At 62.4% G+C, this 57,671-nt stretch carries 37 protein-coding genes (1 of these 37 running past the window's edge); 33 read left to right on the top strand and 4 right to left on the bottom strand.

Annotated elements, in window-relative coordinates; all coding sequences use genetic code 11:
- The 21 genes from mftD to RE4_RS17300 all read left to right on the top strand — a co-directional run.
- Positions 1–1,033, top strand: partial view of a pre-mycofactocin synthase MftD gene (gene mftD / locus RE4_RS17400; protein WP_060939042.1) — the 3' portion only. The gene continues 146 nt to the left of window position 1, outside the view; 1,033 of the gene's 1,179 nt are visible here — the last part of the coding sequence; the start codon falls outside the window, past its left edge; its stop codon occupies positions 1,031–1,033.
- Positions 1,034–1,059: 26 nt separating this feature from the next.
- Positions 1,060–2,991 carry a mycofactocin system FadH/OYE family oxidoreductase 1 gene (locus RE4_RS17395; protein WP_060939041.1) on the top strand — a complete coding sequence of 644 codons (1,932 nt, stop codon included), beginning with the start codon at positions 1,060–1,062 and terminating at the stop codon, positions 2,989–2,991.
- Complete coding sequence (locus RE4_RS17390; RefSeq protein WP_003941966.1) at positions 2,988–3,815, top strand: mycofactocin-coupled SDR family oxidoreductase; 828 nt, start codon at positions 2,988–2,990, stop codon at positions 3,813–3,815. Before RE4_RS17395 ends, RE4_RS17390 begins: the two co-directional genes overlap by 4 nt.
- Complete coding sequence (locus tag RE4_RS17385) at positions 3,815–5,764, top strand: mycofactocin system FadH/OYE family oxidoreductase 2 (protein ID WP_060939040.1); 1,950 nt, start codon at positions 3,815–3,817, stop codon at positions 5,762–5,764. Before RE4_RS17390 ends, RE4_RS17385 begins: the two co-directional genes overlap by 1 nt.
- 52 nt (positions 5,765–5,816) lie before the next feature.
- A complete protein-coding gene (locus RE4_RS17380) occupies positions 5,817–7,055 on the top strand; it encodes an HNH endonuclease signature motif containing protein (RefSeq protein WP_060939039.1) in 1,239 nt (412 codons plus the stop codon).
- Between the two features lie 101 nt (positions 7,056–7,156).
- Entirely contained in the window at positions 7,157–7,849 is a 693-nt protein-coding gene (gene mftE / locus RE4_RS17375) for a mycofactocin biosynthesis peptidyl-dipeptidase MftE (protein ID WP_019744248.1), read from the top strand.
- A 97-nt stretch (positions 7,850–7,946) separates the two neighbouring features.
- On the top strand, positions 7,947–9,344 hold the full coding sequence (gene mftF / locus RE4_RS17370) for a mycofactocin biosynthesis glycosyltransferase MftF (RefSeq protein ID WP_020906864.1): 1,398 nt from the start codon (positions 7,947–7,949) through the stop codon (positions 9,342–9,344).
- Positions 9,341–10,822 (top strand): mycofactocin dehydrogenase MftG, encoded by a 1,482-nt coding sequence (gene mftG, locus RE4_RS17365; RefSeq protein ID WP_060939038.1) that lies wholly within the window; start codon positions 9,341–9,343, stop codon positions 10,820–10,822. Before mftF ends, mftG begins: the two co-directional genes overlap by 4 nt.
- Positions 10,823–10,927: 105 nt before the next feature.
- Positions 10,928–12,241: a sigma-54-dependent transcriptional regulator family protein gene (locus tag RE4_RS17360; RefSeq protein ID WP_019744245.1), complete on the top strand. Its 1,314-nt coding sequence runs from the start codon at positions 10,928–10,930 to the stop codon at positions 12,239–12,241.
- A gap of 143 nt (positions 12,242–12,384) precedes the next feature.
- Positions 12,385–13,908, top strand: a complete 1,524-nt coding sequence (gene adh, locus RE4_RS17355) for an aldehyde dehydrogenase (protein ID WP_007730158.1) — start codon at positions 12,385–12,387, stop codon at positions 13,906–13,908.
- A 91-nt stretch (positions 13,909–13,999) separates the two neighbouring features.
- On the top strand, positions 14,000–14,560 hold the full coding sequence (locus RE4_RS17350) for a DUF779 domain-containing protein (protein WP_029254891.1): 561 nt from the start codon (positions 14,000–14,002) through the stop codon (positions 14,558–14,560).
- A gap of 165 nt (positions 14,561–14,725) precedes the next feature.
- The gene (eat, locus tag RE4_RS17345) at positions 14,726–16,198 is read left to right on the top strand and encodes an ethanolamine permease (RefSeq protein WP_003941913.1); all 1,473 of its coding nucleotides are present in this window, start codon (positions 14,726–14,728) and stop codon (positions 16,196–16,198) included.
- Positions 16,199–16,206: 8 nt separating this feature from the next.
- Positions 16,207–17,619 (top strand): ethanolamine ammonia-lyase subunit EutB, encoded by a 1,413-nt coding sequence (locus RE4_RS17340; protein WP_003941961.1) that lies wholly within the window; start codon positions 16,207–16,209, stop codon positions 17,617–17,619.
- Positions 17,616–18,389, top strand: coding sequence for an ethanolamine ammonia-lyase subunit EutC (eutC, locus tag RE4_RS17335; protein ID WP_019744242.1), 774 nt, complete (start codon positions 17,616–17,618; stop codon positions 18,387–18,389). The genes RE4_RS17340 and eutC overlap by 4 nt, the downstream gene beginning before the upstream one ends.
- Positions 18,390–18,471: 82 nt before the next feature.
- Positions 18,472–19,770 (top strand): HAD-IB family phosphatase, encoded by a 1,299-nt coding sequence (locus RE4_RS17330; RefSeq protein ID WP_060939037.1) that lies wholly within the window; start codon positions 18,472–18,474, stop codon positions 19,768–19,770.
- A gap of 142 nt (positions 19,771–19,912) precedes the next feature.
- The gene (locus RE4_RS17325; protein ID WP_019744240.1) at positions 19,913–20,452 is read left to right on the top strand and encodes a hypothetical protein; all 540 of its coding nucleotides are present in this window, start codon (positions 19,913–19,915) and stop codon (positions 20,450–20,452) included.
- Between the two features lie 234 nt (positions 20,453–20,686).
- Entirely contained in the window at positions 20,687–22,057 is a 1,371-nt protein-coding gene (locus RE4_RS17320) for an MFS transporter (protein WP_370671300.1), read from the top strand.
- A 207-nt stretch (positions 22,058–22,264) separates the two neighbouring features.
- Positions 22,265–23,902, top strand: a complete 1,638-nt coding sequence (locus RE4_RS17315; protein WP_046378243.1) for an AMP-binding protein — start codon at positions 22,265–22,267, stop codon at positions 23,900–23,902.
- A 4-nt stretch (positions 23,903–23,906) separates the two neighbouring features.
- Positions 23,907–25,574 carry a sigma-54-dependent Fis family transcriptional regulator gene (locus RE4_RS17310; protein WP_060939036.1) on the top strand — a complete coding sequence of 556 codons (1,668 nt, stop codon included), beginning with the start codon at positions 23,907–23,909 and terminating at the stop codon, positions 25,572–25,574.
- Positions 25,575–25,682: 108 nt separating this feature from the next.
- Positions 25,683–27,182 carry an aldehyde dehydrogenase family protein gene (locus RE4_RS17305; RefSeq protein ID WP_019744236.1) on the top strand — a complete coding sequence of 500 codons (1,500 nt, stop codon included), beginning with the start codon at positions 25,683–25,685 and terminating at the stop codon, positions 27,180–27,182.
- 48 nt (positions 27,183–27,230) lie between these two features.
- A complete protein-coding gene (locus tag RE4_RS17300; RefSeq protein ID WP_019744235.1) occupies positions 27,231–28,343 on the top strand; it encodes an NDMA-dependent alcohol dehydrogenase in 1,113 nt (370 codons plus the stop codon).
- A 54-nt stretch (positions 28,344–28,397) separates the two neighbouring features.
- On the opposite strand, the gene RE4_RS17295 is transcribed toward RE4_RS17300, so the two are convergent.
- A complete protein-coding gene (locus RE4_RS17295) occupies positions 28,398–29,846 on the bottom strand; it encodes a hypothetical protein (protein ID WP_060939035.1) in 1,449 nt (482 codons plus the stop codon).
- 224 nt (positions 29,847–30,070) lie between these two features.
- Here RE4_RS17295 and RE4_RS17290 point away from each other — a divergent pair, with 224 nt between their 5' ends.
- The 3 genes from RE4_RS17290 to RE4_RS17280 all read left to right on the top strand — a co-directional run bounded on the left by RE4_RS17290 (position 30,071) and on the right by RE4_RS17280 (position 35,259).
- Positions 30,071–32,317: an MMPL family transporter gene (locus RE4_RS17290; RefSeq protein ID WP_029254898.1), complete on the top strand. Its 2,247-nt coding sequence runs from the start codon at positions 30,071–30,073 to the stop codon at positions 32,315–32,317.
- A gap of 183 nt (positions 32,318–32,500) precedes the next feature.
- Positions 32,501–33,898, top strand: coding sequence for a hypothetical protein (locus RE4_RS17285; RefSeq protein WP_029254899.1), 1,398 nt, complete (start codon positions 32,501–32,503; stop codon positions 33,896–33,898).
- Positions 33,895–35,259: an outer membrane protein assembly factor BamB family protein gene (locus RE4_RS17280; protein ID WP_029254900.1), complete on the top strand. Its 1,365-nt coding sequence runs from the start codon at positions 33,895–33,897 to the stop codon at positions 35,257–35,259. Before RE4_RS17285 ends, RE4_RS17280 begins: the two co-directional genes overlap by 4 nt.
- On the opposite strand, the gene dctA is transcribed toward RE4_RS17280, so the two are convergent.
- A complete protein-coding gene (gene dctA, locus RE4_RS17275; protein ID WP_020906875.1) occupies positions 35,237–36,643 on the bottom strand; it encodes a C4-dicarboxylate transporter DctA in 1,407 nt (468 codons plus the stop codon). The genes RE4_RS17280 and dctA overlap by 23 nt on opposite strands.
- 188 nt (positions 36,644–36,831) lie before the next feature.
- Here dctA and RE4_RS17270 point away from each other — a divergent pair, with 188 nt between their 5' ends.
- On the top strand, positions 36,832–37,092 hold the full coding sequence (locus tag RE4_RS17270; RefSeq protein WP_021334317.1) for a GlsB/YeaQ/YmgE family stress response membrane protein: 261 nt from the start codon (positions 36,832–36,834) through the stop codon (positions 37,090–37,092).
- A gap of 157 nt (positions 37,093–37,249) precedes the next feature.
- On the opposite strand, the gene RE4_RS17265 is transcribed toward RE4_RS17270, so the two are convergent.
- Both RE4_RS17265 and RE4_RS17260 read right to left on the bottom strand, forming a co-directional pair.
- Positions 37,250–37,996 carry a GTP pyrophosphokinase gene (locus RE4_RS17265; protein WP_060939034.1) on the bottom strand — a complete coding sequence of 249 codons (747 nt, stop codon included), beginning with the start codon at positions 37,994–37,996 and terminating at the stop codon, positions 37,250–37,252.
- Between the two features lie 48 nt (positions 37,997–38,044).
- A complete protein-coding gene (locus RE4_RS17260; RefSeq protein WP_003941968.1) occupies positions 38,045–38,644 on the bottom strand; it encodes an SACE_7040 family transcriptional regulator in 600 nt (199 codons plus the stop codon).
- A 98-nt stretch (positions 38,645–38,742) separates the two neighbouring features.
- Here RE4_RS17260 and RE4_RS17255 point away from each other — a divergent pair, with 98 nt between their 5' ends.
- From RE4_RS17255 to RE4_RS17220, 8 genes are all read left to right on the top strand, one after another.
- Entirely contained in the window at positions 38,743–40,332 is a 1,590-nt protein-coding gene (locus tag RE4_RS17255; RefSeq protein WP_021334316.1) for a carboxyl transferase domain-containing protein, read from the top strand.
- Between the two features lie 5 nt (positions 40,333–40,337).
- On the top strand, positions 40,338–42,377 hold the full coding sequence (locus RE4_RS17250) for an acetyl-CoA carboxylase biotin carboxylase subunit (protein WP_060939079.1): 2,040 nt from the start codon (positions 40,338–40,340) through the stop codon (positions 42,375–42,377).
- Complete coding sequence (locus RE4_RS17245) at positions 42,377–43,540, top strand: acyl-CoA dehydrogenase family protein (RefSeq protein WP_020906879.1); 1,164 nt, start codon at positions 42,377–42,379, stop codon at positions 43,538–43,540. The genes RE4_RS17250 and RE4_RS17245 overlap by 1 nt, the downstream gene beginning before the upstream one ends.
- Complete coding sequence (locus RE4_RS17240; RefSeq protein WP_020969025.1) at positions 43,537–44,025, top strand: MaoC family dehydratase; 489 nt, start codon at positions 43,537–43,539, stop codon at positions 44,023–44,025. The genes RE4_RS17245 and RE4_RS17240 overlap by 4 nt, the downstream gene beginning before the upstream one ends.
- Entirely contained in the window at positions 44,022–44,849 is an 828-nt protein-coding gene (locus tag RE4_RS17235) for an HpcH/HpaI aldolase/citrate lyase family protein (RefSeq protein WP_020906880.1), read from the top strand. Before RE4_RS17240 ends, RE4_RS17235 begins: the two co-directional genes overlap by 4 nt.
- A gap of 3 nt (positions 44,850–44,852) precedes the next feature.
- A complete protein-coding gene (locus tag RE4_RS17230; protein ID WP_042453312.1) occupies positions 44,853–45,608 on the top strand; it encodes a CoA transferase subunit A in 756 nt (251 codons plus the stop codon).
- 41 nt (positions 45,609–45,649) lie between these two features.
- Positions 45,650–46,255: a 3-oxoacid CoA-transferase subunit B gene (locus RE4_RS17225; protein WP_174531772.1), complete on the top strand. Its 606-nt coding sequence runs from the start codon at positions 45,650–45,652 to the stop codon at positions 46,253–46,255.
- 459 nt (positions 46,256–46,714) lie between these two features.
- Positions 46,715–57,671, top strand: a 10,957-nt coding sequence (locus RE4_RS17220) for a non-ribosomal peptide synthetase (protein WP_255246885.1), incomplete at its 3' end; no start/stop codon positions are given.

Here is a 57,671-nt window from a genome sequence, read left to right as displayed (position 1 = left end):
GGGTTTCGCTCCTCACGCTGCGGGACTGTCGGACAAGCGCGAGATGTCCACCACCATTATGGGCCAGGACATTTCGATGCCAGTCATGATTTCACCGACCGGTGTGCAGGCAGTGCACCCCGACGGTGAGGTAGCGGTAGCTCGTGCGGCTGCAGCACGGGGAACAGCCATCGGACTGAGTTCTTTCGCCAGCAAGTCCATCGAGGAAGTTGCCGCGGCCAACCCGCAGGTCTTCTTCCAGATGTATTGGGTCGGCAGCCGCGACGTGCTCGTGCAGCGTATGGAGCGCGCTCGCGCTGCCGGTGCCAAGGGCCTGATCGTCACCACCGACTGGTCGTTCTCGTACGGCCGCGACTGGGGCAGCCCGGCCATCCCCGAGAAGATGGACCTCAAGGCGATGTTCCAGTTCGCGCCCGAGGGCATCATGCGCCCGAAGTGGTTGTTGGAGTATGCCAAGACCGGCAAGATCCCCGACCTGACAACACCCAACCTCGCGGCTCCCGGCCAGCTGGCACCGACGTTCTTCGGTGCGTACGGCGAGTGGATGCAGACCCCGCTTCCGACGTGGGAAGACATCGCCTGGCTTCGTGAGCAGTGGGGTGGACCGTTCATGCTCAAGGGCATCATGCGCATCGACGACGCCAAGCGAGCTGTCGACGCCGGTGTCTCCGCTATCTCGGTCTCCAACCACGGTGGTAACAACCTCGACGGCACCCCCGCGCCGATCCGCGTGCTCCCGGGCATTGCCGAGGCCGTGGGCGATCAGGTGGAAGTTGTTCTCGACGGCGGCATTCGACGCGGCGGCGACGTCGTCAAGGCGCTCGCACTCGGAGCCAAGGCCGTCATGCTCGGGCGCGCCTACCTGTGGGGTCTCTCGGCAAACGGCCAGGCCGGTGTCGAGAACGTGCTCGACCTGATGCGGATGGGCATCGACTCGGGGCTGATGGGCCTTGGCCACTCGTCCATCACCGAACTGAGCCCGGCAGACCTGGTGATCCCGGAAGGCTTCACACGCTCACTGGGCGCCAGCTGAGATTGCGGTTCCGATAGAGCTGTGAGTTGACACTCGACGAACACGCAACCCTGGCCGGACGCCTCGTCCGGTCCAGGGTTGTTTTCGGTCCGCATGAGACCAATCTGGCTGTGGGAAGATCACTTTCCGATCGGCACCGTGCGTACTACCAGCGCCGCGCCGAGGGCGGAGCCGGAATCGTCGTCACCGAAGTGGCCTCGGTATTGGAGAACGACTGGCCGTACGAGCGGGCACCGCTGGCGTCGGAGTGCGGCCCGGGGTGGCAGTCGATCGCGGCTGCATGTGCTCCGTACGGGACGCTGGTTCTTGCCGGGCTCGGTCATACCGGGATGCAGGGATCGAGCGCCTACTCCCAATCGGTGCTGTGGGGACCGTCAAGAGTGGCCGACCCGGTGACGCGTGAGTTGCCGATGGCAATGGGGCAGCCGGAAATCGACCAGTTGATGGCCGGCTTTCGTGAAGCGTCGGCAATGGCCATCGCTTCGGGAATGGACGGAGTGGAACTCGATGCCGGTCCTCGAAGCATTCTGCGACAGTTCCTTTCGGGTCTGACCAACACTCGGCAAGACCGATACGGCACTGATCGCGTTGCCCTTGTTCGCGAGATCATCTCGGCAGTGCGCGAGGAAGTCGGGTCGGACCACGTTGTCTCCCTGCGGTTGTCCTGCGACGAGGAAGCGCCATGGGCGGGACTGACACCCGATCTCGCCGCCTGTTTTGCACGCGATCTGTCGCCACTACTCGATCTCCTTGTCGTCGTTCGTGGCGGACTCTATTCGTCAGAGGGGTACCGCCCTGACTTTCACTGCCCGCCGAACTTCAACCTCGATCTGTGCCGTGAGATCAAGGCCGCGGTCTCGATTCCGGTTGTCGTGCAGGGGAGCGTCGTGGACATCGCCGACGCTCGTGCAGCGCTGGAAGTGGCCGAGTTCGTCGAGATGACCAGGGCCCAGATCGCGGACCCGGACCTGGTCGTGAAAGCCGCGCGCGGTGATCGTCCACGGCCGTGTGTGCTCTGCAATCAGACGTGCCTCGTGCGTGATCCTCGCAACCCGGTCGTGACGTGCGTGGGGAATCCGAGCGCGGGTTTCGAGACGGTGGACCCCGATGAGCGAGAGCAGATTTCGACACCGGGAGCCGTGCTGGTCGTGGGGGGTGGCCCCGCCGGGATGGAAGCCGCGCGGATCTCGGCGGTGGCGGGGCACTCGGTCACACTCGTCGAGAGTTCATCGCAGTTCGGCGGCATGATCCGAACTTTTGCGCGAGGTGACGGCCGCAGCCGGTTCACACTCCTCGCACAGTGGCTCGAGGACGAATGCCGTCGTAGCGGCGTGACGATGCGGACCGGGGCGGCGGTCGAGGCGCAGGACCTGAGTGACGCACGTAGTCGGGGCGAGTTGATTGTTTTTGCCACCGGTAGCGCTGCGCGGCCGCCGACGTATCCGGTCGACGATTCGGTTCGGTGGTTGGATGCGTCGGAAGCCTTCGAGAAGTTGACCACCGTGGGGCCGGGTCCGGTCGCGCTGATCGATCCGCTCGGTGGACCGATCGCGGTGGCGCTCGCAGAAGCACTCGCGGCCCAGGGCGTCTCCGCCTCGATTGTGACTCCGGACAGCATCGTCGGTTCGAGGCTCGGTGCGAGTGGGGATCTGGTCGGCGCCAACACGCGCATCCAGCAGGCCGGGGTCACCAGGGTGCTCGCGTCCCGTGTCATCGAAATCGCCTCAGGGGTCGTCTGCGTCGAGCACGTCCATACCCGCGAGCGCTCACAGCTCGAGTGTGAAGTGGTGATCGACTGCTCGCATCGTCTGCCGAACGAAACGCTGAAGGAAGCGGCCGACATCCAGGTGGGTGACTCGGTTGCCCCGAGAACTGTTCTCGAATCCATCCGCGAAGGTCGCTTTGCAGGGTTTACTACTAGAACGAGTTTCAATTCTGCAGAGAGGGCTATCTCATGACACAGGGTTCAGTTCGTTCGCTCGAAGGTCGCGTTGCTTTCATCACCGGCGCAGCGCGCGGTCAAGGACGTGCGCACGCGGTCAAGATGGCGCGCGAGGGAGCAGCGATCATCGCAGTCGACGTGTGCGCGTCGGTGGCGTCGGACAATTCTTACGACGCAGCAACTTCCGAGGACTTTGCCGAGACGATACGTCTGGTCGAAGCGGAGGGTGGGAAGATCCTCGCCCGCGAGGTCGATGTCCGTGACGGCGCAGCGCTCACCGCGGTGGTCAAGGACGGTGTCGAGCAGTTCGGACGCCTCGACATCGTGGTCGCCAATGCCGGGGTCTGTAACTGGAATCGATTCTGGGAAATGTCGGACGAGCAGTGGGAAACCCTGATCGACATCAACCTGACCGGAGTCTGGAAAACCCTCAAGGCATCGGTGCCGGCGATCATCGAAGGTGGGCGCGGTGGATCGATCATCGTAGTCAGTTCGGTGGCCGGACTCAAGGCGCTGCCCGGACAGGCGCACTACGCGAGCGCCAAGTTCGGTCTCGTCGGTCTGACGCAGGCCGCGGCAAAGGAACTGGGGGAGTACAAGATCAGGGTCAACTCGATCCACCCTTACGGAGTAAATACGCCGATGGGGGTCGACCAGGGTGCGCTCGAGGTGTTTGCAAAGTTTCCGCAGTACCTTCCCAACTTCACTCCGATCCTCTCGGACATCGCGTTCGCCGAACCCGACGAGATCGCCGATACCGTTCTGTGGCTCGCGGGTGACGGTTCACGCACCGTCACGGCAAGTCATATCGCTCTCGATCAAGGGAACTCCAAGGTCTGATGACGCCGTACCCGCGCCTCTTCGCGCCACTGCGCCTGGGCAACCTGACACTCCGCAATCGGGTCGTGTTCTCCGCACACCTGACCAATTACGCGGAGAACGGGTTGCCGACGGAGCAGCACGCGAGCTACTACGAGGCGCGGGCACGCGGCGGTGCGGGTCTGATCATCACCGAGGAACACTCGACGCATCCTTCGGATCGACCGTACGAGAAGATGATTGCGGGCTATCGGCCGGAAGCGATCGAGGGATACCGGCGGATCACCGACGCCGTTCATGCGCATGGTTCGTCGATTCTCGCGCAGATCAACCACAATGGGGGTCAGGGCGCTGGAACCTATTCGCGATCGCCGCTGTTGGCGCCGAGCGCCGTTGCGGATCCGTTGTTCCGCGAGGTGCCCAAAGCTGTCGACGACGCGGACATCGCCGAGATTCTCGCAGGGTTCGCCCTTGTTGCGCGCAACTGCGTCGCCGGTGGCTTCGACGGGGTGGAATTGCAGGCGTCGCAGTCGTCCGTCGTGCGCGCGTTTCTCGCACCCTCGACTAACCTGCGCACCGATCGCTACGGCGGGGGCGTGGCGAATCGTGCGCGTTTCCTTCTCGAAGTGCTCGGGGTACTGCGTAAGGCCATCGGACCGGATCGTGTGCTCGGTGTGCGCCTGAGTGGATACGAAGGAACGCGGGGTGGCATCGAACTGTCCGACGCGGTAACCACCGCCCAACTGATCGAAGCTGACGGTCACGTCGACTACATCAACACCACCGTCGGAATGGCCACGGAAACACTGCATCTGGTCGAAGCATCGATGGCTGTACCCACCGGCTACGCCAACTTCGTCCCGTCTGCGATCAGGGAGGTCGTCGATCTTCCAGTCGTCGGAGTCGGCCGTTTCAAGACGCCGGAACAAGCCGAAGCTGCACTCGAGGACGGTGTATGCGATCTGGTGGGCGTAGTTCGCGGGCAGATCGCCGATCCGGATTTTGTGAACAAGGCGCGTGCCGGTCAATCGTCACAGGTGCGAACCTGCCTGTCCTGCAACCAGGAATGCGTCGGGCGGATGGGTCTGGGGCGTTGGTTGGGGTGCACCGAAAATCCGCGCGCCGGTCGGGAATCGGTCCCACTGCCGATGCCGCGGCGACGGGGCCGCACGGTGGTGGTAGTTGGCGGCGGCCCGGCCGGCCTGCAAGCTGCGGCCACCGCGGCCCAGCGAGGTCATGCGGTGACGCTGTTCGAGCGTGAACGAAGACTCGGCGGACAGATTCTTACCGCCTCGGTGGTCCCCGCTCGACGGGAGCTCGCCGACCTCGTCCGAAATCTCGAATCGGAGTGTCGCCGAAGCGGTGTGACGATCGAGCTGGGTGTTGGAGCTGACCTTGCGATTGTGGAGGAAAGGGCGCCCGACGTGGTAGTGATCGCAACCGGGGCGCGGCCCGTGCGCCCAACGTGGGCGGGTGGATCAGAGCGTGTCGTAAGTGTTCGAGACGTTCTCGACGGCAGGGTTCTACCGAGCGGAACGGTGCTCGTATACGACGAGTTGGGATTCCATCAAGGTACGTCGGTGGCGGAATTCCTGGCTGATCGAGGTTGCGCTGTCACGATCGCGACCAACGGCATGGTGGTTGCCCAAGATCTGAGCGTCACCCTGGATTTCGAGGGGTGGAACCGCCGGGCGTTCGAGAAGTCGATCGCGCAACGGACGGATCTGATGGTGACTTCGGTGAGCACTGGAGCCTCGCCGCTCGTGAGCTTGGTTCACCTTCCGACGGGTGTGGTCGAGGAAGTTGCGGTCGACTGGGTGGTCTTCGCGACACAGCAGGAACCTGTCGACGAGTTGTGGAACTCCTTGCAGGGAAGTTCTTTCGAGATATTCCGCATCGGTGACGCCCTGTCCCCGAGACGTTCGCACGCAGCGGTCATCGAGGGGCATCTGGCTGCGTTGGCGATATAAGTCGTCCGTTTTGTCTATGGTTATCGAAAGTATGTTCGATTAAACTTTGAGCATGAACAGTCGCGAAGCGTGGCAGCTGGATGGTGAGGACCTCAAGAGTGAGGTTCTGGATCTGGTGCGCGCCCGGCACGAGTTGCAGTCGCGGATGGTGTTGTTGATCGTGGAGATGTTTTCCCGGGAGGTTCTCGGTGGGAAGGGTTTTCGGGCGATCGCGCAGTGGTTGCATGGTTCGACGAATTTGGAGATCGGTGAGTGCAGTCTGCTGGTCGGGTTGGCGCGGTTGTTGATGCTCGAACCCGTTGTGGGCGATGCGTTTCACCGTGGTGACGTGGATGCGTTGAAGGCCCGTCAGGTGGCGTCGTTTTGTCAGCATCCGCCGAAGAACATGACCCTGGCGGATGTGGACAAGGCTCGCGGGATTCTGCTTCGGTTGGCGTCGAAGAACATCGCGGATTGTGATGCGGTGCGGGCGGCGATTAGGCGGATCGAGAAGCAGTACGGCAAGCGTGAGGACGGTGTTCCGGTCGGCGAGGATTCGGAGCGTAATGAGTTCTACGCCTCGAAAGGCCTGTACGGGCGGGTCACTGTGAAGGGCGACTTGGATGCGGTCAACGGGGCCCGGTTGATCACCTTGTTGTCAAGCCTGTCCGCTCCGACACCGGAGAAGGACGGAGTCAAGGACACGCGTACTCCGGCATTACGGCGTGCGGACGGGTTTTGCGAACTACTGCGCCGGTACGAGCGGGCGGGGCTGGGTCCAATCGAGGGCGGGGTGAAACCGCACATCACGGTCACCGCGTCGGCGAAAGACATGACGGACCTGCAAGCGTTGAAAGACCTCCTGCCGTCCACTGAGGAACTGGGGTTTGCGTGGACGGATTGGGTGGGTCCGATCAGTATCGATACTGCCCGGATGTTGGCGTGCGACTGCACGGTCACGCGGATTTTGTTGGATGAGAATGGTGTTCCGCTCGCCTGCGGTAAGGAAGCGAGAACGGCGACGGTGCCGCAGCGGCGGGCGTTGGCGGTTCGGGATGGTGGGTGTGCGTTTCCGGGGTGTGGGACTCCGTCGGGGTGGTGCGATGCTCATCATATTGTTCACTGGGGTGATGGTGGCCCAACAGATCTCGACAACCTGATCTTGTTGTGCGGTCACCACCACCGGACGATGCACCACACCGAATGGCGGGTCGAGATCGGCCCGGATCGAAAGACGGTGTTCTATCCGCCGATGTCGATCGATCCGTATCAGCACCCGATCGGCGGGAACAGTCCGCCCACCGCGGCGTGAACCGCGACCACTGAAAACTCATACACCGGGGCACAGCCATGCTCCGGTGTATCCGCATGCTGTGTTGCGGTGGGAGGGGCCGGCACCAATACCATCGAGGGATGAGTTCTCCGCGTGACCTTGCTGCCATCCCGAGTCCGGCGCTCGAGGGCACTGCGCTCACCGTCGTGGTCCCGGTCGGTTCTTTCGAACAACACGGACCGCACCTGCCTCTCGATACCGACACTCGGATCGCGAGAGCAGTCGCACAGGCCCTGCCCGACGTCGTCGTGGCCCCGGCCATCGAATACGGGGCGAGCGGCGAACACGAAGGGTTTGCCGGCACGATTTCGATCGGTGCCGAGGCTATGGAAACCCTCGTCGTCGAATACGGAAGGTCGGCGTTCAGATGGACGAAGCGGGTGCTGTTCGTCAACGGCCACGGCGGAAATGGTCCCGCGCTGGCCAAAGCTGTGGCACTTCTTCGATACGAGGGACGTGACGCCGCTTGGGTGCCGTGCGCTGTTGCGGGTGCCGATGCGCACGCGGGACACACTGAAACGAGCCTATTGCTGCACCTTTCGCCCGATTTGGTGCACATGAGCCTTGCTGAGACAGGAAATTTGTCTCCTATCGCGGACCTGATGCCAGGAATGCGTTCGGGCGGTATGGTCGCTGTGTCGCAAAACGGCGTTCTCGGCAATCCAGTCGGGGCTACCGCCGAAGACGGCGCATACATCTTCGGTGAGTTGGTAGGACGCGTGACGGATGGACTGGCCCGGTGGGAGCCTGGTCCAGATGGGAGGCTTCGGTGACGACCACGACCGAGTGGGGGCGGACGGTCCACCTGCGACGGCTTTCGAGGCTGCGACGAGTTGCAGCACGACGGGCTACGTCCCTTACGATCATCTGATGCGACCAGCAAGACTCCCCGACGGCTTCGGCATTCGGTTGGACCCCAAGGTGCGCACGTACTCGGGCGGCCGGGTGCTCATCGGCGGCTCTCCGACACGGATGCTCAAGCTGGCTCCGACGGCTGCGGCGATGATCGGTGACGGCTTCCTCGAGGTGGTCGACCAGCAGAGCGCTGCGGTTGCTCGTCACCTTCTCGATTCAGGCGTCGCGAATCCTCGTCCGATGTCGACACCGTCTGCGGCAGATGTCACCGTCGTGATTCCGGTCAAGGACAACCAGGCCGGCGTCGAACGACTACTGCCCGTCCTCAAGGATCTGACCGTCATCGTTGTCGACGACGGTTCGGAAGTGCCGGTGGAGCCCCGTCGCGCCTGCCCGGGCACCGGAACCATCACAGTGGTGCGGCACGAGAGCGCCCGCGGACCCTCGGCAGCGAGAAACTCGGGATTGCGTTCGGCCCAAACACGTTTCGTAGCTTTCCTCGACTCCGACGTCATACCGCGTGCCGGTTGGCTCGAGTTGATGTTGGGCCACTTCAGCGATCCAGGGGTTGCCCTTGTTGCGCCCCGCATCGTCGCCCTCGATCCGTACGGGACGGCGCTGGCGCGGTACGAGAACATGCGATCGTCTCTCGACCTCGGACGCAAAGAAGCTGCGGTGAAGTCGGGAAGTCCGGTCGCCTATGTTCCCAGCGCGGCCGTGATCGTCCGGCGCGACGTGGCACTCGAATGCAACGGTTTCGACGAGAGTCTCGAAGTGGCTGAGGACGTCGATTTCTGCTGGCGACTGCAGGCTGCGGGTTGGCGACTGAGGTACGAACCGGTTGCGCATGTCGCCCACGATCATCGAGTTCAGTTCGACAAGTGGTTCGCCAGGAGAGCGTTCTACGGCACGGGCGCGGCGCCGTTGGCTGCAAGACACGAGGGTTCGGTTCCGCCGATGGCGATGTCGTTCTCGACGCTCTTCGCGTGCATCGCCGCCGCAACACTGACCCGTTCCGGTCTTGCGAGTGCGCTGGGCGCTCTGCTCTTCACGGTGTATCGCCTGCGAAAGATGTTCAACGGGCTGAGTCAGCCCACCCGGATCGCAGCGATCCTCACTGCGCAGGGGTTTGTCGGAGGATTCTGGCAACTCGCCTCGGCGATGTGTCGTCACTACTGGCCGGTGACTCTTCTGGCGGTGATCGCCTCCCGTCGAATTCGGCGACTGGCCGTCGCTGCGGCAGTCACCGAAGGTTTGGTGGACTGGTATCGCCACCGTGAGCCAGGCGGGCTGGGTCCGGTTCGGTACGTCTTCTTCAAACGAGCAGACGACATCGCGTATGGGGCCGGACTCTGGCGGGGCGCGTTCGACGCCCGTGACTGGGCGGCGCTGAAACCTCGAATCACCAAGTGACAGAAGCCGACTACGCAGACTTCCTGGTTGTCGGTGGTGGCACGTGTGGCTGCGTCGTCGCAGCCAGGCTCAGTGAAGATCCATCCGCCACGGTGATGCTCCTCGAATCGGGAAGCGGATATCGTTCGGCGCTCGAACTTCCGGACGTCCTGGGTGATCCGTACCGACTGCCGGTCGGACCTGCGAGCGAATACACGTGGACGTATCCGGTCGAACTGACACCGCGTCGGGCGTCCACGATTGCGCGCGGGCGGACGCTCGGTGGGTCCGGGGCCGTCAACGGTGCGTACTTCACGCGCGCGACCCGCGCAGATTTCGAGAACTGGCCGAGTGCTTGGCGATACGACGACGTCTTGCCGTACTTCAAGAAGTCTGAGACTGATCGTGATTTCGAGGGCGAGTTCCACGGGACCGCCGGTCCGATCCCGGTCGAGCGTCGAGCGTGGGACCAACTGCATCCACTGAGCGGTGAGTTTCATGCGGCAGCGCTCGGAGCAGGCTTTCCCGACGACGTCGACAAGAATGCGCCGGACTCGTTCGGCGTCGGCCGAGTGCCACTGAACGTGGCGGATCATCGTCGGATCAGTACTGCGATCGGGTATCTGATGCCGGCATTGCACCGCCCGAATTTGCAGGTGGAATCCGGAGTGAACGTCATTCGCATCGTATTCTCGGGAACCCGTGCGATCGGCGTCGACGTTCTCGACGACGGCAACGTCCGACGCATTCGTGCCGACCACGTGATCGTGTGTTCGGGTGCGGTGGCGACGCCGCACATTCTCTTGAATTCCGGTGTCGGTCCGGCGGAACAACTTGCAGATCAAGGAGTTTCCGTCATTCTCGATCGACCTGGCGTCGGCCAGAACTTCGTCGACCATCCGGAAGTGCTGCTGCCGTACCATTTTTCGACGCCTCGTACGATTCGCTCGCAGACACCGGTGCTGGAGACTGCACTCAATCTCGCCGAGCTTGAAATCCGCCCGTACACCGCATCTTTCACAGACTTGATTCCCGGTGTGCCTCGCATGGATCACGGCGTCGGGGTGGTCCTCATGGCGCCGCGCAGTCGGGGGAGCATCGAACTGGTATCGGGGGATCCCGCTGGGGCACCGCGTATTCGATACAACTACGTCGCGTCGACGCACGATCGAGCAGCCATTCGGGAAGGAATGCAGATCGCCGAGAACCTTCTCGAGTCGATCGCCGAGACCGGGTTGATCGATCGCCCCGTCGTGGAGTACACAGACGAGTGGATCGAATCTCGCCTCGGTACGTCCTTGCACATGTCCGGTAGCTGCGTGATGGGCGCCGAATCGGACCCGTTCGCAGTCGTCGATGATCGGTGCCGTGTGATCGGCGCGCAAGGACTCAGTATTGTTGACACGTCAATCCTGCCGACGATCCCGACCCGCGGCCCACACGCGACCGCGGTGATGGTCGCGGAACGAGCAAGCGCCATCCTGCTCGGTGACGAGTGACCGCGAGGGGCAGCAGGCTAGGTCGACAGTCATACCGAATGGTCGTTCTCGCCTATGGGCTGTGATCGGCGTTACAGTGGTCCACGGAGCGGAGGAACGCAAAATATGGCACGTGAACAGGCTGTGTCCGGCAACCCGTGGGTGGCGGTCAGGCCAGGGGATGACGTCGCGTTACTCGCGCGGCGACTTTCGTCTGCCCATCAGTCGTTCATCGATGCCCGCGGCGTGCCCGGCCAAGGGCTGACCGACGACTCCCATGTCCGTTCGGTCGTGCTCGAGTCCTGGATGCGGAGCCGCAACAAGGGAGTAAATCCTGACGTTGTCGGCAATCCTGAGATGCTCGAGGGGTTGGAACTCGAAAAATATCGGTCCGCGCATCCCATGTCACTGATCCGTCCGGTGATTCGGAAACTCCTGGTGGAAGATGCTGCCGAGACCGGATTGCTGATCGCGATCAGCGACGCACACGGTCGACTGCTCTGGGTGGAGGGTGACAACTCGGCCAAGGACAAAGCGTTGTCCATGAACTTCGTCGAAGGCGCCGACTGGAGCGAAGATCGTGTCGGCACCAATGCGCCGGGAACGGCGCTTGCTCTCGACCACTCCGTACAGATTTTCGGATCCGAGCATTTCAACCGAACCGTGCACGACTGGAGTTGTTCGGCCGCACCCGTCCACGATCCCACCACTGGGCAAATCCTTGGTGCCATCGACATCACCGGTGGTCCCAGGGTCGCGGTTCCCGAAGTGCTGTCGCTGATCCGTGCAACTGTTGCGGCCGCCGAATCGGAATTGCGATTCCACCTCTTGAACTCGCCTATCCCGCTCAGCGCCACGGCTCCGCGCCTCGAAACATTCGGTGCCGGCCGGCCGACGCTGGTTCGCGGCGGTGACCGCATCCCGATTTCGCAGCGTCACGCCGAGATTCTCCTTCTGCTCTCCGAACATCCGGAGGGTCTCAGCTCCGACCACCTTGCGGTCCTGCTCGACGAGGGGGAGCTCGACGCAGTGACCATTCGCGCGGAAATGTCGCGGCTTCGTAAGGTTTTCGGCGCCGACCGGCTGGCTTCGCGTCCTTATCGGATCATCACGGAGTTCACGACAGACGTCGGCGACGTGCGGGCAGCGTTGGATCGCGGAGACGCGGCGACGGCGATGAAACTGTATTCGGGCCCGGTACTGGCAGGCTCGGCCTCCCCGGGAATCGAAGAGGTGCGGGAAGAACTACGCACCAGGGTTCAGGCGGCTCTGCTGCGTGGAGGTGACGCCAACCTTCTGGCCCGGTGGACCACGTCCGTACACGGGCGCGAAGACTCCGTCGTGTGGGAGGCCTACCTGTCCACGTTGGATCCTCAATCTCCGCTGTATTCGCAGGTCCAGGCAAGAATTGATCTCCTCGACCGCCAATTGGGCATCTGAGAATCATCTGCGTTTCTCGCACGCAACGTACTTGCAACGTTGCAACTCCTAGTGTTGTGAATCACACCCCACCGGGGGGTGGGATTGCAGTCACCGATTTGGTGGGTGCGCCCAGGAAGATCACGTTTACATAGGAGCTTGCAATGACCGTGTACGCCCGCCCAGGTACCGCCGACGCGATCATGTCCTTCCAGTCTCGATACGACAACTGGATCGGCAACGAATGGGTTGCTCCGGTCAAGGGTCAGTACTTCGAGAACCCGACACCGGTGACCGGACAGAATTTCTGTGATGTGGCTCGTTCCACCGCAGAAGACATCGAGCTCGCTCTCGACGCAGCGCACGCAGCAGCTCCGGCCTGGGGCAAGACCTCGGTCGCCGAGCGCGCGATCATCTTGAACAAGATCGCTGATCGTATGGAGGAGAACCTCGAATCCATCGCACTCGCCGAGTCGTGGGACAACGGCAAGCCGATCCGCGAGACCCTCAACGCCGACATTCCGCTCGCCATCGATCACTTCCGTTACTTCGCGGGAGCTATTCGCGCACAGGAAGGTTCGCTTTCGGAGATCAACTCCGACACCGTGGCGTACCACTTCCACGAGCCGCTCGGCGTAGTCGGCCAGATCATTCCGTGGAACTTCCCGATCCTCATGGCCGTGTGGAAGCTCGCTCCCGCCCTTGCTGCCGGCAATGCCATCGTGCTCAAGCCTGCCGAGCAGACACCCGTCTCGATCCTGCACCTCATCGGCATCATCGGTGACCTGCTGCCTGCCGGTGTGCTCAACATCGTCAACGGCTTCGGCGTCGAGGCCGGAAAGCCGCTCGCGTCGAGCCCGCGTATCAAGAAGATCGCCTTCACCGGTGAAACCACCACAGGTCGCCTGATCATGCAGTACGCGTCGCAGAACCTCATCCCCGTCACCCTCGAACTCGGTGGCAAGAGCCCCAACATCTTCTTCTCCGACGTCCTCGCCTCCAACGACGATTACCAGGACAAGGCACTCGAGGGCTTCACGATGTTCGCCCTCAACCAGGGCGAGGTCTGCACCTGCCCGTCACGTTCGCTGATCCAGGAAGACATCTTCGACGAGTTCCTCGCGATGGCCGCCATTCGCACCAAGGCTGTGCGCCAAGGGGATCCGCTCGACACCGACACCATGATCGGCGCCCAGGCCAGCAACGATCAGCTCGAGAAGATCCTCTCGTACATCGAGATCGGCAAGGCCGAAGGCGCCAAGGTCATCACCGGTGGTGAGCGGGCCGAACTCGGCGGAGACCTGTCCGGCGGTTATTACGTCCAGCCGACGGTGTTCACCGGCAACAACAAGATGCGCATCTTCCAGGAAGAGATCTTCGGACCCGTCGTCTCGGTCACCTCGTTCAAGGACTACGACGAGGCCATCGAAATCGCCAACGACACGCTCTACGGTTTGGGCGCCGGTGTCTGGTCCCGCGACGGCGGAGTCGCGTACCGAGCAGGCCGCGACATCCAGGCCGGTCGCGTCTGGACCAACACGTACCACCAGTACCCGGCACACGCCGCTTTCGGTGGATACAAGCAGTCCGGCATCGGCCGCGAGAACCACCTGATGATGCTCTCGCACTACCAGCAGACCAAGAACCTCCTGGTCAGCTACGCCCAGAAGGCTCAGGGCTTCTTCTGATCGACCCACCGGCACCCGTGAGCCCCTCGCTGCGGGTGCCGGTGCGAGGGACTGCAACACGCGAAACCTGCACAAACACACGGAGGTTGGAATGAGCGCCACGGACACACCCGATACCGGCGCCGTTCCACCCCGGTTGGTGACCACCGCTGGGGCGGCTGACCTGCTACGCCGCCTCAGCGGGACTCACGGCGAACTGATGATGCATCAATCCGGCGGATGCTGCGACGGCTCGGCCCCGATGTGTTATCCCTCAGGCGAATTCATCGTCGGGGACCGTGACGTACTACTCGGAATCGTCGATCTCCGACTTGCGGTCGGAGAGATTCCCGAAGACCTTCCCACCGGAACCGACGCTGTACAGGTCTGGATTTCCGGATCACAGTTCGAAGCCTGGAAGCACACCCAGTTGGTGCTGGACGTCGTGCCCGGCCGCGGCAGCGGATTCAGCCTGGAGTCTCCTGAAGGATTCAGATTCCTCAGTCGAGCAAGGGCATTCACATCGGACGAAAACGAAGCACTCGGCGCGTCGAGCATTCTCGTAGGCGCTGATTGGGAAGCGGGCGTGCGTCCTTCGCCCCCGGCGGTTCCCCAGGTCGTCGCCGAGGCCGTCGATGCCTGCCCGGTGCCGGGCGCGGCCGCCCGATCCTGAGAACGGCCGCCTGAAGAAGATCTGAACAGACTCGGGGCCGCTCACATGACAGCCAGTTAACAGCACGGTCATCTCCACGCGACCTTCTCCGTACATCGCCCACATACCGTTCATTTCACGCGACGCATCCACCGTGCGTCGTCTCATTCTTGACCGATTCAGAGGATGGACATGTCTCTTTCCGACCACGCAACCGGCAAAAACGCCGGTGCCGCGGGTGCACACCACGACGGCGCAGACTTCCATGCGGAAGACAATTCGTATCTGGAGAAACGAACACTCCGAAAGGGAACAGCAGGGTGGGTGCTGCTTGCGGGGTTGGGTGTCAGCTATGTGATTTCCGGTGACTACGCCGGCTGGAACAACGGTCTGGCCGAAGGTGGTTTCGGTGGCCTTCTCATCGCGGCCGTCGTCATCGCGGGGATGTACCTGGCGATGGTGCTCGGTATGGCCGAGATGTCGTCAGCACTTCCTGCCGCTGGTGGTGGATACACGTTTGCCAGACGGGCCATGGGGCCCTGGGGCGGATTTGCCACCGGCACAGCAATTCTCATCGAGTACTCGATAGCACCCGCAGCGATCGCGACCTTCATCGGTGCGTACGTCGAGTCCCTGAACCTGTTCGGGATCACCGACGGGTGGTGGGTGTACCTCGCGGTGTACGCGATCTTCATCGGCATTCACCTCACCGGCGCCGGTGAGGCACTCAAGGCGATGTTCATCATCACCGCCATTGCACTCGTCGGCCTGGTCGTGTTCGCGGTTTCGGCTGTCGGCCTTTTCGATTCGTCCAACCTCACCGATATCGCCGTCGACACCAGCGCAGTCGGATCGTCGTCGTTCCTGCCATTCGGTCTGCTCGGAATCTGGGCCGCCGTGCCCTTCGCGATCTGGTTCTTCCTTGCCGTCGAAGGTGTACCGCTGGCCGCCGAGGAAGCACGTGAGCCGGAGAAGAACGTCCCCCGCGGCATCATCATCAGCATGTTGATCCTGATCGTCACAGGCGCAACGGTTCTCTTCCTCGCCACCGGTGCGCTCGGCGCCGACGCCCTGTCCACCTCCGGAAATCCGCTCGTCGAGGCGCTGGGGGACAGCGGAGCGGCAAAGGCCGTCAACTACATCGGACTTGCCGGTCTGGTCGCGAGCTTCTTCTCGATCATGTACGCCTACTCACGTCAGACGTTTGCGCTCTCCCGCGCCGGCTACCTGCCGAAGAACCTGTCGGTGACCAACAAGCGCAAGGCCCCCACTCTCGCGCTCGTCGTTCCCGGAATCATCGGCTTCGCGCTCTCACTCACCGGTGAAGGTGCCATGTTGCTCAACATGGCGGTGTTCGGCGCGGCAGTCAGCTACGTCCTGATGATGGTGAGTCACATCGTTCTTCGTAAGCGTGAGCCGAACATGCCGCGCCCGTACCGCACGCCCGGCGGTATCGCCACCACCTCGTTTGCGCTCGTGATCGCGGCAGTGTCGGTGGTGGCCACCTTCCTGGTAGATCCCGTTGCGGCATTGCTGACGTTGGTTGCCTTCGGAGTTCTGATGGCGTACTTCGGTCTCTACAGTCGCCACCACCTTGTTGCCAACTCGCCGGACGAGGAGTTTGCTGTACTTGCACAGGCGGAAGAAGAATTGGGATGAGTCGCGGGATGGCCAAGTATCACCAGCAGGTATCCGGAACCAACTACTCGTTCGACGGTCTCGTCGATCTGATGGCAAAAGCGACACCACTGCGGTCGGGTGACGAACTCGCCGGTTGCGCGGCAAGCTCCGATGCCGAACGCGCTGCTGCCCAATGGGTTCTGGCTGATCTTCCGTTGACGGTGTTCCTCGAAGACCTGTTGGTTCCGTACGAGGACGACGAGGTGACCCGGCTCATCATCGACAGCCACGATCGCCTCGCATTTGCGCCAGTGGCCCACCTGACTGTTGGCGGATTACGGGACTGGCTGCTCGAGACTGCGTCGGCGCCGGAAGCTTCAGCACGCTTGTCTGCCGTGAGTCCCGGTCTGACCCCCGAGATGGTTGCCGCGGTCAGCAAGATCATGCGCAATCAGGACCTGATCGCCGTCGCCAAGGCCATCACGGTCACCGCGGGGTTCCGCACCACCATCGGACTGCCTGGACGGCTGAGCACCCGACTCCAGCCAAACCATCCGACGGACGATCCACGCGGCATTGCGGCGGCCACATTGGACGGTCTCCTGATGGGATGTGGCGACGCCGTCATCGGCATCAACCCCGCGACGGATTCACCCCAGGCCACCTCGGATCTGCTCCACCTGCTCGACGACATCCGTCAGCGATTCGAGATCCCGACTCAGTCGTGCGTGCTCTCTCACGTGACCACCACGATCGGACTGATCGAATCGGGGGTGCCGGTCGATCTTGTCTTCCAATCGATTGCCGGTACCGAAGGCGCCAATTCCGGTTTCGGAGTGAACATTCCGCTACTGCGCGAGGGTAACGAGGCCGGACGCTCCTTGAACCGAGGAACGGTCGGCAACAACGTCATGTACCTCGAGACAGGGCAGGGGTCCGCCCTCAGTTCAGGTGCCCACTACGGCACCGGCGGAGCCCCGGTCGATCAGCAGACACTCGAGACCAGGGCATACGCCGTGGCCCGAGATCTCGAGCCGCTGCTGGTCAACACGGTGGTCGGTTTCATCGGTCCCGAGTACCTCTACGACGGCAAGCAGATCATTCGCGCGGGCTTGGAGGATCACTTCTGCGGAAAACTCCTCGGGCTGCCGATGGGAGTGGACGTCTGCTACACGAACCACGCCGAAGCCGATCAAGACGACATGGACAACCTCCTCACCTTGCTGGGCGTCGCCGGCGCGGCGTTCGTGATCGCGGTGCCCGGCGCCGACGACGTGATGCTCGGCTATCAAAGTCTGGCGTTCCACGACGCGTTGTACGTGCGTAAGGTCCTCGGTTTGCAGCCCGCCCCGGAGTTCGAGACCTGGCTCCACAACTTGGGGATGACCGACGCAAACGGTCGGGTTCTTCCGATCGACGCCGAAATGTCGCCGCTGCGGGCTTTGACGGTGAACTCATGACCGAAGATCAGGCGCCGATCCTCGATTTCTGGGGTCCACTGCGCAAGACCACACAATCGCGTATCGGGCTGGGGCGTGCCGGAGATTCGTTGCCCACCAAGCGGGTTCTCGAATTCAAGGCAGCACACGCCGCAGCCCGCGACGCAGTGCACGAGCCACTCGATTCCGAGACTCTCGCCAGTCGGGTCGACGGGGTGGGTATCGGGGCACCGGTGGTGGTCGCGAGCAGCGTCTCCACTCGCAGCGAGTATCTCCGGAGACCCGACCTGGGGCGACAACCCGCGGACCTGAGCGCGATCAAGAGCTCCGACAAGGAAATCGGGTTCATCCTCGCCGACGGACTCTCCCCGCGAGCACTGATGGACCACGGCGAGCAACTACTGTCCGCGTTGGTCACGGTGTTGGGGGAGCGGTACTCGATTGCTCCGCCGGTGATCGCCACGAATGCCCGTGTGGCACTGGGTGATCACATCGCCGCCGCGATGGGAGTGCAGACGGCGATCGTCCTGATCGGCGAACGTCCAGGGCTCTCCGTTGCGGACAGCGTCGGGATCTATCTGACTCATCTTCCGCGCGTCGGTCGTACCGACGCGGATCGAAACTGCATTTCCAATGTCCACCCACCCGAGGGCCTCGGATACGAGCAGGCTGCTCGTGTCGTCCTGGGGTTGGTGACGGGAGCGCGCCAATTGGGCCGCTCCGGCGTCGACCTCAAGGACACCTCTCGCGCCGACGCCGTTGCGTCGGGAGAAGTGCTGACGCTCGATTAGTTGACACCTGCACGGCATACCCGGGTCGATCGACACTCGGGTATGCCGTCGTACCCGAATCACGACGAAAATGAGGGAATCGATGTTCCGTTCGCTGCATGCCCGCGCCCTGTGTGCGTTGGCCGTAGGTAGTGTCCTGTTGAGTGCAACTGCATGTAGTTCGGCCGAGAGTGCCACGAAAGAGGATGCGGCGCAGAGTGGTTCATCCTGCGCGGTGTTGGATCCCAGTCTGGCGTGGTACGGCGACAACCGTGTGAGGTTGGATGCCATGATGACGGAGTTCGGAACGTGTGGAGCTGCAGGTGATGTCGATGACGGCGCTCCGTTGGCGCTCTTCGACTGGGACAACACAGTTGTCAAGAACGACATCGGAAGCGCCACTGCATTCTGGATGATCAAGAACAACAAGGTGTTACAGCCCGTGGGAGCGGACTGGGCAACCACCAGTCGCTTCATGACTCCAGCCGGCGCTGCCGCACTTTCCGCCGCGTGTGGCTCGGAGACCGCCGCGGGTCAACCCTTGGTAACCAGTACCGACTTGGACTGCGCTGACGAGATCGTTGCGGTACTCGAGGAGAAAACTCGCGACGGACAGGTTGCATTCGACGGCTACGATCACCGCCGGACCAAGGCTGCATACGCGTGGGCGGTGCAGTTGATGGCAGGGCACACCGAGGGCGAGATCACCGAGTACGCCCGCGCAGCGCGTGCTGAGAATCTCGCTGCCGCAGAAGGATCCGATCAGACCGTCGGTACCACGGAAGTCGACGGTTCGGTGCGTTACTACGCGCAGATCGAAGATTTGGTGAAATCGCTCGGCGCTCATGGATTCGACGTGCGGATAATCTCCGCGTCGGCCGAACCGGTCGTTCGAGTCTGGTCGGAGCAGCTAGGATTGGATGCCGATCACGTGATGGGAGTTCGGCCGATCGTCGAGGGCGGCGTTCTGACGGGGCGCCTGCGGGGATGTGGTGGGGTTGCGGACGGTGACGACTCGGTCATTCCGTACATCGATGGGAAGCGGTGTCAGGTCAACGAGGTTGTCTACGGGGTCCAAGGGCCTACGGCGTTCGAGCAGTTGCCTGCCGATCGGCGTCAGGTGTTTGCTGCCGGTGATTCTGTCACCGACGTGACGTTCCTCGGAGATGCGACCGGTGCGCGCCTGGTGATCAACCGCAACAATCCCGAACTGATGTGCAATGCCTACGACAACAGTGACGGAAAATGGCTGGTCAACCCCATGTTCATCGAACCGAAAGCACAGGCGGATGCTCCCTATCACTGCTCGACCGATGCCTACACTGACGCGGCCGGGGCCAAAGGCGCCGTAACTCGTGCGGACGGCAGCGTGATCCCCGATCAGGTGGATTCCGTCGCGTGACAGTCGGCTTGCTGCGGTGACTTCACAACGATCGATCGGCGTGTGATCTGATTCTTTCGAGCCCTTTGTCGGGCTGCGGAAACCCACGGGTGTCCGCTGTGATGCTGGAGCCGCAGAGGCGGCACGTGAGTAGGAGAAATCGATGGCCTTCGCTGGCAATGTGGACGAGTTGGCACTGCTCCAAGCAGTGCGTCTCAAGGAGCGGGTCGGAGCGGTTGTACTGGCCGAGCACTTGGGCGTCAGCGCAGCGTCCGGTCAAGCTGCGTACGACGCACTTGTCGCGCAGGGTAAAGCGGCCGAAGCAGAAGGTGCCATCAGCCTGACCGAGAAAGGCCTCGCGGAACTCGAAGATCAGTTGGACGCTGAGCGGGTCTCGATCGACGAGGACTCCATCGGCGAGGTGTACGAGGCTTTCGTTCCGCTGGACGAGGAGTTCGTTGCACTTATCGACGACGCAGACGCGAATTCCCTTGCCGAGCTGGACCGCCGGGCTGCAAACCTGTTCGACGATTTGTCGGCATTCGTTCCGCGGTTGTCCCGCTATCAGGATCTCTTCTCGGATGCTCTCGCGAAAGTTCAAGCGGGGGAGTCCAAGTGGATTTCAGAACCGATCATCGACTCCTATGCCACGGTGTGGGGAGAGATCCGTCAGGAGCTTTTCGGGGCTGCCGGAAAGGCTTGATTCGTAGCGCTGGACCTGACGCAGTTCAGCGTGGGCCGTCCGATTCGTGTGAACGAATCGGACGGCCCACGGCATGTGAAGAGCCGTGAAACTCGTTACCATTGCATACAAGTCGTGACCGAGATCACTCCTACCCCCTTTCGGGGGTAGTGCGGGGGTGAGCCACATCACTACCTTTCCTCCTATCGACGGTGATGCCCACAGGGCGACACCACGGGACCACGGAGGAATCGAGTGACCACAGTCTCTCCCACAGGCGGCAACAGCGCCGCCGGCGCCGGGGGTGCGAGTGCCGCAGGCGCGACACAACCCCAGCAGACCACCAGTGTGCGGCGCGTCGCGATCGCGAGCTGCATCGGCACGACCATCGAGTTCTACGACTTCTTCATCTACGGAACTGCTGCGGCACTTGTCTTTCCGACGGTATTCTTCCCCGCGCTCGGTGCCACCGCGGGAACCGTCGCATCGTTTGCGACCTTCGCAGTCGCATTCATCGCCCGGCCCGTCGGCGCAATGCTGTTCGGGCACTTCGGTGATCGCATCGGTCGCAAGAAGACTCTGATCTCGACGCTCCTGCTCATGGGTATCTCGACGCTCCTGATCGGCTTGCTGCCCGGCGCGGCAACCATCGGTGTTGCGGCTCCGATCATCCTGGTGCTCTTGCGATTCGGCCAAGGCTTCGCGGTCGGCGGTGAATGGGCAGGCGCAACTCTGCTCACCGCGGAATACGCCCCACCGGGCAAACGTGGTCTGTATGCGATGTTCCCGCAGCTCGGCCCCGCAATCGCCTTCGTGCTCTCGAGCAGTACATTCCTCATCACCGGCGCTGTTCTCGGCGATACCAACCAAGCCTTCCTCGACTACGGCTGGCGTATCCCGTTCTTGTTCTCCATCGTGTTGGTCGGCATCGGCCTCTACATGCGACTCGCTATCGAGGAGACCCCGGTCTTCAAGGCGGAGCAGGCAGAGCGCGTTGCAGAGCAGAAGAACGAAGCACCTCGCACCCTCCCGTTCCTGGATGCCTGGCGGTTCCAGACCAAGGAAATCCTGCTCTCGGCCGGCGCCCTCGCTTGCCTGTTCGCGTTCTTCTACATGGGCACGGCGTTCCTCACGAGCTACGGAACCAAGACCCTCGGCTTCTCCCGCCCGTTCGTCCTGTCGGTCGGTATCGCGTCCGCCTTCGTCTTCGGTGCGGCGATCATCGTCTCCGCCTTGTACTCGGACCGCATCGGGCGTCGCAAGGTCATCATGATCTCTTGTGGTCTGGCTGTGGTGTGGGCGCTCATTCTGTTCCCGCTCCTGGACACCGGAACACCGATCGCGTTCATCCTCGGAATGTTCGGCACGCTGATGATCTTCGGAATCGCGTACGGCCCCTGCGGTGCGCTGCTTCCGGAAATGTTCCAGACCCGCTACCGCTACACCGGTGCCGGCCTCGGCTACAACCTCGCCGGAGTGCTCGGCGGCGCAGTGCCGCCGCTGATCGCCGCACCGCTGGCCTCGGCCTACGGGAGTATGGCCATCGGAATCATGTTGGCAATCCTCGGTGTGGTGAGTCTGGTCTGCACCTGGGCGCTCGTCGAGACCAAGGACCACGCCCTGTAAACACTGTGCGCCTTTATTAACCGCCGGCGGTTAATAAAGGCGCACAGCAGGCGGGTGGGGTGTCCGGACTTCGAACAGTTACGGCCACCCCGCACCGGGAAGTATGTCGTGCATCACACCGAATCGAGTAAATTCGTAGATGAGAGGGTCCGCTGCGGCGGCCCCTCTCATAGGTGCCTGAACAGGTAACCGGAGAGGACAGAACACATGAGTACGCCGCTGCCCAGCTATACGTCCGGAGTATGGGACGGTCCGATGCTGGGCGACACCATCGGAGACAACCTCGATCGCACGGTTGCCGCACACGGCGACCGCGATGCGTTGATCGACCACGCGAGCGGTCGACGATGGACGTACCGGGAGTTCGCCGAGCAGGTGAACGGGCTCGCTGCCGGACTACTTTCCCGTGGTGTGGGGAAGGGCGACCGAGTGGGAATCTGGGCTCCCAACTGTCCGGAATGGACGTTCACGCAATACGCGACGGCAAAGATCGGCGCGATCCTGGTCAACATCAATCCGGCGTACCGCTCGCACGAGTTGCAGTACGTGCTCGAGCAGGCCGGGATCTCGACGCTGGTGTCTGCGGCCAGCTTCAAGACCTCGGACTACGCGTCGATGATCGAGACGGTGCGGCCGCAGTGCCCGGATCTGACGTCGGTGCTCCTGCTCGGTTCACCCGAGTGGGACGCGGTGCTTGCCGACGGGTTGGCGGCCCAGGCCAACGATCCGGCTCCGCTCGCAGCTGCCCAAGCCGCGCTGTCGGCCGACGACGCGATCAACATCCAATACACCTCGGGCACTACCGGTTTCCCGAAGGGCGCGACGCTCAGCCACCACAACATCCTCAACAACGGCTACTTCGTCGGCGAGTTGTGCCACTACAGCGAGGTCGATCGGGTGTGCATCCCGGTGCCGTTCTATCACTGCTTCGGCATGGTGATGGGCAACCTTGCGTGCACCAGTCATGGTGCTGCCATGGTCATTCCGGGCCCCGCCTTCGATCCGCGCGCTTCGCTCGAGGCCGTCCAGGCCGAAAAGTGCACGTCCCTCTACGGCGTTCCGACGATGTTCATTGCCGAGTTGGCGCTGCCGGACTTCGACAGCTTCGATCTGTCGTCCCTTCGCACCGGCATCATGGCGGGTTCGCCCTGCCCGGTCGAGGTGATGAAGCAGGTCATCGATCGCATGGGCATGGCAGAGGTGTCCATCTGCTATGGCATGACCGAGACGTCGCCGGTGTCGCTGCAGACCCGCTCGGACGATTCGATCGAGCAGCGCACCGAAACCGTCGGTCGGGTGGGGCCGCACCTCGAGATCAAGATCGTAGATCCGGCAACCGGACTGACGGTGCCGCGCGGCGAGCCGGGCGAACTGTGCACGCGTGGTTACTCGGTCATGCTCGGCTACTGGGAGAACCCGGAGAAGACCGCCGAGGCGATCGACGCTGCCCGGTGGATGCACACCGGAGATATCGGAGTCATGGACGAGGCCGGATACGTCGCTATCACGGGACGCATCAAGGACATGGTCATCCGCGGTGGTGAGAACGTATATCCACGTGAGATCGAGGAGTTCCTTTACACCCATCCCGACATTCTCGACGCGCAGGTCATCGGTGTGCCTGACGCAAAGTACGGCGAGGAATTGATGGTGTGGGTCCAGATGCGCGAAGGTGCAGACGATCTGGACGCCGATTCGGTCCGTGCCTTCTGCACCGGCAAGCTCGCGCATTACAAGATTCCGCGGTACGTCCATGTCGTGGACGAGTTCCCGATGACAGTCACGGGCAAGGTCCGCAAGATCGCGATGCGAGAACAGGCGATCGAATTGATCGGTCAGGCCTGAGCATATGTCCGCGAACCCAGGGGAGCGTGAGCCGGTACGCCCCGAGATCGCGCTCTCCTGGAAGCGTTCTCGACTGAGTGGCCTCGATCCGTCGTCGGCAATCGCCGTGGACACCGAGGAGCAGGACGGCGAGTCTCGTCTGCTCCGGGCCGCCGCGCCCGTGCTCGACGAGGTGTCGCAACAGATCGCGGGCACCGGTTTCTGTGTGCTGCTTGCTGATCGAGAATGCCGTGTGGTCGCTTCGGTGTACTCCGACAGCCGCGTCGAGCGGACGATCGAGCGGTTGGGCGTCGTCAACGGTTCACGCTTCGGTGAAGAGCACGCCGGTACCAATGCACTCGGTACGCCGCTCGAGGTAGGTCGAAGCGTGGTGATCCACGGGGACGAGCATTTCCTCGACAGCCTCAAGGGATTGAGCTGCTACGGCCAGCCGATCTTGCATCCCGTCACACGTCGCGTCGAGGGTATTCTCGACATGACCGGCGTTGTCTCGCAGGCAAACCCGCTGTTCGCGCCCTTCCTTGCGCGTGCTGCAGCGGATATCGAAAAACGACTGCTCGAAGGCTCCAAAGCGTCGGAGCAGCGGCTGGTCGACGCATTCCAGCGAGTGTCACATCAGCGCCACATTGCCGTCGCGGCCATCGGCGACGACATCCTGCTGAGCAACCGAACGGCCTTGGATCTGCTCGACACCGCCGACCACGTATCACTCCGGTCCTTGATCGCCGATCTCAATCCCGATCAATCGAGGCTTGTGACAGTCGAATTGGCGTCCGGTGCGCTGGCGCGAGTTCAAGCCGACCGGATTTCCGGGGCCGACGGCGGCGCACTCTTCCTGGTCGAACCACTCCAGCGGGAACGGGCACCCATCCGCAGAACCCACGAGCGGGCACCATCTCCGGGGGAGCGACTGCGCCGAGACCTCATGCGAGCGCGGGCCTCGTCGTCCGCAGTTGCCATCTCGGGTGAAGCAGGTTCCGGTCGAACTTCGGCAGCATCGGACGTGGTCGGGAGCGTCGACGCCAGTTGGCACGATGCCACGCGGATCGCGTTCGACGGCCGTGAGCAGTGGATCACCGATCTTGTGCGAGCAGCCCGTAAGCGTTCGGGCGTGGTCGTGATCGAACAGGTGCAGCTCCTTCCCGATTCGGTGTTGCCACTGGTTGCAGACCTGGTCGATGCCAGCGCCGAGGGGCCGAGGATTGTGTTGACCAGCGGCGCGGTCGCGGATTTGCCGCCAGCCATCGTGTCACTCATCTCGCGTTGTGCCTCCAGGATTTCCATCAACCCGCTGCGAGAACGACAAGCCGAGATCGCCGAGTTGGCTCAGGCGATGTTGGACGGGATCTCGCCCGAATTGAGGTTGACTGCCAGCGCTGCCGAAGCGCTCGCGGCGGCCAGTTGGCCGGGCAATCTGGCCGAATTGCGCGTCGTGTTGAATCGGGCCTCAGGTGAACGCTCGAGTAATCGCATCGACGTCGTCGATCTGCCCGAGGACTATCGCACCACGACCAAGGTGTCGCGGTTGGCAGGGCGGGAGAAGGCCGAGCGCCAGGCGATCATCGGAGCGTTGAAAGACTGCGGCGGCAACAAGGTTCACGCGTCGGCGCAACTCGGAATCAGCCGAAGCACTCTCTACACACGGATGCGGGCGCTCGACATCACTGTGTAGTTGACTGTCCGAATTGAGTTGTACAAAGTTCGGACAGTTAGCACCCCCGGAAGCGCGGAAGTATGGCGTGCATCACATTCGCACCTCACTACTTCAGGGGAGTTTCCGATGACGGCAGTAGCCGAACACACCATCAGTTCCGCGGTACAGGGTTTCCTGAACGGACCGAAGAAGCTCTACATCGGCGGCGAATTCGTCGACGCCGCTTCGGGTCAGACCTTCGCGACGTACAACCCGGCTGACGGACAGAAGCTCGCAGACGTGGCACACGGCCAGGCCGAAGACATCGACCGCGCGGTACGCGCCGCCCGAACGGCTTTCGAGGACGGCCCCTGGTCTCGGATGAAGGCAAACGAGCGCGAGCGGATGATCTGGCGCGTCGGCGACATTCTCAGTGCTCGTGCCGAGGAATTCGGTCAGCTCGAAGCTCTCGACAACGGCAAGTCCGTTGCCATCGCCACCGCCGTCGACGTGGCTTGGGCCGCAGACGTTTTCCGCTACTACGCGGGTTGGGCCACCAAGATCGAAGGCAGCACCGTCAACGTGTCGATGCCCTTCTCTCCGGGCGGCGAGTTCCACGCCTACACCCTGCGTGAGGCAATCGGCGTCTGTGGACTGATCGTGCCGTGGAACTTCCCGCTGCTGATGTCGTCGTGGAAGCTCGCCCCCGCGCTCGCTGCCGGCAACACGGTGATCCTCAAGCCCGCTGAGCAGACCCCGCTCACCGCACTGCTTCTCGCGGAGGTCTTCGAAGAAGCAGGCTTCCCGCCCGGCGTCGTCAACATCGTTCCCGGCTTCGGCGATGCAGGTGCTGCACTGTCCGGCCACGACGACGTGGACAAGGTCGCGTTCACCGGTTCCACCGAGGTGGGTAAGAAGATCGTCGACGCCGCCAAAGGCAACCTGAAGAAGGTTACGCTCGAGCTCGGTGGCAAGAGCCCCAACATCGTATTCGCCGACGCGGATTTCGATTCCGCGGTGGAGGGTTCACTCAACGCCTGGCTGTTCAACCACGGTCAGTGCTGCGTTGCGGGTACCCGTCTGTACGTCGAGGACACCATCTTCGAGAAGTTCACCGAGGCCGTCGCGCACGCAGCGAGCCAGGTCAAGATCGGACCCGGCCTCGATCCCACCACCCAGCTCGGACCGCTGGTCTCGCAGGAGCAGTTCGACAAGGTCACCGGTTACCTCCGTGAGGGAATCGCAGACGGCGCACGTGCACTCACCGGCGGTAACCGCTGGGGCGATCAGGGCTACTTCGTCGAGCCGACTGTCTTCGTCGACGTCAAGCCCGAATTCTCCATCGTTCAGGAGGAGATCTTCGGACCCGTCGTGGCAGCGCTGCCGTTCAACGCGGACGACGGACCCATCACTGCCGCAAACGATTCCATCTACGGACTTGCCGCCGGCATCTGGACCCGTGACATTTCCAAGGCCCACCGCACGGCCAAGCGTCTCAAGGCTGGCTCGGTGTGGATCAACCAGTACAACGGCTTCGACACCGCAATGCCTTTCGGCGGATACAAGCAGTCCGGTTGGGGCCGCGAGCTCGGCGCTTCGGCTATCGATCTCTACACCCAGACCAAGGCCGTCAACATCGCCCTCTGACCGACCCCCATCGCTCATTCTCTCGTCCGACAATCAAGGAGATCACCAGTGAAGACCAAAGCTGCTGTACTGCTCGAGCCCGGAAAGCCTTTCGAGATCATGGAACTCGACCTCGACGGCCCGGGGGTGGGTGAGGTACTGATCAAGTACACCGCTGCCGGACTGTGCCATTCGGATCTGCACCTGACCGACGGTGATCTCCCGCCGCGTTACCCGATTGTCGGCGGACACGAAGGCTCGGGCATCATCGAAGAGGTCGGACCCGGCGTCACGAAGGTCAAGCCGGGCGACCACGTCGTATGTAGCTTCATCCCCAACTGCGGCACCTGTCGCTACTGCTCGACCGGTCGCCAGAACCTTTGTGACATGGGTGCCACCATCCTCGAAGGTTCGATGACGGACGGTTCCTTCCGTTTCCACGGCAACGGAATGGATTTCGGCGGAATGTGCATGCTCGGAACGTTCTCCGAGCGCGCCACCATTTCTCAGCACTCGGTGGTCAAGATCGACGACTGGCTTCCCTTGGAGACAGCAGTGGTCGTCGGCTGCGGCGTGCCTTCGGGATGGGGAACGGCAGTCAACGCCGGTAACCTTCGCGCCGGCGACACCGCGGTGATCTACGGCATCGGTGGCCTCGGCATCAATGCCGTCCAGGGCGCCGTTTCGGCCGGCTGCAAGTACGTCGTGGTGGTCGATCCGGTTGCTCTCAAGCGTGAGACCGCACTGAAGTTCGGTGCAACCCATGCCTTTGCAGACGCCGAGAGCGCTGCTGCCAAGGTCAACGAGCTGACGTGGGGACAGGGCGCCGACGCGGCGCTCATCCTTGTCGGCACCGTCGACGAGGACGTGGTCAGTGCAGCGACAGCAGTGATCGGCAAGGGCGGCACCGTGGTGATCACGGGTCTCGCCGATCCGGCCAAGCTGACCGTGCACGTGTCGGGAACCGACCTGACGCTGAATCAGAAGACGATCAAGGGCACGCTGTTCGGATCCATGAACCCGCAGTACGACATCGTGCGACTGCTTCGTCTCTACGATGCGGGTCAGCTCAAGCTCGACGAACTGATCACCAACACCTACAGCCTCGAAGACGTCAACCAGGGCTACCAGGATCTGCGTGATGGCAAGAACATCCGTGGCGTGATCATTCACGACAAGTAGGACAACTGCTGTGCGCCTTTATTAACCGCGGGCGGTTAATAAAGGCGCACAGCACTATTTCTTGGCTTTCGACAAAATCTGCATCAACTGAAGTAGTGCTGAGAACTTCGCGAATACCGAGCGCGAGACCACCGGACCGAAAGCCGCGGTGTCGGTTGCATCGAACGCGTCGAGCAGATCGCGGAAGCTTTCGACCTGTTTGACCATCGCGTCGAGATCGACGTGCGTGGCGGCGTCGGCATCACGCAGAGCTAGTAGGTACTGCGGCGCCGTCACCAAGGCGACTGCCGGGATCTTCCGCTCGAACAGTGGTTCACCCTCGCCGAAATGAATGACCGGTCCTGGCGCCACGATTCGGCGATCGCCTGCCCCGATGTCGCGCCACAGCGGTGCAACGATGTCGTGTGCTTCTCGGCTCGTCGCGTAGAGCAGTTCCGGTTCCGGAGTGGTCACCAACGCATAGCTGCCGGTCGAGGTGTCCTCGGTATCACCCAGCGCGCCGAGGTGTTCGATCGCGATCCCGGCTACTGCGCGCGCCTGACCGGCTTCGCCCTTCCACATCTCGGGGTGCGCTTCGAGCCAGGTGGAGGTTGCCTGTCCGTGCTTGGACACCGCTGGAATTCGCAGGTGGCCAGTCGTCAGCACAAAAACGTACGACCGTCGATGCGGCTGCGCGACGGCGTGCCGCGCCAAGGCCAACATTCCCAGATGCCCGTTCTCCTCGACGCCGTTGGTTCCGTCGCTGTGAGTGATGAGCAGAATCGTCTCTTCCGGTGATGTCCCCGGGGATACCGCCCACACCGTGTCGGTCCGGGTGTCCGGATGCAGAGTTGCATCCAGAACCAGAGTCGCCCGCTGACCGGAACGAGCTGCAGCGACAACCTTCCTGCCCTCGTCGCCGGCCACCCAGACGGCGGGGATGTCGTGGTACGGCTGCGTGAACGGAAGATATTGTCCCAGTGCGTTGTCCGGAGCGATGTCACGCCACACCGCGATCACGCCGAGCACTCCGGCCTTGCGGGCCTTGTCGAGTTTCGGGCCAAGAAGGGTTGCGGAGAGAACCGGATTTCGAAGAGTCTCGTCGGTGGCGATCGGACCCCACTCGCTGACCAGTAGCTTGCGGGGAAGATCGACGTGCGGGACCTCGATCACCGCGATCGCGCCCTTGGCCGCGGACCATTTGGGGCGTCGCGCGCTGACGTAGACCAGGGGAGCGGAGATTCCCTGAGGCCCGGTCAATCCCGAGTAGGGGAATGCGGACGAAACCTTGATCGGTCCCGTCGGCAACTCGATGCGAAGCCCCTCAGATGTGTCCGGTAGATCCCAGCGTTCGAAAGTGTGTGAATCACGCCGGACTTCGAGGCCCAGTTCGGTCAGTTCGTTCGCGACTTCTTCCACCACCGCGTGGTGTGAAGGTGATCCCGTCAATCGTGGCCCCAGCGCGTCGAGTCGCTGTTGGCCTGCAAGGAGGAGATCGCGATCGACGGCATGGCCGTGATTCATGGGATTGCCTTTCGTACTACGCGACGTCTGCTCTGGTGAGGCGCCTGCCCGTGTCGTGTCCACGGTACCGAGCGGTCTGAAAAGGAGACGGAGAGCGCGCCGGATATGCCGTTTTCGCAGATATACCGGGTGCCAATGGGCCTATCGGTCCGTACCGTATGACCTTGGCACCGAAAGACTCCGTGTTCTTCGGACAGACCAGTCCACGGCGAGAGAGGCCTACGTTGGCTACGTATCTTTACAGGTTGGGGAAGTTCGCTTTCCGCCACAAGTATCTTGTGGTGGCCGCGTGGATTATCGTGATCGCGGTGGTGGGAGGCGCTATCAGCGCCACAAATCCGACGTTCTCCAAAGAATTCAATCTTCCGGGCACCGATTCACAGCGTGCGACCGAGTTGATGAACGAGAACTTTGCAGCGGCAGCGGAGCAGCAAACTCAGGCGTCGACCAGCATTCTCATCGCGGCAGACGACGGGCTTGCCGCGCACAGCGATCAGATCGACCAGTTGATCGCACAGGCGAAGACGTTGCCGGACATCGTCGATCCCGAGAAGATCGTCAATCCGGTCACTCTCGCGGAGGCCAATCCGGCGGTGGCGTCAGCCGTTCTCGGCGACAACGGCAAGGTCGGGCTGATCCAGCTCAATCAGTCGATTCGCATCGAGGATCAGACGCAGGCGAACAAGACGGCGTTCCTCGATTTGATGGCAAAATTCCGCACCGGTGGCCTGCAAGTCGAAGGCACCGGTTCGATGATGCAGGTGCAGGCCGCGGGCGGTCTGTCGGAGATGCTCGGCTTCGCGGTGGCGTTCATCGTGATGATCGTGGCGTTCGGCGCACTCATCGCGGCGTTCATCCCGTTGTTCACTGCAATTCTTGGAATTGCGCTGGCCACTCTGACGGTCACACTCGGCTCGGGCTTCTTCGACATCAACGAAGGTGTCACGGGAATCGTCACGATGATCGGCATCGCAGTCTCGATCGACTATGCGTTGTTCATCGTGTCGCGCTACCGCAGTGAGCTCAATCTGGGCGGAACCAGGGAAGCTGCTGCCGGACGCGCAGTAGGTACAGCAGGTTCGTCGGTCGTATTCGCGGGCCTGACAGTGGTGGTCGCGCTGGCAGCCCTGGCGGTGGTCGGGGTCCCGATGATCACGCAGATGGGAATCTCGGCGGCGGTTGCCGTCATCATCGCCGTGCTCGGCGCAATCACGTTGATCCCGGCAGTTCTGGGCATCTTCGGTCGGTTCGCGTTCTCGCCTCGTATTCCCGGGCTTCGCCACGGTGACGAGCCCGAGACGATGGAATCCAACGGACATCGCTGGGCCAAGATAGTCACCAAGTACCCGTGGCCGATCGCGGGTGCTGCTCTGGTCCTCCTGGTGATCGCGGCTATTCCGATGACGAAGCTCGAACTCGGACTCTCGTTCACTCAAGACGAAGAGCGACCGGCACTGGCCCTCCTGCAACGAGGATTCGGTGAAGGCGTCAACGGCGAATTGTTCGTCGTGCTCGACGCGCCCGACGGTACCGACATCACCGCGATTGCCGAAGGCACTGTCGCGCACATCAAGGGCCTCGACAACGTCGCAACGCCGGATCAGTTGATGTGGGTCGGAAACGGACCGGACACGGCAAACCCGATGGCGGGCGCAAACTCTGCGCTCATCGCGGTCACCCCGCAGATGTCTCCGAGCGGCCCCGAAACCCACGAGCTGATGAATCAGATCCGGGACTACGGATCGACGGTGAAGTCGGAAGGCGCAGAACTCGGTGTAGCGGGTCAAACCGCGATCGTTGCAGACATGTCGTCGAAGCTCAGTTCCGCGCTCATCCCGTATCTCATCGTGGTTGTGGGGCTGGCGTTCATCATCATGATGGTCGTCTTCCGCTCGATCTTGGTGCCGCTGACCGCAACTCTCGGATTCCTGTTTTCCGTCTGTGCGACCTTCGGCGCCACGGTGGCCATTTTCCAGTTGGGCGACTTCGGGCTGATCGAGCACACACAACCGATCATCTCGTTCCTGCCGATCTTCATGATCGGTGTGGTCTTCGGGTTGGCGATGGACTATCAAGTGTTCCTCGTGACGCGAATGCGCGAGGAATACGTGCACGGATTGTCGGCCAAGGACGCCATCATCTCCGGCTACACCCATGGTGCTCGCGTGGTCGCGTCGGCGGCCATCATCATGATCTCCGTGTTCGGCGCATTCATGCTGTCCTCGGAGACGACAAGCAAGATGATGGGCTTCGGTCTCGCGGCGGCAGTCTTCTTCGACGCCTTCATCATCCGCATGATCGTGATCCCTGCGGTCATGTCGATTCTCGGTGATTCGGCGTGGAAGTTGCCGGCGTGGCTCGACAAGATCCTGCCGAACGTCGACATCGAGGGTGAAGCGATTCGACGGATTCCGATCGAGCAGGATCCGGATTCCGATCCAGACCCGAATCAGGTGCCTGTAAGGGTGTAAGCACTCAGGTCGTCAGGACGGGGTGCCGGTTGCACAGCAACTGGCACCCCGTTCTTCTGTCTTCATGCGGCGCTCGCGCGATAGGAAACCATCCGGTTGGTAACAGAAATCGCTGTGATCGCGACAGGACTTCCAGAGGCGACGCGCATCGGGAGCGAGCCGTGACAGTGACTGCGAGGGTACGTGTCGAAGGAGCAAACCGATTCGAAGCGGGCCGAGAAGTGGACCTTCGCGCTGACGGTCGTCTCCCTGATCGCCGGTGGGACAGTGGTTGCCGGGCTGGTGGATCGGTGGAGCAGTTCGCCGTCCGATGACATCTCTGTAGCTGCGTCATCTTCGATCACCATGACGTCTACACCGGACGAGATTCCGGCGGAGGACGTGCCTGAATATTCGTACGTCACGCCGAGCGCGGTGTACCCGACCACGATTCCGGGTTGTGAGAGTGTCGAAGCGCCGGACGACGAACACGGAATCTCGATCTTCACATCGACAGGCGGCGACGACGCGTACGACGATCCACGTTTTCCGTGGTTTTCCGGCGCCAAGGCTGTATCGATGTCGGATGCGGTCGCCGGTGCGATTCCGGACGGCGTCGAGATCAAGTTCGCCAGTCCGAGCCGATCACTCCAGTTCGGTCCGATCTCGGCACCGTCGACCTCGGACGAGCTGCCCGAGGGATGGACGATCGAGGATCTGGCGTCCACTGATGCGTCGGCGACAATACTTCGAGGCGAGGCCAGTGGTGGACTGTCGGTCTCGGTCAACAGCAGTAAGGCGCCGGTTCCTCCGTGCGTTGCCGGTTCTCTCGTCGAACGTCGCTCACTCGCGGATGGTTCAGTTGTGGACGTGCAGGACTCGTGGAGTGAAATCAACGGACAACGCACTCTTTCTCGTTCGGCGTTCCTTTACGGCATCGATGGCACACGAGTTCACGCCTATCTCGATGACACTGCCGATCGAGTCGGCGCCGAGGTTCAGGCAAGCGGCGCGCTTCCACTGACCATCGACGAACTGGTGTCCTTGGTCAGCCTGCCGCAACTGCGAATTACGACGCCTGCTCCGCCGGGGGCTGCCCCGCTTGAGACTGATTGTGGCGGTCGGACGGACGAGTCATCAGGGAGGGATCTGGATCGAGGAATCGTCGAGGCGCTCGGTGAAGCGCTCCGATCGGGTTGGCGCGCAGCACCGCCAGAAGCGCCTGACCTCGGCAGCCGGCTGGGTGATCTGGTTCTGGCCGAATACGACGACACCACCACGTGCCAGGTTCTTGTTGCACGGTCGGGAAGCAACGAGTCGCGTCTGAGTATCTCGATCACCAGCGGACAACCGCTTCCCACACCTCCGAACAAGTACGACCCTTCGTACGACGGACACCCGCTCTCGATGGAGACCACCGAGGATGGATCCGTGATCGAACGCGATGAGAGTCGCGGGGAGAAGGTCCACAGATCGGTAGTCGTTACCCGTCCCGGTGGGACGCGAGTAACGGTGAGCTCTTCGGCAGAGGCACCGAACGTGCCGATGACGTTCGAGCAGTTGGAGTTTCTCGCGACGATCGACGGGCTGGAGATTCGATGACCGCCAGGTATTCGCCCAAGGTCCGCCTTCGGATCGCAGCCGCCGTAGCCGTAGTCACGGTCACCGCCGCCATCGCCACGGTGGTCACGTCGACGAGTTCCGAACCGACAGCGGCCTCATCTCCGTTGTGGAGCGTCGAGGCCTCCGAGATTCTCGGGCGCGAGTTCGCGATATTTCGGAGCCCACTTGTTGGAACCGAATTCAACATGGACATGGGCGGATTCATCGACGCCGGATCACTCGTGGTCACGATGATCGGTATGCCGGATCGTCAGGCGTATTCGTTGGACGACGCAGAATTGGTCGGATTGGACGCCGAAGATGGCACAGTTCGTTGGCGCACGTCGGCGGTCGACATCGGTGGTTGCTCCGAGACTCTGCTCGGCAGTTCGGTGCTGTGTTTCTCCGGGCCGTACGTATCCGGTGGTTCGTACTCACTTTTCGATATCGAGACAGGAGAGCGTCGAGACATCAAGACGCCGTGGGCACCGATCATCGCGGTTGTCTCGGGTGACACGGTCCTCGCGCTCGAGGGTGATATCGAGAGCAACGACGTTCGCGTGCACAGCGGAACCGTCGACGATCCGGAAGCGAACTGGTCCAAAGCGTTCGACGTCGGTGGATCGTGGGAAGCCGGATACGTCGATCCGGTGATGTCGGTGCACGGCGATCTGGGTGTGATCGCTCTCGACGAGTCTCTGGGATTCGATCTGAAGACGGGCGAACAGCGGTGGGTACACGGTTACTCCACCTGTTCGACCGCGCATACATCGTCGGACGGCGTGACATTGGTGTCGGATGGCGGTTGCGAAGGCAATGGCCGTCCGACAAGTGAGTACGCGCTCGATCAGAACGGGCGCGAGTTCGCCAGGACGGACGAACTGCCCTCGGAGTCCTCGTACTACGGCGGGCGATACAGCCGAGATGATCCCGTGGGAAGATCGACTCCGATCATTCTGGGACACAGCGGTTTCGACCGGACTTCCGGCGAGAAATTGTGGTCCAACAGTGAACTCTTCGACACCGCACAGTCGTTGGCGGTGATCGGCAACGTGGTTGCCGTGACACGTTCCGGTTCCGAACCCGAGGTCCAGTTCGTGGACCTCTTCACCGGTGAGGTCCTGTGGCGATCGAACGCTGAGCGCGCCGGGGCGGTTGTCTGGCACGGCGATGTCGTTATCGACGAGGGAAACGTCTACGGAACGGATGTCCTTACGGGCCAACGTAGTTGGGAGGTTCGGGTGGACCAGGACGGGGACGACGAGTTCACCCCCTGGGCGATGCCGCGGGAGCTGTGGGCGGGGGACAAAGTGCTGTTGCGTTCCAGTGAAGACCGCATCACGGCGTTGAAACTGTCTTGAGTGCTTCGGCCTCCGGTGCCGGAACAGTTTTCCCGGTGATCGGATCGACTTCCTCGAGCGGTGGAACGTCTTCTCCGTCGAGCACTCGGCGCATGCGCTCCTTGTCGAGCTGCCCCTCCCAATTTGCGACCACGAAGGTAGCGACACAGTTCCCAAGCAGGTTCACCGAGACTCGCATCGAGTCCATGATTCGATCGGCGCCCAGCAGGAGGGCGACTGCGGCAACTGGAATTGCGCCGTGACCGATTGCGGCCACGGTGGCGGACAGTGCCAGGAATGACGATCCCGGCACGCCGGCCATTCCCTTGGATGTGAGCATCAGTACCAGGACGGCAGTGATCTGTTCACCGAGTGTCAGGTCCACGCCGAGTGCCTGAGCCAGAAACAGCATGCAGATCGACAGGTACAGCGTGGCGCCGTCGAGATTGAACGAGTAGCCGGTAGGCACCACCAATCCTGTTGTAGTGCGCGAGCATCCGGCGTTGGTGAGCTTGACCATGATTCGGGGCAGAACTACTTCGGTCGACGCCGTTCCCAACGCGAGGAAGAGTTCGTCCTTGATGTACTTGACGAACTTCCACAGGTTCACGCCCGCGAAGTACCTGACTATCGCCGCCAGGATGAGGATGAACAGGACGGCCGCGAGATAGCATGCGGCGATCAGCTTTCCGTAACTTCCGAGCGAAGCGATCCCGTACTGGCCGACGATGTACGCCATCGCGCCCAAAGCGCCCAACGGCGCCAGTCTCATGATCCAGCCGATGATTGTGAAGAACAGATGGCTCAGACGATCGACGAGTTCGAACACGATTGGTGGTCCACTCTCACCTGCCTTGGCCAAGGCGAGCCCGAACAGTACGGCGAAGAAGAGGACTTGGAGGAGTGCGTTCTCGGCGAAGGCCGAAACTATCGACACCGGAATGATATTGAGCAGGAATTCCACGGTGTGGGGAAGTTCGCCACTTCCGGTCTTGGCGGCCACGGCGTCCGCACCGTTCGCCAGCGTCTCCGGATCGATGTTGAATCCCGCTCCTGGTTTCATCAGGTTGCCGATGAGTAGTCCGAACAGCAGCGCGAAAGTGGTGACGACCTCGAAGTAGATGAGAGCCTTGACGCCGATACGCCCCACGGCCTTCAGATCCCCGACGTGAGCAATCCCGATCACGACCGTGCAGAAGATGATCGGCGCGATCAGCATTTTGATCAGCTTGATGAAGCCGTCGGCGAGGGGCTTGAGATTCGCGCCGAATTCCGGCCACAACCAGCCGATGAGAACGCCGATGACGATAGCGGCGATCAATTGCACGAACAGTGATCGGTACCAGGGCGGCTTGTTGGCGAGTCGCGCGAGCTCGCTGTTCGGCAGTTTTACGGAAGTTGGCATGGATGGGAACGGTAGGTCTGCTTGATTGCGAAAAAATAACTCGCGAATGTCGTGGATGTAACGCGTCGAGGTTGCATCTCGGACAACAATTCGGTCAACAAGCGACAGTTGTGTGTGACTGTGGTTATTGTTTCCCTGAGCGGTGATCTTCCGTCCGCGTGCATGCACGACGTGTGAGAGGGGCTGTCATGGGGCAAATTATCGGAACCATCATTTTCGGCGCAGTCATCGGAATCCTGGCTCGTCTCGTACTGCCAGGTAAGCAGCAGTACGGCATGATCATCACCGTCGTCCTCGGTGTCGCCGGAGCGCTTATCGGGTACTGGGTCTGGGGAGCGATCTCGGACAAGGGCGACACGGGTGGAATCGACTGGATCCGCTGGATCATCAGTATCGCCGCGGCGGCCGTGCTCTCGATCGGCTACAGCGCCGTCACGGGCAAGAAATAGCAAGCCAACGCGATTCGCGAAGTGCGCCCTCCCGAAGTTCGGGAGGGCGCACTTTTGGTTTGCCCTAGTTGTCCGACCCCAGTTGTGAGCGAACGGCACTCTCGTCGCCTCAGATGCGCCGAAAGGCGCGTTCGTTCAGGGGAGGGTCGCCGTAAATTCAGAGCGCTCGTCGCTGAAGATGCAGCGCCTCGAGGAACTGCGCCGGCAGATCCTGCTCGAGGATTTCGTCATCGGGATGCGGTAGCGCTTTGATTTTCGCGAACTCGTCGTTGAGGCGTTCCATCTTGACGTCGAGGCGGTGTGCCGCGGCAGCAGCCTCGGTGAGTTCGTCGAGGAGCTCGACGGGAACCTCGCGGTTGTACTTGTAATAGATCTTGTGCTCGAGGCTCGCCCAGAAATCCATCGCGATGGTGCGGATCTGAAGTTCGATCGGTACGTGCCTGACGCGGTCGCTCATGAAAACCGGGACCTCGACGATCAGGTGCAAGCTCTTGTAGCCGTTGGGTTTCGGATCGGCGATGTAGTCCTCTCGCTCGATCACCCGAGGGTCCGTCTGGCTGGTGAGCATCTCGGCGATCCGGTACGTGTCGGAAATGAAGCTGCAGGTGATGCGCACGCCGGCGATGTCGAAGATGTTCTTCGAGATGTCGTCGATCGTGAGCGGGATGTTCAGGCGTTGAGCCTTACGCAGGATGCTGTCCGGCGACTTGACCCGTGACGTCACGTGTTCGATGGGGCTGTACTGATTGATGTGAGTGAACTCGTCCTTGAGAATGTTCACCTTGGTCATCAGTTCGGAGATTCCGAATTGGTACAACATCATGAAGCGGGAGAACTCGGTCCGCAGTTCGGCGAAATCGGCTCTGCTGACCCCACTGCTGTCTTCCACGTTCGGCACCCTCATCTGTTAGCTGGTGTAACCAGTCTGCCACCGATTGTGCCGTGTCCGGTTTCAGTGGGTGCGCAGGGCGGCGAGCGTCATATCCCGCAGGACGCGACGTGCGCGTGCCGGCGAAGCTGGGTTGGCGCTGTGAGGGGTCGAGTTGATCAGTCCGAAAGTGGCATGAGCTTTGATGCGGGCATCCGCCTGATCGAGCTGGGGATCGAGTTGCTCGAGGACTCCGACCCACACCTCGACGTACTTGCGCTGCGTTTGGCGCACCTGTCGACGCGCGTCGGCCGGCAGGCTTTCGAGGTCGCGGTCCTGGATGCGGATCAGGTCCGGCTCGCCGAGCGCGAAGTCGAGGTGGAACTCCACCAGTGCGTCGAGAGCGGCGCTCGGTGAGTCCGCTGCCTCCGCTGCCGCAGAACCGCCTTCGTGCAGGCGCGTGCTGATGCCGACGAGAAGTTCCACGAGGACGGCATCCTTGTTGGGGAAATGCCGGTACACGGCCGGGCCGCTGATACCGACGGCCGCGCCGAGGTCTTCGAGTCGCACACTCACGAATCCGCGTTCGGCGATCAACCGTGCGGCGGCATCCAAGAGCTGACGACGACGGTCGGCCTTCATCTGATCGCGTCGCGTCGGAGCTGCTACCTGCTCAGAGGTCATTCTCTCGATCTTTCTTCGCTTGTGTTCTGGACAACTCAGTTAATCATAGTTAATCTAGTTTCAGTTATCGAGCATTAACTCATGGCGAAGGCGGCGGGATGACTCCCAGTGGAATCACGCAAGGATCGGGCTACCGGTCCGATCACACCGTTCTGGTGGACGAACTGAAGAAGAAACTGGCGCAAGCAGCGCTGGGTGGCAACGAGCGCTCTCGCGAGCGCCACGTGAGCAGAGGGAAACTGCTGCCGCGAGATCGCGTCGACTCGCTGCTCGACCAGGGCAGCCCGTTCCTCGAGTTGTCGCCGCTGGCGGCCAACGGCCTGTACGACGACGAGTGCCCCGGCGCCGGCGTCATCACCGGTATCGGCCGTGTGTCGGGCCGGGAGTGCGTCATCGTTGCCAACGACGCGACGGTCAAGGGCGGCACGTACTACCCGATGACGGTGAAGAAGCACCTGCGCGCGCAGGAAGTTGCGCTGCAGAACAACCTTCCATGCATCTACCTCGTCGACTCCGGCGGCGCCTTCCTGCCGCGCCAGGACGAGGTCTTCCCGGACCGTGAGCACTTCGGCCGGATCTTCTACAACCAGGCGACCATGAGCGCCAAGGGGATTCCCCAGATCGCCGCAGTTCTCGGTTCGTGCACCGCGGGCGGCGCTTACGTGCCCGCGATGAGCGACGAAGCAGTGATCGTCCGCAACCAGGGCACCATCTTCCTCGGCGGCCCGCCGCTGGTGAAGGCAGCCACCGGTGAGATCGTGACGGCAGAAGAGCTCGGCGGCGGCGACCTGCACTCCAAGGTTTCCGGCGTCACCGACCACCTGGCCGAGGATGACCGCGACGCACTTCGTATCGTGCGCAACATCATTGCCACGCTCGGCCCCCGCTCCGAGCGCCCGTGGGACGTCATTTCCACGGTTCCGCCCGTCGCCGATCAGAGCGAGCTGTACGACGTCGTCCCGACCGATCCCCGTACTCCGTACGACGTGCACGAGGTGATCACCAAGCTCGTCGACGGTGGCGCGTTCCAGGAGTTCAAGGCTGAATACGGCAAGACGCTCGTCACCGGTTTCGCCCACATCGAGGGCCACCCGGTCGGCATCATCGCCAACAACGGCGTTCTCTTCGGCGAATCCGCCATGAAGGGAGCACATTTCATCGAACTGTGCGACAAGCGCAGTGTGCCGCTGCTGTTCCTGCAGAACATCGCGGGCTTCATGGTGGGACGCGACTACGAGGCCGGCGGCATCGCCAAGCACGGCGCCAAGATGGTCACGGCAGTTGCGTGTGCACGCGTCCCCAAGCTGACAGTTGTCATCGGCGGCTCGTACGGCGCCGGCAACTATTCCATGTGTGGACGCGCGTATTCGCCTCGCTTCCTGTGGATGTGGCCGAACGCGCGCATCTCGGTCATGGGCGGCGAGCAGGCAGCTTCGGTGCTCTCGACGGTTCGTAGCGAGCAGCTCGACAGCGCGGGCAATCCGTGGTCGGCCGAGGATGAAGAGTCCTTCAAGGCGCCGATCCGTGAGCAGTACGAGGCTCAGGGCAATCCGTACTACTCCACTGCGCGGCTGTGGGATGACGGTGTCATCGATCCCGCAGATACCAGAACTGTTCTCGGCCTGGCCCTTTCGGTGTGCGCAAACGCACCGATCGAGCCGGTCTCCTACGGCGTCTTCCGGATGTGAGCGAAATGACTGAGTTGCGCACTATCGATACTGTTCTCGTGGCCAACCGCGGTGAGATCGCGGTTCGCGTGATCCGCACGTTGCGTGAGTTGGGAATTCGCAGCGTCGCCGTCTACAGCGACGCCGACGCGAATGCTCGCCACGTCCGCGAGGCCGACACTGCCGTCAACATCGGACCGGCCGCGGCGCGTGAAAGCTACCTCGTCATCGACAAGGTCATCGACGCTGCCAAGTCCACCGGTGCTCAGGGCATTCACCCCGGTTACGGCTTCCTGTCGGAGAACTCGGCGTTCTCGGCTGCCTGCGCGGCCGCCGGAATCGCCTTCCTCGGCCCCTCCGAGCGGGCCATCGAGGTGATGGGTGACAAGATCACCGCGAAGAACGCGGTTGCCGCGTTCGACGTGCCGGTGGTCCCGGGTATCGCTCGCCCCAATCTGACCGACGAAGAACTGATCGCAGCGGCCGAGGACATCGGCTACCCGGTGTTGGTCAAGCCTTCGGCAGGCGGCGGTGGCAAGGGAATGCGTCTGGTCGAGGATCCGGCCAATCTGGCCGAGGCTCTTCGCAGTGCCCGCCGTGAGGCCGCGTCGTCGTTCGGCGACGACACCCTGTTCCTCGAGCGATTCGTCCTGCGGCCCCGGCACATCGAGGTCCAGGTTCTCGCCGACCAGCACGGCAACGTCGTTCACCTCGGTGAGCGCGAATGCAGCCTGCAGCGGCGTCACCAGAAGGTCATCGAAGAGGCTCCGTCGCCGCTGCTCGATCAGGTGACCCGTGACCGGATCGGCGCGGCAGCCTGCAACACCGCTCGAAGCGTCGATTACACCGGCGCCGGCACTGTCGAGTTCATCGTCTCCGCCGACAAGCCGGACGAGTTCTTCTTCATGGAGATGAACACTCGCCTGCAGGTCGAGCACCCCGTCACCGAAATGGTGACCGGACTGGATCTGGTCGAATGGCAGGTTCGTGTGGCAGCAGGGGAGAAGTTGGCCTTCTCCCAGAGCGACATCACACTGACCGGGCACGCTATCGAAGCTCGTGTGTACGCGGAGGATCCGGGCCGTGGGTTCCTGCCGACCGGCGGCCGCGTCGTCGATCTGGTCGAGCCGTCAGGTTCCGGCGTGCGCGTCGATTCGGGACTGCTCGCAGGCACCGTCGTCGGCAGTGACTACGACCCGATGCTCAGCAAGGTCATCGCCCACGCCCCCGACCGGGCGGGCGCACTGCGCAAGCTCGATCGCGCACTCGGTGACACCGCAGTGCTCGGAGTCGTGACCAACATCGAGTTCGCACGATTCCTCCTCGCTGATCCGGATGTGATCGCGGGCAACCTCGACACCGGTCTGCTCGATCGTCGCGTCGAAGACTTTGTCGCAGCCGACGCCTCCGACGAGGTTCTCATTGCTGCCGCGGCGTATCGCTGGCTCTCGCGATGGACAACTTCGGAATCCGTTGATCCCTGGGACGTCCCGAGTGGATGGCGCGTCGGAACTCCCGCTCCGACCAGCATCAGGCTCGCCGCCGGCACCCGAACGTCGCACGTTGCGATCGTCGGCGTTCCCGCCGATGCAAAGGTCGAGGTCGAAGGTTCACAGCCGCGCGCATTCAGCGCGACCCTGACGGGATCCGAACTGGCGGTAGTCATCGACGGACGCCGACGCACGTTTGTCGTCGCCGAGACCGATGGTGGTCTGTGGCTGGCGGGCGGCGGAACCTGGCACGTGCGCGAGGTTGCCGAAGTCAGCGTTCGCGGTGAGGACAAGCATGCCGGTGACGCCGAAATCGCCAGCCCCATGCCCGGTGCCGTCATCGCAGTCAACGTCGAGAACGGCGCGGCAGTGAGCGCGGGACAACCACTCGTCGTTGTCGAGGCCATGAAGATGGAGCACTCCTTGACGTCCCCGATCGACGGGATCGTGGAAGTGCTTGTCCGTCAGGGCGATCAGGTGATGGTGGATCAGGTTCTGGCCCGCGTGGTACCTGTCGCGGACGAAGAGGCTGCAGAAGAAAAGACCGAGAACACGACGCAGAAGGAAGACGCCTGATGTCCGATTACCTTGCCACCGGAGCGCTTCCGGACGAATACCAGCAGCTCGCCAAGACTGTTGCGGATTTCGCGAAGACCGTCGTGGCACCGGTTGCTGCCGAGCACGACGCCAACCACACCTTCCCGTACGAGGTAGTGGCCGGGATGGCCGACATGGGACTGTTCGGCCTGCCGTTCCCCGAGGAGTACGGCGGAATGGGCGGCGACTACTTCGCACTCTGCCTGGCGCTCGAAGAGCTGGGCAAGGTCGACCAGAGCGTCGCGATCACTCTCGAAGCTGGTGTGTCCCTCGGCGCCATGCCGATCTACCGTTTCGGCAACGAGGCGCAGAAGGAAGAGTGGCTCCCGCAGCTCACCAGCGGAAAGTCGTTGGCTGCTTTCGGCCTGACCGAGCCGGGTGCGGGTAGCGACGCCGGCGGCACAAAGACCACCGCGAAGTTCGACAGCGGTGAGTGGATCATCAACGGCAACAAGCAGTTCATCACCAACTCGGGCACCGACATCACCAAGCTCGTGACGGTCACCGCGGTCACGGGTGTCAAGGACGGTGGCAAGAAGGAGATCTCGACGATCCTGGTGCCGACCACGACGCCGGGCTTCACGGCCGAGCCGGCGTACAACAAGGTCGGCTGGAACGCATCCGACACCCATCCCCTCACGTTCGCCGATGTTCGTGTCCCCGAAGAGAATCTGCTCGGTGAGCGTGGCCGCGGCTACGCGAACTTCCTGCGCATCCTCGACGAAGGCCGCATCGCCATCTCCGCGTTGAGCGTCGGTGCCGCCCAGGGCTGCGTCGACGAGTCGATCAAGTACGCCAAGGAGCGCGAGGCGTTCGGTCGGCCCATCGGACACAACCAGGCGATCGCGTTCAAGATCGCGCGCATGGAGGCTCGCGCCCACGTGGCCCGCACCGCGTACTACGACGCGGCCGCACTCATGTTGTCGGGCAAGCCGTTCAAGAAGCAGGCGTCCATCGCCAAGCTCATCTCCTCCGAAGCTGCCATGGACAACGCCCGCGACGCCACCCAGATCCACGGCGGATACGGCTTCATGAACGAGTACGCCGTCGCGCGCCACTACCGTGACAGCAAGATCCTCGAAATCGGTGAGGGAACCACCGAGGTGCAGTTGATGCTCATCGCCCGTGAGGCAGGGTTGTGACGAACCCCAAGAAGATCACTCAGCGCGGACTCTGGTTCGAGGAGTTCGAGGTCGGCGCGATCTACGAGCATCGCCCAGGCCGGACGGTGACCGAGGCTGACAACGTCCTGTTCACGACTTTGACCATGAACACGCAGGCGCTGCATCTTGATGCTGCGTACAGCGAAGGCACTCAATTCGGTGTGCGGCTGGTCAATTCGATGTTCACCCTGTCGACCATCGTCGGCCTCTCGGTCGCGCAGTTGACGCAGGGCACCATCGTGGCGAACCTGGGTTTCTCCGAGATCAGCTTCCCGAAGCCGCTCTTTCACGGCGACACCTTGTATGCCGAGACGCTCATCGCGGACAAGCGCGAGTCGAAGAGTCGTCCAGGTGAAGGCATCGTGACGCTCGTGCACACCGGGCGTAACCAGCACGGCGACGTCGTCGCACTGGCCACGCGCAAGACCCTGGTGCAACTGCGTCCGGCAGAGGTGTCCTCATGACGTGGACGCCGCCGGGGCCGGCCTGGTTGTTCTGCCCGGCGGATCGTCCCGAGCGCTACGCGAAGGCGGCCGCCGTTGCCGACGTCGTGATCCTCGATCTCGAAGACGGGGTGGCTCCGGCCGACAAAGAAGCCGCACGTGCAGCCCTGATCGACACTCCTCTCGATCCGGACCGGACGATTGTGCGCGTCAATCCGGTCGGTACGCCTGATCACGAACTCGATCTGATCGCGCTGGACGGCACACACTATTCGCGTCTCATGCTGTCCAAGTGCGAATCGGCCGAGGACGTCCTCTCGCTCGCACCGGCGGACGTGGTTGCACTCGTCGAGTCCCCGCGAGGAGCCCTCGCCGTGGCCGACATCGCGCTTGCTGCGAACGCCATCGGTGTCATGTGGGGAGCCGAGGATCTTGTGGCCGGTCTCGGCGGTAACTCGAGCAGGCACCCGAACGGTTCGTACCGCGACGTTGCCAAGCACGTCCGATCGACGTCTCTCCTGGCTGCGAAGAGCTACGGCCGGTTGGCTGTCGATTCCGTTTATCTCGACATCAAGGACCTCGTCGGCCTGGGCGTCGAGTCCGCTGATGCTGTCGCAGTCGGCTTCGACGTGAAGGTTGCGATCCACCCGAGTCAGGTCGAGGTCATCCGTGGTGCCTTCGCACCTTCGGAAAAAGAGATCGACTGGGCCACACGAGTGCTTGCCGCGGTGTCTACTGAACGTGGTGTGTTCGCGTTCGAGGGCAAGATGGTCGACGCTCCCGTTCTTCGTCACGCCGAGAAGCTTCTTCACCGAGCCGGAATCTTTCAGCAGAAGGAGAACTAACGGATGAGCAAAGTCGTGAATACGGCAGCTGAGGCAGTTGCCGACATCGCGAGCGGATCCAGGCTCGCAGTGGGCGGCTTCGGGCTGTGCGGTATTCCCGACGCACTGATCGCGGCGATCGCCGACGGCGACGCCACCGATCTCGAGGTGTTCTCCAACAACTGCGGTGTCGACGACTACGGTCTCGGCATTCTGCTCGGCGCGCACCGGATCGCCAGGGTGACGGCGTCGTACGTGGGGGAGAACAAGGAGTTCGCCCGCCAGTATCTCGCCGGTGAGCTCGAAGTGGAGTTGACGCCGCAGGGGACGCTGGCCGAGCGGCTGCGAGCTGGCGGTACCGGCATCCCGGCGTTCTACACTCCGGCCGGCGTCGGCACACCGATCGCCGAGGGCGGCTTGCCGTGGCGATACAACGCGGACGGTTCGATCGCCGTGGCGTCGCCCCCGAAGGCGACGGCAGTGTTCGGTGGCCGCACGTATGTATTGGAAGAGGCGATCACGGCTGACTTCGCGCTCGTGCACGCGGACTACGGTGACACCGAAGGAAATCTCGTCTTCAACAAGACGGCGATGAACTTCAACCCGCTTGCTGCCATGGCCGGCCGGATCACCATCGCGCAGGTGGAGAACCTCGTCGAGCCGGGCGACATCGACCCCGCGCACGTGCACCTACCTGGAGTGTTCGTCGCGCGGGTCGTGCACACAGGCCCACAGGAGAAGCGGATCGAGAAGCGGACCGTCTCAGGGGGTACCAAGTGAGCAGCGCAGAGGAAACTCGTATCGGTTGGACCCGCCACGAGATGGCCGCTCGCGCTGCTGCCGAGATGCGGCCGGGTGAGTACGTCAACCTCGGTATCGGCCTGCCGACGCTGATCCCCAGTTACTTGCCCGAGGGTGTCAAGGTGGTCCTGCACAGCGAGAACGGCATCCTCGGTACCGGACCGTATCCGACTGATGATCAGGTCGATGCCGACCTCATCAATGCAGGTAAAGAAACCGTCACTGTCAATCCTGGTGCCGCGTTCTTCGACTCGGCCCTCTCGTTCGGGATGATCCGCGGCGGTCACATCGACACCGCGGTGCTCGGCGGGATGCAGGTGTCGAAGACCGGTGACCTCGCCAACTGGATGGTCCCCGGCAAGATGGTCAAGGGCATGGGCGGGGCGATGGACCTGGTCCACGGTGCCCGCCGCGTCATCGTCGTGATGGAGCACACCGATCGCGACGGAAACCCCAAGATCGTCGAGGCGTGCACCCTGCCGCTTACCGGGCAGGGCGTCGTCCACCGGATCATCACCGACCTGGCAGTGCTGGACGTCACCGCGGACGGGCTGGAGCTTGTGGAGCTGGCTCCAGGTGTCACCAGTGAACACCTGAAGAGTGTGACTGGTGTGGGTTTTTCCTGAAGCTTCGTACCTTCAATCGAAAGAACGCGCCGACCGCTGGTCGGCGCGTTCTTTCGTCGGTCTGTCGGCGTGTACAGATAGTCTCGATCAGCGACTGTCGAATCTCGTTCGAGCTCGGGCACCAAGTAGCTGAGGGGCCTGTAAATTGTCCGAGGTGACTGAAGTGGATGGGGGTGCAGATCGTCGGCAGCAAATTGATTGTTCCAGGGGTGGAGATGTCGCGCACAGTGTCTGAACCGTGCGTTTCGGCAATGCGATCGGGGGGTAGATGAGCTGGGCGATTTGTAACGAATTGCAGCAAAACCGTCGATACACCGGGGTATGGATTTCTCTTGTCACCTATGTATCGGAGACAATGGGTGGTTCTGGCTCGTCGAGGTTGGATGAGGTCGGTAGCTGCTGCGAATCGGACGTTCGGCTCGCACGGGTGCGCAATGGTGTGGAAGAGAGGCTGTGGGCGTGAATTCGCTGGGTAACGGAGAACTGGGGAGCGGCAAGCCGGAGGTCGGCAGCTCGCCGGAAGACGTTCAGCGATCAGACGCATTCCCACTTTCGGCGGCCCAGCTCGGTATGTGGTTCGCGCAGCACCTTGATCCCGCAGTACCGGTCAACATCGCCCAGTACGTCGAACTCCGTGGTGCTCTGGAGCTTGACGCCCTTCGCCAGGCCTGTGCAGACGCCGGTCGCGAAATCGGGTCGGCCTTCGTGCGGATCTTCGAGATCGATGCCCAGCCGTACCAGATCATCGACCCCACACTCGATGATTCAGTCGGCTACGTCGATCTTCGTAGTGAAGACGACTCGCACGACGCCGCCATGCGGTGGATGCGAGCAGATCGCAGTCGGCCGATCGACATGCTTACGGACCGACTGATCTCTGCCACGATCCTGCGCCTCGGCGAGAACCGCTACTACTGGTACACGCGGGTCCACCACACAATTCTCGACGGTTTCGGTGCGTCGACGTTCGTCACTCGTGTGGCGGAGCTGTACTCGGCGCGCGTGGAGGGCCGGGATCCGGAGCCGAGTGAGGCCTCCGATCTCCGGAACGTCTACGAGGTGGACAACAAGTACCGCCAGTCGAGTCGTTTCGAAACCGATCGCAAGTACTGGGCAGACAAGATCGAGAATCTCGACGAGATCTCGAGCCTCGCGGGTCGAAGTGCCGCGCCTGCTCCAGTCAGTCGGATCGACAGTGCAGCGCTGTCCAACCATGTCGAGGCGCTGCTCGGGCGCTTCCTCGAGCGCGTGGAGAAGACCACTGTTGCCGGAACCGTAGTCGCGGCGTTTGCGGCATACCTCGCTCAGATGACCGGACGAGAGGACGTGTCGTTGAGCCTGCCCGTCTCCGGTCGAACGACAGCCGTGCTGCGTCGATCCGGTGGCATGGTCTCCAACGTCGTCCCACTGCGCCTGACCGTTACTGCGGACACCACCGTCCAGGAGCTTCTGGACGATGTCAGGAACGAAATGTCCGGCGCTCTGCGTCACCAGCGGTACCGACACGAGGACATGGTTCGCGGGGGTGACGGACCGGGTCGGGGCGGATTCTTCGGTCCCTGGATCAACATCATGATGTTTTCCACCGAGTTGGCGTTCGGGCCCCTCGTCGGCGAGCTTCACATCCTGTCCACGGGTTTGATCGAAGACCTCGGTGTCAACCTGTACCAGAGCGTCGGCGACACCCGTACGCACATCGATTTCGAGTCGAATCCCAATCTGTACGCGCCCGCGGACGCCCAGCGAAATCACTCGCGGTTCGTGGAGTTTCTCGAGAAGTTCGTCTCGGCCGAAACGAGCCGCAAGGTCTGGGATCTTCCTGTCGCAACCGACGAGGAGCGAAACAAGGTTGCCTTGTGGAACCGCACCGGCTTCCACGTTGCCTCGCAGACCATCACCGAAGCATTCGAGCGTCAGGTCGAGAGAACTCCCGATGCCACCGCTGTCGTTTTCGAAGGCGCCAGCCTCACATACGCCGAATTCGACTCTCGCGCAAATGGTTTGGCTCGTCAACTCATCGCCATGGGTGTTGGGCCCGAATCGCTTGTAGGACTGTCGATCCGCAGGTCTTTGGGCTTGATGGTCGGTCTGTACGCGATTGCCAAGGCCGGCGGAGCCTGGGTGCCGGTGGATCCCGACCACCCAGCGGAACGCACCGCCTACATTCTCGAGTCGGCGCAGCCCACGTGTGTTGTGACCACTGCGCGGGACGACGTGGATCTGCCCTCGGGCACACGGGTCCTCGAGATCGACACGCTGGACTATGGGCAGCTCGACAGCAGGCCGATCGTCAACGCAGATCGCCTGTCTCCCTTGCATTTCTCGAACACTGCCTACGTGATCTACACCTCGGGTTCGACCGGTCGACCCAAGGGTGTCGCGGTCACTCACGCGGCGATCAACAATCAGCTTCAGTGGATGAACGCCGAGTACGGGCTTTCGGCGTCGGACATCTACCTGCAGAAGACCGCTACGACATTCGACGTGTCCCTGTGGGGATTCTTCATGCCGTTGCAGGTCGGCGCCACGCTCGTCGTCGCGACTCCGGACGGTCATCGAGACCCGATCTACGTGGCGAACAAGATCGCGGAGCTCGGCGTCACGATCACCGACTTCGTGCCATCCATGCTCACGCTGTTCACTGCGAATGCACCTGCCGGATCTTGTGATTCGTTGCGCCACGTGTTCGTCATCGGCGAGGCGCTCCCGCCCGAGACGTCTTCCGCCTTCCGCGAACTCTGTGGAGCCGGACTGCACAACCTGTACGGTCCGACCGAAGCCGCGGTGTCGGTCACGTACTACGAGGCCGTGGCCACGGATACTACTTCCGTGCCGATCGGTATGCCGCAGTGGAACACTCAGGCGCACGTACTGGACGGACAACTTCGCCCGACCCCCATCGGGCAGCCGGGTGAGCTCTATCTCGCCGGCGTTCAACTCGCGCGCGGATACGTTGGTCGACCGGACCTGAGCTCGGATCGGTTCGTAGCCAATCCGTACGGCACGGCCGGTGAGCGTATGTACCGGACCGGCGACCTCGTCCGCCGCCGTGAGGACGGAAACCTCGACTACATCGGGCGTACCGACTTCCAGGTGAAGTTCCGTGGACAGCGCATCGAGCTCGGCGAAATCGAGACCGTCCTTCTGGCACACCCCGACGTTTCCCAGGCTGTTGTCTTGGTGACCGTCACCCCGACCGGTGATCAATTGGTCGGCTACGTCGTGCCGGGCCCGGGCCGAAACATCGATGCTGCTGTGCTCAGTGAGTTCGCCGGTCGAAGCCTCCCTTCGTACATGGTTCCGGCCGCGTTGATGGTGCTCGATGCGTTGCCGCTCAACACGAGTGGCAAATTGGATCGTGCCGGGTTGCCCGAGCCGGTGTTCGCGAGTGCGAAGCAGTACCGCGAGCCCCGCACCGAAATCGAGCGGGTTGTCGCTGACGTCTTTGCCGACGTTCTCGGTGTCGAGCGCGTCGGTATCGACGACGACTTCTTCGAACTCGGTGGAAACTCGCTGGTTGCAACACAGTTGGTGACCCGCGTGGGTTCCGCCTTGGGAGTGCAACTCGGCGTTCGAGAGCTTTTCGAGTCCACCACGGTCGCTACCTTGGCGGCCCGCGCCGAGTCTGTGGCGGGTAACGCCAGGCAGCTCACCCCGCTGATCGCCAAGCCTCGTCCCCAGGTTGTCCCGCTCTCGCTTGCACAGCAGCGCATGTGGTTCATCAACCGTCTCGATCCGTCGACGCCCGCGTACAACCTTCCGTTCACGGTCCGGCTCACCGGTTCGGTGGACCCGTCCGCCCTGCATGCCGCGGTGATGGATCTTCTCGAGCGACACGAGTCCTTGCGGACGATCTACCCTGATGTCGACGGAACCGCGCAACAGCTGGTTCTGCCGGTCGACCGGGCCGCGGTGGAGTTGAATCCGGTCAAGATTCGGAATTCGCATCTCGACGCGGCGCTGTTCGACGTGGCGTCTCGCGGCTTCGACGTGACGCTCGAAATCCCGGTACGGGTTGCCCTCTTCGAGGTGTCTCCGACGGACTACGTCCTGGTGATGGTTCTCCATCACATCGCTGCAGACGGACTGTCGTTCCGTCCGCTCGCACGTGACCTTCTCGTCGCATACTCGGCGCGAAGTGAGAAGTCTGCGCCGGCGTGGACGGCGCTGCCGATCCAGTACGCCGACTACGCCCTGTGGCAGCGCGAAGCACTGGGATCCGACGAAGACCCGCGCTCGGAGTCGTCTCGCCAGATCAACTTCTGGCGCCGGGCACTTGCCGATTTGCCGGATCAGTTGGATCTGCCGACCGACCGACCTCGTCCTGCCATCGCGTCCAATCACGGTGCCAAGCACCATTTTCAGATCAGCGAACGCACGACGCGCAAGTTGAACGAGTTGGCGCGCTCGAGGAGCGTCTCGCTGTTCATGGTGTTGCAGGCGGCATATGCAACGCTGTTGAGCCGGCTCAGTGGTACCTCCGACATCGCGATCGGTGCCCCGATCGGCGGGCGAGGCGATCAAGCGCTCAATGACGTGATCGGCATGTTCGTGAACACCCTGGTGCTTCGCACCGAGGTCGATCCGAACGAACGATTCGAAGAGTTGCTCGCTCGGGTAAGGGAATCGGGCTTGTCTGCCTACGGGCATGCCGATGTGCCGTTCGAGCGGTTGGTCGAAGTCCTGAGTCCGGCGCGTTCGCAGGCTCGTCACCCGCTGTTCCAGGTTGCGCTCACTGCGGAGATCAGTGGACGACGCGAACTGGAATTCTCAGGTGTCAAAGCAGTTGCAGCTGAATTGGAAGTACCGGTCGCCAAATTCGATCTCGAACTCATGGTGTCCGAGAATCCCGAAGGAACCGAAGACGCGGATGTCTTGAGTGCCACCTTCACCTACGCCACGGACTTGTTCGATCCGGCCACGGTGAACACTTTCGCTACTCGGTTCGTGCGCATTCTCGATGCCGTGGCTACCCGACCTGAAACGATCGTCGGCGATATCGACCTGCTCTCACGCTCCGAGCGCACCGATCTGACGGTCGTAGCCGCGGATGACACGATGCCCCGGCAGAGTCTCGTCGACATCTTCCTGTCCGGCACGGCTGAGGCGGATTCGGTTGCTGTTCGCTTCGAGGGTCGATCGATCACCTACCGCGAGCTCGATGAGCAGTCGTCGAAGCTCGCACGGGTTCTGATCGGACGGGGCGCCGGCCCCGAGACCATTGTTGCTCTCGCCTTTCCTCGCTCGTACGAGATGGTCTGTGCAGTATGGGCGGTGGCGAAGTCAGGGGCGGCATACGTCCCAGTCGACCCGAGCTATCCGGAAGATCGTGTTCGGCACATGCTGGCCGATTCTTCGGCCGCGATCGGACTCACGTCGGGACAGTTCGTAGATCAGCTTCCTGCGGTCACAGAATGGTTGGTCCTTGACGGCCAGGCGCTGAACGGAGAACTGTCGACGCAATCTTCAGCGCCGGTCACGGACGAGGACCGAATCGCTCCGATTCACAGTTCTCACGTTGCATATGTCATTTACACATCCGGTTCCACGGGAAAACCGAAGGGTGTCAGCGTCACTCACGGTGGTCTCCGTGGGGTCAGAGACGCAGCACAGCGTCGCTACGAGGTAGAACAGTCCTCACGCTTCCTCCATATCTGTTCGCCGAGCTTCGACCCGTCGGTACTCGAATGGATGGTCGCCTTCTCTGCGGGTGCAACTTTGGTGATCGTTCCGTCGACAATTATCGGTGGACACGAGTTGTCGGATCTTCTTCATTCCGAGAAGGTCACACACGCGATCATCACTCCCGCAGTACTCGGGACCATGGAGCCGGCAGAGCTGCCTGAATTGCGAGTCGTCTCCGTCGGCGGTGACGTGACCACTCCCGAGTTGCTGGCGAAATGGGCCCCAGGGCGCGCCTACTTCAATGGGTACGGTCCGACCGAGACCACGATCATCTCGTCGTTCGGCGATCTCGCGATCGGCCGATCGATCGACATCGGGCGTCCCGTCGAGGGCATGTCGGCACTGGTACTCGACGAGCGTCTGCATCCTGTTCCAGTCGGTACCAGGGGAGAGCTCTACTTTGCGGGCGCTGCATTGGCTCGCGGCTACCACGAGCGGCGAGGTCTTTCTGCGGAACGGTTTGTTGCCAACCCGTATTCGCCGGATGGCGAGCGAATGTACCGGACCGGCGATGTCGTGCGCTGGACCGGCGGAGACGCGCGCGGTGACGCGGGGGTTCTCGAATACGCCGGCCGCAGTGACTTCCAGGTCAAGGTTCGCGGATTCCGTATCGAACTCGGTGAGATCGACGCAGTTCTGTCCTCGCACGAGTCTGTGCGCTTCGCGGTGACGGTCGGAAGCGAAGGCGCGACGGGTGTCACAACCCTCGTTTCCTACGTCGAACTGGCTGACGGGTCGAGTTTCGATCGGGACGTGCTCGCCTCGTTCGTGGCAGAGTCTCTGCCGAGCTACATGGTTCCGTCCGTCATCATGGAACTCGCCGAGGTTCCGTTGACCCCGGTGGGCAAATTGGATCGCCGGGCTTTGCCGGAGCCTGTTTTCGAGGTCCGCGAGTTTCGTGCACCCACTACGCCGGTGGAAGAGATTGTCGCGCAGGTGATTGCGGATGTTCTCGGAGTGGAACGAGTCGGCCTCGACGACGACTTCTTTGAACTCGGTGGCAACTCCCTGGTGGCTACTCAGGTCACCTCCCGATTGGGGCGGGCGCTCGACACTACGGTGCCGGTGCGAACGCTATTCGACGTTTCCACCGTCGAGGCGCTCGCCGCACACATCGAGTCGCACGTAGGTAGCGGCGGGCAGAAGGCGCTCGTCGCACAGGTGCGTCCCGCGGAAATTCCGTTGTCGCTGGCGCAGCAGCGCATGTGGTTCCTGAACCGCTTCGACACCGACTCAGCTGCTTACAACATCACTTTTGCTCTGCACCTGACTGGTCAACTCGATACTGCCGCGATGGAAACTGCGCTCGAGGACGTACTGGCCCGGCATGAAGTGCTCCGAACGGTATATCCGGACGGGGCTTCCGGACCGAAGCAGTCGATTCTGTCGCTTTCGGAGGCGTTCGGCGGACTGACCGTGGAGTCGGTTTCGGATCCGGACGAGCTCGAAAGTCGAGTCGCTGCAATCGGATCCTCAGCGATCGACGTCACCGTCGACGTGCCGATCCGTGTCCGCCTGTTGACGGTCAGCGACACCGAGCACACCCTCGCGATCGTGGTTCATCACATCGCCGCTGACGGTTGGTCGATGGCGCCCCTGGCACGCGATGTCATGATTGCCTACTCGGCACGCAAGGACGCGATCGCGCCGGCGTGGCAGCCGTTGACTGTGCAGTACGCCGACTATTCGTTGTGGCAGCGTGAGGTTCTGGGGTCGGAAGACGACTCGGAATCACTCATCTCGCAGCAGATCTCGTACTGGACCGAGACTCTGGTAGACCTACCGGATGTGATCGAGCTTCCGTCGGACCGGTCTCGGCCTGATGTGGCGTCGATGCGCGGCGAGCGATTCGCGTTCGAGATCTCCGGGGATGTGCACCGTCGATTGGACGCGCTGGCACGGGAGAACAACGCAACGCTCTTCATGGCGTTGCACTCGGCGCTTGCCGTTCTGATGGCCCGACTGAGCGGGACCTCGGACATCGCCGTGGGCACCCCCGTTGCCGGTCGCGGCGACGAGGCGCTCGACGATCTCGTCGGTATGTTCGTCAACACGCTTGTTCTGCGCACCGAGGTCGACCAGGCCCAGGCATTCACGGATCTGCTCGCTGCAGCGAGTGATTCTGCGCTCGGAGCGTTCGCTCACTCGGACGTGCCCTTCGAGCGGTTGGTGGACGTCTTGGCTCCCGCCCGGTCGCAGGCCAGACATCCGCTGTTCCAGGTTGTGCTGTCCTTGCAGAATCTCGCGCAAACGGCATTGGAACTGCCGGGACTGGCGATCAAGGCCGCCGAAATCGACACGACCACTGCCAAGTTCGACCTCGAACTCGCAGTAACCGAGTCGATCGGCGAAGACGGGATCCAGCAAGGGCTCTCGGCCGAATTCACTTTTGCTGCAGATCTGTTCGACGTCTCGACGGTCGAGGGGTTTGCTCGGCGTCTGGTTCGTATCCTCGAGACTGTCGTGTCGGTTCCTTCGATTGTCGTCGGTGACATCGATATTCTCGATGCGGCCGAGCGGGGTGTGCTGGCCGATGTTCATGGAGGTCAGTCGGTCTCGGGAACCCTGGTCGAGATTCTCACAGCGGCGGCCGCTGTGGATCCGTCGGCGGATGCGATTCGCTTCGACGGTGAGTCGATCAGCTACCGCGAACTCGACGAGCGGTCGTCGCGACTCGCTCGTGTTCTGATTGCGAAGGGTGTCGGGCCGGAGGATCGGGTCGCGATCGCGATTCCGCGTTCGGCCGATTCGGTTCTCGCTCTGTGGGCAGTGGCGAAAACGGGTGCTGCGTTCGTGCCCGTCGACCCGACGTATCCGGTTGACCGTATCGCCCACATGATCTCCGATTCCGGTGCGGTGCTGGGTCTTGCGCTCAGTGACGTCGAGGCAGGATTGCCGTCGGCGTTGACGTGGGTTGTTCTCGACGACGAGAAGACAGTGGCGGCGTGCGCGGCAGAATCTTGCGCGCCGGTGAGTGATTCGGATCGACGTAGTGCGATCGACGAGCGGCAGCCTGCGTACGTCATCTACACGTCCGGCACCACAGGTCTGCCCAAGGGCGTTGTGGTCACCAACGCCGGTGTGGCGAATTTCTGTGCCGAGCAGGTCGAGCGCTATGCGCTGACCGCGGATGCTCGGACGCTGCATTTCGCCTCGCCGAGTTTCGATGCGTCTGTCCTCGAGTTGCTGATGGCATTCGGATCCGCGTCGACGATGGTGATTGCGCCGACGACGGTGTACGGCGGCGCGGAACTGGCCGAGATCTTGCGCTCGGAGGGCGTGACGCATGCGTTCGTGACGCCCGCTGCGCTGGCATCAGTGGATCCGAGCGGGCTTGACGCGTTGCGGGTGGTTGTCGTCGGTGGCGAAGCCAGTTCGCGGTCTCTCGTTGCCAAGTGGGCGGTGCCGCTTCCGGATGGCGGTGTGCGTGGATTCTTCAATGCGTACGGTCCGACGGAGTCGACAGTCGCCTCGAACATCAGCGATACGCTGACCGCGTTTGATCGTATGAACATCGGCGGCCCGATTCGAGGTATGGCCGCGCGGATCTTGGACGGCCGCTTGCAGCCTGTGCCGGTTGGTGTCGCAGGTGAGTTGTACGTGTCGGGTGTTCAGGTCGCTCGTGGATACCTGGGACAGCCGGCATTGACGGCGGGTCGTTTTGTCGCAGACCCGTTCGGGGCGCCGGGAGAGCGGTTGTACCGCACGGGTGACGTGGTCCGGTGGATCGACGGTGGCGCGGTGGAGTACGTGGGCCGCAGCGACTTCCAGGTCAAGATCCGTGGGTTCCGTATCGAACTCGGCGAAATCGAGGCCGCACTGACCCGATGCGCGGGCGTTGCGCAAGCTGTTGCTCTTGTACGCTCCGACGATCACTTCGGCGATCGCCTCGTTGCATACGTGGTGCCACAGGCCGGCGCCGAGGTGGATCCCGCACAGGTCATCGAGTCGGTGTCGACGTTCCTCACCGGCTACATGGTTCCCGACTCGGTCCTGGTGCTCGATTCGATTCCGTTGACCACCGCGGGCAAGACGGACATCAAAGCTCTGCCATCGCCCGTGTTCGAGTTGAAGGTGTATCAGGCGCCGATCACGACCGTCGAAGAGACTGTCGCGCAGGTGTTCTCCGAAGTTCTCGGAGTCGCACAGGTTGGCCGCGACGACGACTTCTTCGAGCTCGGAGGCAACTCGCTGATCGCGACCCGTGTCGCCGCACGGCTGGGGGAGGCGCTTGACACAAGCGTTCCGGTTCGTGCGCTCTTCGAAGCGTCGACCGTGCAGTCACTCGCCCTCCGGCTCGAGCTGCACGCCGGTTCGGGTGCCACGGCCCCACTGATCCCGCAGTCCCGGCCCGCTCGGATCCCACTTTCGTTGGCGCAGCAGCGCATGTGGTTCCTGAACAGGTTCGAACCCGCGTCGGCAGTGAACAACGTTCCGGCGGCGATCAGGATTTCGGGCGCCCTCGATGTGGCAGCTCTCAACGCTGCCGTGATCGATGTCGTGGGCCGACACGAATCACTGCGGACGCTGTATCCGGACGTCGACGGCGTCGGGTACCAGGAAATCCGTGACGTTCGAGACGTTGTTGTCGATCTCAGCCCCGTGTCGATCACGGAAGATCGCCTGGCTGCAGGCGTCGCAGAGCTGGCGACGGTCGGCTTCGACGTGACGTCTGAAGTCCCGTTGCGCGCCAAGCTCTTCAAAGTCGGCGACAGCGAATACGTCCTGGTGTTCGTGGTGCATCACATCTCGACCGACGGTTTCTCGATGGGCCCGTTGACCCGCGACGTGATGGTTGCCTACGAAGCACGTACACGAGCGTCCGTGCCGGCTTGGACGCCGTTGCCGGTGCAGTACGCCGATTACTCGTTGTGGCAGCGTGAGGTTCTCGGGTTCGAGGAGGATCCGCAGTCCGTGATCGCGAAGCAGATTGCGTTCTGGTCGGGTGCGTTGGCTGATCTTCCGGAGCAGTTGGATCTGCCTGGTGATCGTCCGCGTCCCGAGGTCGCTTCAGGGCGCGGAGCCGAGGTCGAGTTCGATATCGACGCCACTCTGCACGGAGCTGTCAATTCGATTGCGCACAGCAGTAACTCGACACCGTTCATGGTTGTTCACGCAGCGCTCGCCGTCGTACTTTCTCGTTTGTCCGCAACGACCGACATCGCGATCGGTACACCGATCGCGGGTCGCGGTGAGGCGCAGCTCGACGATCTGATCGGTATGTTCGTCAACACTTTGGTGTTGCGTACCGAGGTTGATCCGTCGATGTCGTTCACGGATCTGTTGGCTTCGGCGCGTGAAGTGGATCTGCAGGCGTTCGCGCATGCGGATGTTCCGTTCGAGCGTGTGGTGGAGGTTCTCGATCCGGTTCGTTCGCAGGCTCGTCATCCGCTGTTTCAGGTGGCGTTGACGTTCCAGAACCACGAACAGACAACGCTCGAACTGGGCGACCTCGAAGTGTCGATCGAAAGTGCCGATCTTGCGTTGGCGAAATTCGACCTCCAGTTGACCCTGACCGAACGAACCGACGAGGCCGGCGCACCCGCCGGAATGTCCGCCTCTTTGACGTATGCGACGGATCTGTTCGACGAGTCGACCGTTGTGGAATTCGGTGATCGGCTGGTACGGACCTTCCGTGCGGTGACTGCTGATCCCACCGTAGCGGTGGGTGACGTTGACATCTTGGCCGATGGTGAACGAAACCTGCTGTCCCGCTTCAGTGCTGGCCAGA

It is taken from the genome of Rhodococcus erythropolis NBRC 15567 (genome assembly GCF_001552595.1).
In the GTDB taxonomy this organism is placed as follows: Bacteria; Actinomycetota; Actinomycetes; order Mycobacteriales; family Mycobacteriaceae; genus Rhodococcus_F; species Rhodococcus_F erythropolis.
The sequence above is the reverse complement of the archived record's forward strand: the minus strand, read 5'-3'. Positions and strand labels throughout refer to the sequence as shown.

Bases quoted from the DNA above. Each gene is read 5' to 3' on its own strand.
- RE4_RS17390 (WP_003941966.1), top strand. From the start codon at position 2,988: ATGACACAGGGTTCAGTTCGTTCGCTCGAAGGTCGCGTTGCTTTCATC.
- RE4_RS17385 (WP_060939040.1), top strand. From the start codon at position 3,815: ATGACGCCGTACCCGCGCCTCTTCGCGCCACTGCGCCTGGGCAACCTG.
- RE4_RS17380 (WP_060939039.1), top strand. From the start codon at position 5,817: ATGAACAGTCGCGAAGCGTGGCAGCTGGATGGTGAGGACCTCAAGAGT.
- mftE (WP_019744248.1), top strand. From the start codon at position 7,157: ATGAGTTCTCCGCGTGACCTTGCTGCCATCCCGAGTCCGGCGCTCGAG.
- mftF (WP_020906864.1), top strand. From the start codon at position 7,947: ATGCGACCAGCAAGACTCCCCGACGGCTTCGGCATTCGGTTGGACCCC.
- RE4_RS17360 (WP_019744245.1), top strand. From the start codon at position 10,928: ATGGCACGTGAACAGGCTGTGTCCGGCAACCCGTGGGTGGCGGTCAGG.
- adh (WP_007730158.1), top strand. From the start codon at position 12,385: ATGACCGTGTACGCCCGCCCAGGTACCGCCGACGCGATCATGTCCTTC.
- RE4_RS17350 (WP_029254891.1), top strand. From the start codon at position 14,000: ATGAGCGCCACGGACACACCCGATACCGGCGCCGTTCCACCCCGGTTG.
- eat (WP_003941913.1), top strand. From the start codon at position 14,726: ATGGACATGTCTCTTTCCGACCACGCAACCGGCAAAAACGCCGGTGCC.
- RE4_RS17340 (WP_003941961.1), top strand. From the start codon at position 16,207: ATGGCCAAGTATCACCAGCAGGTATCCGGAACCAACTACTCGTTCGAC.
- eutC (WP_019744242.1), top strand. From the start codon at position 17,616: ATGACCGAAGATCAGGCGCCGATCCTCGATTTCTGGGGTCCACTGCGC.
- RE4_RS17330 (WP_060939037.1), top strand. From the start codon at position 18,472: ATGTTCCGTTCGCTGCATGCCCGCGCCCTGTGTGCGTTGGCCGTAGGT.
- RE4_RS17325 (WP_019744240.1), top strand. From the start codon at position 19,913: ATGGCCTTCGCTGGCAATGTGGACGAGTTGGCACTGCTCCAAGCAGTG.
- RE4_RS17315 (WP_046378243.1), top strand. From the start codon at position 22,265: ATGAGTACGCCGCTGCCCAGCTATACGTCCGGAGTATGGGACGGTCCG.
- RE4_RS17310 (WP_060939036.1), top strand. From the start codon at position 23,907: ATGTCCGCGAACCCAGGGGAGCGTGAGCCGGTACGCCCCGAGATCGCG.
- RE4_RS17305 (WP_019744236.1), top strand. From the start codon at position 25,683: ATGACGGCAGTAGCCGAACACACCATCAGTTCCGCGGTACAGGGTTTC.
- RE4_RS17295 (WP_060939035.1), bottom strand. From the start codon at position 29,846: ATGAATCACGGCCATGCCGTCGATCGCGATCTCCTCCTTGCAGGCCAA.
- RE4_RS17280 (WP_029254900.1), top strand. From the start codon at position 33,895: ATGACCGCCAGGTATTCGCCCAAGGTCCGCCTTCGGATCGCAGCCGCC.
- dctA (WP_020906875.1), bottom strand. From the start codon at position 36,643: ATGCCAACTTCCGTAAAACTGCCGAACAGCGAGCTCGCGCGACTCGCC.
- RE4_RS17270 (WP_021334317.1), top strand. From the start codon at position 36,832: ATGGGGCAAATTATCGGAACCATCATTTTCGGCGCAGTCATCGGAATC.
- RE4_RS17265 (WP_060939034.1), bottom strand. From the start codon at position 37,996: ATGAGGGTGCCGAACGTGGAAGACAGCAGTGGGGTCAGCAGAGCCGAT.
- RE4_RS17260 (WP_003941968.1), bottom strand. From the start codon at position 38,644: ATGACCTCTGAGCAGGTAGCAGCTCCGACGCGACGCGATCAGATGAAG.
- RE4_RS17255 (WP_021334316.1), top strand. From the start codon at position 38,743: ATGACTCCCAGTGGAATCACGCAAGGATCGGGCTACCGGTCCGATCAC.
- RE4_RS17250 (WP_060939079.1), top strand. From the start codon at position 40,338: ATGACTGAGTTGCGCACTATCGATACTGTTCTCGTGGCCAACCGCGGT.
- RE4_RS17245 (WP_020906879.1), top strand. From the start codon at position 42,377: ATGTCCGATTACCTTGCCACCGGAGCGCTTCCGGACGAATACCAGCAG.
- RE4_RS17235 (WP_020906880.1), top strand. From the start codon at position 44,022: ATGACGTGGACGCCGCCGGGGCCGGCCTGGTTGTTCTGCCCGGCGGAT.
- RE4_RS17230 (WP_042453312.1), top strand. From the start codon at position 44,853: ATGAGCAAAGTCGTGAATACGGCAGCTGAGGCAGTTGCCGACATCGCG.
- RE4_RS17225 (WP_174531772.1), top strand. From the start codon at position 45,650: ATGGCCGCTCGCGCTGCTGCCGAGATGCGGCCGGGTGAGTACGTCAAC.